Raw genomic sequence first — 57,671 nt, 5'->3', positions numbered from 1 at the left:
CGCCGTTTTGCAGCGTTTGCGGGCCGGCACGCAGGCCGGTGAAGTTGATCCCGCGAAGGTCGGTGGCGGTGGCCACGTAACGACCGACGGTTCGGGCACCTTCGCTGTTCAGTTCGCCGCTGGACACCACGTACAGTCCACCGGCGTTGCTGATCGCATACAGTTGGCTGCCGACCATTTCAGCACCCGTGATCAGCCCGCCCATGCCGTTGCCGCCTTGGATGAAGCTGCTGGACGCATTGCCGGCCGCACCGACATCGGTGATGAACCCTTGGCCGCCGATTTGGATCGAATTAACGCGGGCGACCGCCGTGACATTGGCCAGACTTCCGCCGGCTTCGGCGTTGTCGATGGCCGCGACGATGCGTGCGGCCAGGCTGTCCAGGCTGTCGCTGGCGTACAGCGGAATCGCGACGCTGCCGGCGCTGACGCCCGGTGTGCCGGCGATGCCAACACTTGAACCGGAGACGATCGACAGGCTGGTGGAATTCGGCAGGGACACCAGCGTGCCTGACTGTACCGCCGCCACGCCGACGTTGCGGATTGCTTCGGCAAGCGCCTTCATGGCGTCATCGGTTCGCGTGCCAGGTGCGATGAAGACTTCGACCGCACCGGCGTTGGACAGGGTCGGATCGCCGGACAGATTGACGCCGCTGCCAGTCGTACTGACGGCGACCGGTGATGCGGACGTGAAGATGATCTGGTCGCCCATGCTGCGTGGCGACAATCCGGACAGTTGCGTGCCCAGGATTCCGGAAACTTCTGCCGCAAGTTCGCCCGCGGTTCGCGTTCGCGTGCCGTCGACGATCGAAACCGCGACGTTGCCTGGTTGGGCGACACCGCCGCCGGTGAATTCGATGGTCACGATTTGACCGCTGGCGTCTTCGACCATCAGCGTTGAACCTTGGGTCAAACCACCCAGGCCCGGAGAATCCAATTGGATCGCGACGCCGGTGTTGAATTCGAACGTGGTGCCATCGATCAGTACTGTGTCGCCATCGGCGATCGCGATCGACGGATTCGCGGCCAACGCATAGCCGCTGTCCAATTCGAACTTCAGCGTGTCGGTACCGTTGGACAGCGTGAACGAATCGCCGTCAAACACCTGTGGAACCAGGATGCCTTGGGAATTCAGCGTCAACGGTTCTTGCAGCCCCAATTCGGTATCGATGGGGGTTGTCGCTGCGGTGTTGATTTGTCCGACTTCGAACAGCGATGCACCGGCACCGGCTTGGGCTTCCAACAGCGGTGAAGGTTGGCTGTCGACGGTTCCGTCTTCGGGATTGAAGCGGAACAAGACGTTTTCGAAGTAATCCAGGCCGGCACGTGAGGCACGGTTGCCCACGAAGAAGCCCGTTTCTTCACCGCCGCGGGCGCGGATCGAGATGGCTTCGACTTCGAATCCGACATCGCTGGAATCTTCCAACGTGATTTCGTTGTCCACCGGCGGGTTGCCCGTGACCGGATCGGGATCGTCGTGGAACGTTTGGATGTTGCCGCCGGTGCTAAGCGGAGCACTCAACGAACCATCGGTCGTGTCGATACGGTTGTAGAACCATGTCGTGTCCGATGCCTGGCCGACAAAACCGCTGTAGCCAAACAGTTCGCCGTTGGCCGTGAACGCGATGTCGCGAACCGTTTCGCCGAAGTTACCCAGCAAACCATAGCTGTCACCGGTGTACGGATTGACGATATGCAGGCCGCTGCTGGTGTTGACGTACAAGACGACGTCGTCCAGCGTGTAATCGACCACGCTATCGGCATCGAACAACAGCGGGACAACCGGATCGTCGGCGGTGCCGCCATAAACCCAGTCGGTGTTGCCGAACGGCGCGATACGATCTTCGGCAATGCGTCGGACCGAATCGATCGGTTCCAATCGCAACAACGGGTTGGTCGAATTGGCGTTGAAGAATTGGTCCAGCGGTTGTGGCACTTGTTGTTGGTTAGCAACCGCGACGTAGTACGTGCCTTCGCTCAGTTCGGCTGCACCGATGAACGGGTCATTCGTTCCCGCACTGCCGCGGGACAGGTCGGTCGAACCATTGCTGCCGGACGACGCCGGCAGGTCGTCGGCGATATTGCTGTCGCCGCCGATCAAGATCAGTTGGCCTGCTTCGTTGAAGACGTACAACGCCATGTCGGCGCGGGCAAAGTTGTCCGCGTAGTCCAGGTCGAAGACTGTCGACAGGTACATCGCCGCGCCGTCGCGGGTCAGGCTTTCGTAATTGATCGTGAACTGATACCAGTCGACATCGGTCGCGCTGTCGAGCGATCCGGAGAACGACTTGGCCAACAAGTCGCTTTGCAGCGGGCCGGCGTCGGCGGCGCCATCGTTGCCGGCACCGTAATAGCCCAACGGCTGTGCGTCGGCGCGGACATCATTGGACGCATCGGTTTCCGATTCTTCGCCCAACAGCGGCGAATGCATCGGCTGGCCGATGATTTGGACGCCGTTGTCGGCATACCGGACGTCGGCAAAATTGATTTGCGTGCCGGGCGTTTCGTCGGTCTCCTGCAGTCGGACCTGCAGTTGGTACGATCCGCTGGTCAGGCCGCCCAGCACTTGGCCGGGATCGGTCAGCGTTGCAAAATCGGTCGGATTGTCCGTGTTACTGCTTCGAACGCGGACGTGGTACAGGTTTCGCGTTCCCGCTTCGCCCGGCAGCGTCAAACGCATACCGGCATCCTTGGCGTTGGTGCTGTACGCATCTTGGCCGTCGCCGCCCAGAACGGTCAGCGGTTGTGCCGAACCTTGGTTCAAGCCGTCGGCGATGAACAGGCCGCCGGCAGCCCCCGCGATCGAAGAATCGTTCGATGCGGCCAAGACTCGGCCGTTCGCATCGATCAATTCCACCACGGAATCCAGGCTGTTGGACGTGCGGTCGATGTCCAGCCAGACTTCGGTGTTGCTTTCCGCGACGAACGAGTACACGTCGACGTCATCCGTCGTGCTGATCTCACCGGACACGACAAAGCCCAGTCGGCGATTTTCATCGCCCGATTGTTCATCGGGGGCCAATTCACCCAGGAAGCTGGACTGTCCCGGAATGGCGTTGCTGTTGATTTTCGGACTGTCGTTCGATTCCGTTTCGTTGACCAATGCGACGTTACGGTCGTGCGCCGCTTCGCGGATGATGATGCCGGTCCAGTCACCGGGACCTGCGGTGGTGTTGGCCGCAGGCGTGACGGTGGTGGTTTCCAACAACGGGTTGCCCTGGGAATCGAACCCCGCACCCACCGTGTTGTCGAAAAGACTGGTCAGCACGACGGGGAAGTCGGGCGAACCGACGATTTGAAGCGAACCGCCGATCCGGTCTGCGATATCGACCAGTTCATCCGATCCGGTTTCGATGGTGCCGCCGACCACGATCGCGGCAGGTTCATCGCCGTCGGCAAACTTGACAACCAAACTGCTGTTGGCGTCGCTTTGCAAACGCAAGCCGCCGAAGATGTGTTGGTTGGGAATTTCAATGGTGTCGGTGACGACGTGGACGATATCGGTGTCATCCCAGACGCCCGCTGTGGTCAGTTCACCGCCACGAACTTGCAGACCGTTGATATCGTTTCCGCTCATCGTGTTGCCACGGATCAGCGGTCCTTGATTGCCGGTCACCTCGACGCGATCGATCGCACCGGTGCTGCGGCCCGGATCATTGATTTCCTTTTCGCCCAGCGAATTGACGTCGAAGGTGATTGCCGCACCGCCGCCGTCGAAGAATTCGTTGTCGACGATGACCGGCTGCGACGCACGGACGAACAGATTGCCCGCCGCGTTTTCGCCGCGACCGACACGGGTGCCGCTGTCATCGCTGTCGCCGCTGGCGTTCATTTCAAAGCGGCTGTTGGCCAGACGCAGATTTGCCTGGTGGACTTCCAAGGCGTTGAATTCGGCAAAGCCACCTTCGATTCGGGTCAGGCCACCGGCACCGGCGATGACCGCGTGGTCGATGCTGGCGGTGGCGCCTTGGCCGATGTACAGGCCGCCCCAGTCCCCGGGGTTCAGCGACGCGGAGGTGCCTTGGTCGTTGGTGTCAAAGGTTCCGCCGGCACCGTATCGGGTGTCCTCCAAGCCGGTGAAGACGACCGGCAATCCATCAGTGCCTTCGGCATAGATGTCGGCACCAAAGCGGGCTTCGATACGTGAACCTTCCAGCTTGATCACGGTGCCCGGATCGATCTTCAAGCTGGCGTCCAGTCGGCTTTGCAAACTGGCGCCCAAACTGGACAGCGGACCGGCCGGTGAACCGTTTCGATCCACAAAGGAGGTGCTGCTGGCGTTCAGTTGTGCCACCAACAAGAAGTCGTCGGCTTGCAACGTCGACGGATCCACGCCGGCGGGAATCTCGGCGCGGTACAGACGACGGGAAACAAAGTCGGTGTTCGATCCGATCGTCGGCAAACCGCTTAATTGAATGCCGCCAAAGCCGTCACTGGTTCCCGTCAGTTCAAACGGAACCGTGAAATCGCTGGCGGCTGATTCCAAACCTTCGGCGGTCACATACGTGATGCGATAGGTGTAATTGCCTTCGGCGATGTCGCCTTGGTCGGTGAAAGCCGATTGAACCAACAACGACGACGGCGATGAACTGACCAACAGCGGACCGCCGGGCGTGCCCTGGACGATCAAGTTTTCCGTCAGCACGTGCGTGATGTCGGTGTCGTCGAAACGCGCAGCGCTGGTCAACGGTTCCAGACGGTCCCCGGTCCGAGTGCGTACCCGAACGAACAAGCCGTTGAATGAGTTGTTGACGACAATGTTTCCGTGAATGTCCGGTCCGACTCGTGTGTAGTCGGGCGTGAACGCACCACCGCCTTGGAAGATGTTGTCGGTAAAGCGAGTCTCGGTGAACGTCGACGGCGTGGCCGCGATGGCCGCGTCGGCACTATTACTGATGACACTGTTGGCGACGGTTGCCCGGGTCACCGCCATGTCGATCGGCGAAACGGCAACTTGTTGCCCCGCGATCGATACGGCACCACCGCCGTAACGCATGTCGGCGTATTGGATGTGGTTCAGGAAGACGCCTTCGTTTTCGCGGTTGCGTCGTGATTCGTCAGCCGAATCCAAGTCGCCACGCAAATCGATTCCACCCCAATCGCCGGGGCGTGCGTCGGGGGTAAACGCGGACGTGTTGCCACTGCCAACGGTGTCGTCGTTGATACTGGTGAAGATCACGTTGCCGGGAATGATTTCTCCGACACTGTCGCGAACCGGCAAGCCGTTGGCACCGATGATTGACGGGGTTCCCAAGACTTGGATAGCCGCGTCGCTGGCGTCGATCGTCGGTGAAACGCTGCCCACGCCGATGCGTGCGCGTGAAAGCTTCAGGATCGCACCGCTGTCGATGATCAGCCGCGTTGATTTTGGCAGATTCAGCGTGGCACCGTCGGCCAATTCGAAGCCGTTGCTGTCGTAGCCGATCTGATAGCTGAAGTTGTCCTGCATCGTGGCCACGTCGCCGTCGATCCCGCCGTTGCCCACGACGCGGATTGTCGTTCCGGGACGTTGGGTCGCCGCCGCGATGGCGTCGTCGATGTTGCGATAGGGATTCGAAACCGATCCCAAGATGCCGGTCGGATTCTGTGGTCCCAACTTGTCGACATAGACCGTCTTGTCGGCGTCGGCCGGCACGAACCAGAAATTGAACACGCCACCGGGTTGTCCGTCGGCATCACCATCCAACGCGACGCCGGTCGCATCGGTGATGGTCGCCGCGGCGCGGGGGACAAAATCCAAACGCAGTTCGTAATCGCCCTCGGTGCGGCCGCCGAACCCGGTGCCGCCGATGCCGGGGTCGTAACTGGTGTTGCCTTTGGCACTGACGCCGACCGCGTAATCACCCGCGGCCAGATCGATTTGCAGCATTGCGTCGTTGCTGAAATAGTCGTCGTTCGCGGCGACTTCTTCGTAGCTGACGATGTTTCCCGAACCGTCTTTGGTCACGCGATACAAACGCAATGCCGAATCCAGCAAGCTGGGGCTGCCCAAGCGTTCGGCGATCGTTTCGGCGGTCAACGTGCCGGCTTCACTCAACGTGAATTCGAACAGGTCGACGTCCGTGCTTTCGGGACGGTAAAGGTATTGTCCGTGGACGATGTCCGCGGTGCTGGGATACGACGGTTCGTTATCGCTGCCCGGGTTGAAGATAAAGCTGGTGCTTTGCGTGGTCGGTTGCGGCAGATCGTCCGCATAGCCGTAGCCCAACAGTTGTCCCACGATGAACATCGCACCGCGGAAAAATTCGTCGCCGAATTGGTCGTCGATCGAATCATCGAAATCTTGCAGGTCCAAGATGCCAAGATCGTCGATACCGTCGGCATTGCTGTCGGCGGTCACGGCCGCCAAGCCGCCTTCGCCACTGGTCGCGCCGTCGCCGCTGGCGAACAGATCACCCACGGCGATGCTGATCGATGCCGGCGATGTCGGTGCACCTTCGACTTCGATAAAGCTGATGCCCAGGTATTCGCTATACAGCTGGATCGCTTCGCGGACGCGGTCCTTTTGTTGTTCGCTGATGACGTTGAAATACGTCTGTTGGCCGGGGCCGTTGGGATTGGGGCCGGAAAAGGACGCCGGAAATGCGTACTGCATGACCGCGATGCCGTCTTCGCTGTCGGCGTCGTTGCGGACGTAATCCAACGGGACCGTGCGGGTCAGACGCGACGGATCTTCGGGACGAATCGTGCGGGTCCCCGGCAGATCGGGGCCGGGCAGGGTGATGCCATAGGGCGATTCATTTTCAATCGTCGACTGGACGACGGTCGATTGCGTGCCGCCACCGCCCAGCGTACCCAGGTCGGTCGCGGTCGAAAGCGAATCACCGGGCTCGGCGCCTTGCAGGTCGAATTCCGCCGGTGCCGCCGGCAGACCTTCGCTGGTGCCGATCCGCAATCGCGCCGCGCTATCGTAAAAGCCGCCCGCCGGGTTGGGGATCCGCGACAGCGGGAAACTGAAATCCAGCAACGCAATGTTGTTGATCGGATCGAACTGAACCGACGTCGGGTTGATCGGTGCCGAATCGTCGGTGTTGTTGGCCGTGTCGCTGGTGAAGATCAGCTGGTAATGAGCCGGATTGCTGGCCGTCGCGGCGGACAGTGTGTCGTTGCCGAAATGGACTTCGATCTTGCCCGTTTGCGGCTGCAACGCGCCGGTGCTGGCATTGCGTCGAACCGGTTCGGGAACCACCGCAACGACTTGGGGACCCAAATTGATTTGGAACTGACGTGACAAGTTCACGCCGTCTTGGAAGGGTTCGCCCGCGATGTTGGTCAGCGCGGTCGGGCCGACACCGACGATGTCGATCTGATAGGTGTCATCGGGCAGCGGTTCGGCAAATCGGAAAACGACTTCGCGAGGCGAATCGCCCAGGCCCACATAACCGGGCTGGACCACCACGTCGCTGGCACCGGACAACGTCAGCGGCGAATACAGCGTGTTGCGGTTGCCCACCAAAGTGTCGCCGTTGCCACTGATCAACAGCGTCTTGACCAGCGCGGCCGAATTCGGATTGTTGTTGAGGGCGGCGACGAATTCGTCGGCCGTCGTCTCGTTGCCAAAGTTGCTGTTCAGTTGGACGTTGATCTGACCGTTGCTGACCAAGACGACCGGATTGGCTGCACCACCGAAGTCTCGTTTGGTGACGTTGACTTCAACACCCAGACCGTCTTCGCCGGGAACTTGGCTGATCATGCGAACCAGCACCGATCCGGAGGTACCCAAGTCGGTGACGGCTTCGGCGGCGTTGGCCCCTTCCAGCGTCAGCGTGGTCGTGCCCGAAACGTCATCGCCGACCACGCCCAGGGTGGATCCGCTGACTTGGATGACTTCGACCAAGTCGTTGGCCAGTGGATTATTGGCAACCGCCAGGATCACGTCCTGGGCATTGCTCAGACGACCCGGCGTGTTGCTGACGGTGATCGCTACCGTGCGATCGGAAACCGAAACCTGGGGCTGGCTGGTCACCAGCGAATCGGCCGTGATGACCACTTGGATGCCGTTTCCGGTCGCACCGCTCTGGCGGGCGCGGAATTCCAGCACCACATCCCCGTTGGTGCCCAGGTCGCTGGTGGCAGTGGCCGAATCGAACACCTTGTCTTCGCCGGCCCGCGTGATGCGAATGCCGGACAAAGTGTCGGGGTCCAGTTGGGTGTCGTCGTCAAAGCGGAACACCAGTTCCTGCGGCGACTGCTGCAGCACGGTCAACTGGCCGTCCGGATCGACGTTCTGGACTGGTGATTCGAACAGCAACGATCCCACGTTGGGCTGGACGCCGATCAGATCTGGACCGGCCAAAAGCTGCCGGTTTTCCAGCGTTTCCAGCAAGCCGCGACGATTCTTCAACCGGCGACGTTGCCGATCACGCGACGCACTACCGCGATTCGGACCCGGCTTGGACCTCGGCGATTCGTCCGAAATACGAGCTTGGGTTGATGAAGATTGACTGCGATGAAGGGTCATCCAGAGGCCTCGTCTAGGGACCGCGGCTTCGGCCGCGGCGGTGTTCGTCAATGAGGTGAAGGGGGGCGACGCGGACCGTGCAACCGGCTAGCGGCCGCCTTCGGCCAGGAAAAGTCGTGGGGAAATGCGCGGACTGGGGCAGACGCGAAGGCTGGATAAATTGCGCGAGTCCACGATTCGAAGTCTAATCGGGCACCGCTTTGAAGCAACGAAAAACGCCGCTAGGCCTGGGGTTAGGTCGCCTCTGGGCGACTTGATCCGGTCTTATCGAACCGAACGTCTGTGGCGATTCGATGGCCTGTGTCGACGGAAAGTTCCTTCGCGACGCGGCCGGACCCTCATTTCACATCTCTATTGCCACTGGCGACGCGCCGTTGCTACCGTCGCGCCCGAACCCGAATCGCCCCTTTTTTGCCGCGTGGACGTTCCCCCGATGACCACCACCGCCATCACCACACGACCTTCGGCCACGTCCGACACCGATTTTCAGACCGGCCGGTCGAATTGGCTCAACGGCGCGTGGGTGTTCACTGCCTTTGTTGCGGGGTGCCTGGCCGCCTGTTTGACCGGGTGCCAGTGGGCCAGCAGCGGTCAAAATGCCCAGGGAGCCCGTTTGTATGAGCAGGGCCAATACAGCGCGGCGATGCAAGAATTTCAAAAAGCGATCGCCAGCGACCCGGCCAATCCGGACAGCTACTACAACCTGGCCGCCGCCGTTCACCAGCAAGCCAAGCAACGCCAGGATCCGGAGTCGTACAAGCAGGCCGAAGCCCTGTACAACCAGTGCTTGGACCACAATCCCAACCACGTCGAATGCCATCGGGGCTTGGCAGTGCTGTTGGTCGACACCGGCCGGCCGGACCGTGCTTTCGCCCTGCTAAAGAACTGGGCGGCCCGAAATCCGAACTATTCCGAACCGCGAATCGAAACGGCTCGGCTGTATGAAGAACACGGCGAACCCCAGACGGCACTGAAATATCTGGAGGACGCCGTGCAGTTGGACGCGAACAACCCCAGGGCATGGTTGGCCCTGGGGCGGCTGCGTGAATCGATGGGCGATCCGACCCAGGCCCTGCAGAATTACCAGCGGGCCTTGGCGATCAACGGCGCCCAGCCGCTGGTGGCCGAGCGAGTCGCGGCACTTTCACGCCAGATCAACAGTGCCCAGGACGCCGCGTTGTCGCAGGCGGGGACCCGGATGGCGACCACCCCGGACTTTTCGACCCAGCGCTACTAGGGGCTTTCCGAACGACTTCGATCGACCGCGGATCTCGGGATGCCGCTGTCCAGCGTTCGGTCACCACTGGACGACTTCGCCGCCGGCAATTGTCAGCATGCCTTGCAACGTTTCGGCATCGACTTTCGCCCGGTCCAGCACGACGGCGGCCCCGTCGAACATCAGCACGGGGACGGTGTCGCGGTCGCCAAAAAAGCTTTCCACCAAGCGCTCGGTGTCCAATTCCCATAAACCGGGCCGTGTCCAAGGCACCGCTTGATCGGCGGGTGCCACCGCCAACGCGATCGTATTGCTGGTTCCGTCGGTGATCGAGCGAAACGATTTGGATGCGGCAGGATCGTCGTACATCGAACCCGGGATCACGGGGATCCGAATGTTGGTCATCGGGCCGTCATGATCGGGCGTGCCGAAATTCGGGACCGCCGTTTGGGTCACTTTCCGATTGACCTCCGAATCCCAGGCGGCGTCGCGCTGGATCGCTTCGTACAAAGCTTGCTGTTCCAAGAACGGCAGCAGCTTGACCCTCCAGCTTAGCAATTCCCCGCCATCATCCGCACGAATCGCCGCGTCGGGAAACGCTTTGAAAGCGGCGTGATGGTTGTGCATCGCCAGGCCGATCTGCTTCAAGTTGTTCATCGTCCGCAGACGCATCGAACGCTGATTCAGGTTGCCCACCGCCGCAGCCAGTTGCTCGATCAGCACGTCCGGCGAGGTCTGGACGATGGCTGACGGACCGTCGGTCGACACGGACCAGCGGTCGTCGATCCAATCCAAGCTGGATCGCAAATGCGTCAGTTCATCGGCGAGGGTCGTTGCGGCATCCGCGTCGGCGGTTTCGATTTCGATCACCGTGTCGCCTTGGGGGGGCAACGACAATGCGATGCGAGCCGATTGGACCACTCGGACCCACTGCGCCGGTGACAGCTTTGAAGGGAGACTTTTCAGGGGTTGCTGAGGCCACATCGCCGCCAACGTTTGACGCATGTCATTGGGCAAGGCGATCGCCAACTGGCTGTTCTCGTCGTCACCACGAATCAGGTCACGCCACCGGTCCGAACCGTCGGTTGCACCGGAGTCGATCGCAGGCGTCCAATTCTTGACCGTTGTGGCCGGGCCCAGAATCAGCCAACCGGAATCGACGTTGGCATCAAACTCCGTTCGGCCATAGATGCTTTTCCACAACGGTTCAATCCGCTGTCGCACGGAATCGGGATCGACTGTCTGAATCAGAACGGTGGCAACGCCACGCAGCATGTCTGACGTGTGGATCGCCAAGTAAACGTCGGTGCATCCCAGCGAGCGTAGTTCGGTGACAAATTCATCAATCCTTTTTGCCATCGGTGCAATGTCGCCGACGTCCACCGATGCGGCATCAGCGATCAAGCGACCGGTGGCGGCCGCGTCCAGCGTTTGCAGATTCAGCCGTGCCGCGGCAATGATTTGATCGGACCAGGGAACATCACCGGATGCCTGGGCCGGCGCTGGATTGTCGAAGACAGCAAGCGATGCAGCCAAAACCAGCAGAATTCGGGAAGGCGCCGCCGAGGCGGTACGAAAGGGGGTCCATCGTTTCATCGGTTTTCATTCCGCCAATTGGAGTTCGAAAGTGGTTTCATTGTCGTTGGAATACCGTGCGGTTCGTTCGATCGTCGCACGGTTGGGGCTCTTGCGTTGGTAATTGAAAGGCCCCGGACGCAGGCCATCGGGAAGGGCGGGCAGATACAGATCATCCAACTTCGATGGCAATTCGCCATGTCGAGCCGCATGATCGCGAATCGCCTGCAACGTCACGGTAAAGTGGTGCGTCTGTTCCAGCCGACGAGACGCCTGATCGACGGCACGCAACGCCGGTGCAATGGCTTGTAACAGCAGGTGTGCCGGATCCGGTTGGGAATCAATTGATCGATTGCCATCGGTCAGCGAGCTTTCAGATTGCTGCAAATGGTCGCTTCGCATGGCGCGGGGCAGGCTGTACCACTTGTAATAGTCGTGGATGCCGCGTCGCAATTTCAGGGCGGTCGCTCTTAACACGCATTCAACCGATTCCAGTTCATCCACGCGGTCGCCCCATTCCGAAACGCTGCGGAGATACTCTCGTGACGATGGCCCCATCGTTGCGATCATCAAGCCACTGACCACGCTGGCCTCGGGCGTTTCTTGCAGGTCGAATCCCGTGTCCAGCATCTTGACCACGGCGGCAAACTGTTGGTTCAGTTCGGCCAGTTTTTGTCGCGATGCTTCGCCGCCCATGGGGTGATCGGGATACCTGCCGGCATCGGGCAAAACCTTCAAGACGGCGAAGGCTTCCTTTTCCGCAGTTCGTTTCAGTTCAAACAGTTCCGCGGGAACCGCATTGAGTGCCCAGTAGAAGTTTGGGCTATCGCTGACTTCGCTGGCTTCTCGCACCAGTCGAAGCGTTTGTTCCTGGATCGCCACGGACACCAGTTGTGCCACCAGAAAGTCGCTTTGCATGCCGATCATGTCGGCCAATCGGTACAGCGTCCGCACGGTGCGGTCGAAATCGTTCCACCGATGCTGATTGGCTTCCAACCGTCCACGGATCAACAAGAACCGGCACAGCGTCCGCGATTCTTGGACTTCCGGCAGCAGCAGTTCAAACGTTTCGGTCAGATTCATCTGGTCGGTGGCCAGTGGGTAATCGAAACGCATGAAGTTTGCCGCGCGGTCGATTTCCGACAGCACCGATTCGTGGTACGAAAGAAATTGCTGCATCTCTTCCGCATGTTCGGGCTGCCAGGGAGATTCGATCCAACGCTCGATTCGCTCGTCGGTCAGCACGCCCGGGTGAACGTTGTCGCGGCTGTGTTGCGTGTGCTGAACGGTCATCAACACGGCACGCGACAACAATCCGGCCGCATTCGCGTCACGCTGATCGTTGGGCGAAGGCCAGAATCGATAGCGCAGTGCCGGGTCGGGTTCTTTGGACGGTGTGATGCGAATCAACGTCGCATCATCCGCGAATGCTACGCCGGCTGGGCCGCAGACCAGCCAAGCGATCACCGCCACAATCGTTGCGGTGCGAACAGGTTTTTGCATCGGAGGGCTCCGGGGCGCGGGACAAGGGGGAAAGGGATGGGGGACAAGGGCCAGTGAGACAGTCAGCATGCGCAGTCAAATTGGCGGCTCGGTCAATCGGCGGTTCGGTCAATCGGCCGTCCGACCGGCGAAGTCCAACACTCGCGTCAGGCCGTCGACGACACGCAGGTTCGCGGCCGGCCGGTTGACCGATTCGCCGCGGGGAACTTGACCACTGCTGGTAAAGCGGACGTCTTTGGATGACACTGCGCCCCGTGGTGCCAACATGGCTTGCGGATCATCCAATCGAGAAAGGTTCAACCGGCTGTGGCCGGTTTGCATCGTCGACGCCAAGCGAATCGAATCCGAAAACATCCATCCGGTATTCGATCCGGCGATGACCGGGCGGTTGCCGGTGTCGCTGACCGTTTCCGTCGAAACGACCTGGCGTCCGGGGCGGGACGACCCATCGGAGGCATTGGTGGGTGGCGCGATCTGGGCGTTTTGCATTGTGGGAACACCACGAACGGCATCGGCGTTGCCACGCCACTGCCCGGCCGCGAACGCGCCCACTACAACGGCCAGCCAAGACGCGGCCACCGCAATGCGCCGGATAACCGGGCGATGCGAATCCTTCACCGGGAAAGCGCCGGACACCGAGGCGCGACCCGCTTCGAAACCGATCTGATACAGGCGTCGGCTTTCGCCATCGGGGCGGGGCAGGGGGGCAAAGCTTTGGCGCAACACGCGTGCGAAATCGCGTTCGTCATCGGATGCAGCGGGATGGTTCACGTGGTGTCTCCGGGGCCAAAAGGGTTCTTAGGTGTGCGATGCCGTGCTGGTACTGTCGATGCGTGCGGCTGCGTGATTGACCCAGCACGCCTGCGATTTGTCGAAACGTCATGTCGCCCCACCATCGCATGACGATCACTTGACGTTGGTCATCGGGCATCGTCCGCAGGGCATCGGTCAGTTGTCGGGGATCGATATCAATCGCCACGGAATCGTCGCGGTGGACCAGCCACGTCATGCGGGCATAGTCGTTTTCTCTTTCACGACGTCTTTGTCGGCCGCGTCGCCACATCAGCAGGCGATTGCGAATGATTCGGGCCATCCACGCCACCGGGTCGTCGGGCGGTTGTCCGCGTTTGGCCAGTTCGATGAACGCTTCCTGGACCGCGTCATCGGCGCCGCCGTCGCTGACCAGCGGATCCATCGCACGAGCGATCAGCATCAGCCGATCACGGTGCGTGTCCCAAATCCGGCATATTTGTTCAGCGTCCAAACGTCTTTTTCCACAAGCGTTTTGTCGTCGGGGGCACCCCAAGGATGCCGCCAAAGCCCGCTTGTCCCAAAAAACGTTGCCAAGAAACGAAGATTTCCCGCCTCGTCGGGGTTCCGCCTGGTCTGGGACGAAACGGACCGTGCGGTCATGATAGGCGACTTCCCTTTGTCATCTGATTTGTCGACCATCCCCCAATACCCACCGATGACCGAAGCAAACGCCCCTGAAACCAACGCCCCGCAAACCAAGTCGATGGACAAAATCGTTTCGCTTTGCAAGCGACGCGGGTTCCTGTTCCAGTCCAGTGAAATCTATGGCGGCGTCCAAGGATTTTGGGACTATGGACCGCTGGGCGTCGATCTGAAGCGGAACCTGAAGGAAGCTTGGTGGCAGGACATGATTTGCGGCCACAACGAGCTGAAGCAGCCCGCCGGTGCGCCGTCGACCTATGAAATGGTCGGTCTGGATTGCACGATCATCATGCACCCGCAGGTGTGGAAGAACAGCGGCCACTACGATCTGTTCCACGATCACATGGTGGACTGTCGTGAATCCAAAAAACGGTACCGCTTTGACCAGGTTCGCGGTCGCGAGGTCACCTACCAAGATCGGACGATCTTCGTTTCCACCTTGGCCGAAGCGGAACAGGAAGAAGATGACATCCGCCGCCGCGGCATGAAGTTCTTCAAGCTGCGGAACAAGGACGCGGACAAGATCACCGTCGGCGGCGAATCAATCACGATCGACAAGCTGGACAATACGGAAAACGTCCTGGGACCAGACGCGAAGACCCTGGGCACGCTGACCGAGCCGCGTGAATTCAACTTGATGTTCAAGACGACACTGGGGGCCTTGGGCGGCGAGGACGATGTGACGTTCCTGCGACCCGAAACGGCCCAGGGCATCTTTGTCAATTTCAAGAACGTGTTGGACAGCAGCCGGGTGAAAGTGCCCTTCGGCATCGGCCAAGTCGGCAAGTCGTTCCGCAACGAAATCACGCCGCGAAACTTTACGTTCCGCAGTCGTGAATTCGAACAGATGGAAATCGAGTTCTTCTGTCACCCCGACCAGTCACAACAATGGTATCGCTATTGGCGGGATCGCCGCATGAACTGGTATCTGTCGCTGGGCATGGGATCGGAATCGCTGATCATGCGCGAGCACGATCCGGAGGAATTGGCTCACTACAGCGTCGGTACCGCGGACATCGAATACGCATTCCCGTTCTTGCCGCCGGGCGAATTCGGCGAATTGGAAGGCATCGCCCACCGTGGCGATTTCGACCTTCGCAGCCACATGGAAGGCAAGTTGGATCCGGCGACCAATCCCATGACCGTCGAATTGAATGAACATGGAAAGCCCAAGTATCGCGGCAGCGGCAAAGACCTGACCTATCGTGACGAAGCGACGAACGAAAAATTCATCCCGCACGTGATCGAACCGTCCGCTGGTGCCGATCGCGGCGTGCTGGCGTTCTTGTGCGAAGCGTACACCGAAGACCAACAGCCCGACGAAAAGGGCAATCTGCAAACACGCACGGTGATGAAGTTGCATCCCAGGTTGGCGCCGGTCAAAGCGGCCGTCTTTCCGTTGGTCAAAAAGGACGGGATGCCCGAGATCGCGCAGGACTTGTATGGCGAACTGAAGAAACACTTCAACGTGTTCTACGACGACAAAGGCGCGGTCGGGCGTCGTTACCGGCGTCAAGACGAAGCCGGAACGCCCTACTGCATCACGATCGACGGCGACACGGTCAGCGATCAAACCGTGACGATTCGCGACCGCGATAGCTTGGAACAGATCCGCGTCAAACTGGATGACGTCGTCGACACGTTGACCAAGAAGATCGACGGCTGATTCGACGTGGCGTAACGAACAACACGCCGGGCGATTTTCGAGAAAACTTTTGTCACGTTGGTCGCCCGAGATACGACCTATAGGCAGACAATGAATCCTGCCAGCTGCTTGGTCCGCTTTCTCGGGTGTTTTGACCGTGACAATCAATCCTGACACGACCCTGCAATCTTTGACCGTCGACCAATTGGTCGTCTCGGCTCGCCAGGGTGATCGGTCCGCATTCGGCGTCTTGGTCCAACGCCACGCCGCAATGGTGACCGGCGTGGCGTATAGCATTGTCGGCGACTTTGCCCACAGCGAAGACGTGGGGCAGGAGGTGTTTCTGGAGGCCTGGCAGAAACTGTCCGAATTGTCAGATGCGTCGCGATTCGCCGCTTGGGTCTGCTCGATCGCCCGGCACCGTGCGGTTGATGCGGTGCGTCGCCGTCGCCGCGCGACCGATGTGCATGCGGCCGAGAGGATGCCGCCGGAAATTGCCGACGGAGGCGAAAAACATGATCCCGTGTCGGATGACGAACGCCAGGCGGTCGTTTGGGCAAGTTTGGATGCGCTCCCGTCCAAGTATCGCGAAACGCTGGTGTTGTACTATCGCGGCGGGAAGTCCGTTTCGGAGGTAGCGGCGGCATTGGATTTGTCGCAGGCCGCAGTGCGTCAGAGGTTGGCTCGGGGCCGCAAAATGCTGCGACACGAAGTCGAATCCGTCATCGATCGGACTCTGCGCGGGACGACGCCGGGTGTGGTGTTTCTGGCCGCAGTGTTGGGCAGTCTGCCCGGTAATGTTGCGGCGGGTGTCGCGGGGATAGCGGCTGGGAAATCGTCCGCTGTCGGTGTGGCGGCCACATCGGCCAAGGTTCTAGGCACCGGAACGACAATCTCCGGTGCGATCTTTGGGTTGTTCGGCGGCTTGGCCGGTGGCGCCTTCGGCGCTTGGGTCAGTTACCGCAATGCACCCTACACAACACAGAAACTTCTGATCGTTCGCTTTTTACTGCTGTCCGTGTTTGCTTTGGTCGTATGTGCGGCCATGCTGATGTGGCTGGTGGGGCAACGTTCGGGACCTGTGCCGATGGACGATGGACGATACGCAATTGCGTTGTTGGGTCTCATTCTTACGATGCAGCTATTGTTTTTTGCAGCGTCTTGGTGGGGCGCGCGTCGTTTTCGGCAACTGGGTGATATCGCGCGCAGCGAAGGTCGGGCAATGGATCCCGTCGCGTCACGACGTCTGGCGGGGATCCGCCGTGCAGAGTTTCACTGGTCCACTCGGAATAGGTTTGCGGGTCGGCCATGGGTCGATGTTCGATTCGGCCCGGTATCCCACGATGGGCGGGTTGCCCCAACGGACGTCGCCAAAGGTTGGATCGCGGTCGGCGATCGCGCTGACGGATGGCTGATTGCCATCGGAAACCGGGCACGTGGCTTGATCGCCTGCGGCGGGTGGTGTTTTGGGGGGCTGACGATTGGCGGATTCGGGATCGGGGTGATCCATTTGGGCGGACTGGGCGTGGCGATACTCAGCATCGCTGGGCTGGCGTTTGGAGGGATCGCGATCGGTGGTATCGCGGTCGGTTGGTACAGTTTGGGCGGGCTGGCGATCGGCAAAGCCGCGCTGGGAGGTGCGGCCTTTGCCAGCCATGCGGCGATTGGCGGGGTGGCATGGTCGGCCGGTCAAGCGAAGGCGAGGCTTGACGAAAGCACGGAGGCCGGTGGGGCGGACTTGGAACGTCTTGAGATGTGGCGACGCTGGACCGAAAACGGGCTGCCGACGCCCTGGGCCGACGTTTTGCTGCTTACCGGCGGCGGAATCTTGTTTGCGTTGGTCTTGCTCAAGGTCATTGCTTGGCGACTGGCCATGCGTCAGGCGGTTTTGACCGGTCGAATCGATTCAAAACACCCCGCGGTTGCTTCGACGATCAACGACGCGCTGGCCTTTTATGGATCACTCATCGGTTGCAGCGTTTGGGTGGTCGGAATTGGTTTTGACGTCGCTTCGATAGCGACGGCTACCGCCGGATTGATACTGTATTTGGCGGCCGCTGCAGTGTCGTTTTGGACGGCGCGATACGACTGGCCTACGCAGCGGCTGGGACGAGCGTTTGCGGTTTCAATCCTTGCGGCAGATTTGGCGACCACCACCGCACTAGGGATGAGTCATTCGATCGATGGCTGGGAACGTTCCGGCGGTTTCAGTTGGTGGGCTTACCTGGGGCTCAGCCAGATTGGATACGTCGCCCTAGCAATCTTGGCATTGGTGTTAACGCAGACATCGGTCACACGATCAATTGCACCGGAGTCAACGTGCGGCTGATCGTCTCCAGCATCAACCCTCGGTCGCCCGCACCGGATCGCCGTTTGTCGATTTATCTTCGACCAGCCGTTGTCGCGTTTCGACCGCGTCGTCAGCGATCCCCGCGTCGTGAAGGGCGGTGGTCAGTTTCTTTTCCGCCGAGGCGACCGCTTCGGGGGTTCGGCTGATGCGAACACGGGTACCGCTGGCATCGCCTTCGGCCTGCCCTGCGGCTTGGACGATTTGGTCGAGCGACATCGATTGTCTTGCCGGTGAATCGTCCCCGACATTGGACTCGGTGACCCGCTGGACGCTGTAATCGGTGCCGTCAATCAGCACATCGATCAGCCACAATTTGGCATCTTCGATCATCGAGCTTTCGCCGCCCGATTGAACCATCGCTGGTGCATCGACGGATGTTTCGTCTGACGGTTCGGCATCCGGACTGACCACGCTGGTTTCCGATTGATTGACACCGACGTTGATGGAAAAGAACTGGCCCGCGATGAATGCCAAAATCCCGCCGATGGCGGCGATCGGAAGAAGCCGTTTGGTTTTGAACATGGAACGCATGGGATGACCAGAGTAAAGGGTGGTTTAATCGGTTGTCTCGTTGGATGCATCGACCGATGGCGTGTCGGTGGAATCCGCCAGCGGGATCAGCGTGTCGGTCTGCTTGGCGATCACATCGGGCAAAGGTGTCGCGCCCAGGACCGTGTATTCAAAACGCGTTGCCGGCAGATCCGTCCGCATTCTTTCCAGCGCGTGGGGCAGGGCATCGATCATCGGCTGATAGACTCCCGCCACCGCCTCGGGGGAATACGACACCAGGATGACGACCAAACCCTTGGGCTGGGGTAACTGTTTATACGCGGCGAACAGTTGGTCTTCCATTTCGTCGGTCCGGTTGTCTTGGCCGCGTCGTTCCAGACGGATCGACAGGCCGCGGTCGCCGGTGCCCAGCAAGACGCGGCGGTTCGGATCGGCGTGCACGTGCCAGATCTCCGCACGCTTTAGAAGTTCGGCGTGTCCGACCAAGAATCGAACGACCTCCTCGGGCGATGCCTGTGCGACCTGTTCTGACATCGCTCGCACGACTTCGGCCGATCCGTCGTCTTCGTCGCCGACCATTTCGTTCAGCCGCTTCAGCGTCGGCAGGGGCAGATCGAATGCCTGGGCGATGGTCGACATTGCTTGGCGTGTCCGCATGGCCTGACGCTGTGCGGCCTGCCGAGCGGCTTGTTGTTCCTGTTGGGCCGCGTCAGCCCGTTGTTCCGCAGCCTCGCGCTGACGCTGTAACTGTGTGACGGATTGCTGTGCAGCGACGCGTTGCTCGTTGGCAGTTTGGCGGACGTCCATGAACTGTGCAAAGACGACGATCAGCAACAGGTCCACCAGCGGAGCCAACTGGATCCCAAATCGTCGGCCGGGACGGTGCGACGTCGCAGTGTCGGTCATACCAGCGCCTCGGCATCCCGCACTTCGCCGTTGCTGGCAAGTTCGCGTTTCGCTTTGGCAACCGTGTCACGAACGTGGCGTCGGTTTTCCGACAATCGGCTGAAACCGGGTTCCAACATGCTGTGGATGAACATCAGCAGGATGGCCGAGACCAGTCCCGCAAACGTGCTCCAGATCGCATCGCCGAAACGGCCGACGATGTCCCCGACGCTGGCGGTATCACCGCCGGCCAGTGCCGCGCCGATTGCGCAAATGGTCCCCAGGACACCGGCTAGCGGATAGGCTTCGATCATTGTCCGGGCGACGTTCCAAACCGTGTCGAATCGCATCGATTGCAGATAACGCCGACGTTCGTCCAGGATCTTCATCCGCTGGTGCAGCAGTTTGCGACCGGGGGATCCCGGTGGCTCGGCCAAAACGTCATCGATGTCGGCCAAAAAGCCCTCGATCCGATCCGACGGATGCGCGTTCCAGTCCATCTGGCTGCGGTGCGGCAGGCCATCGGTGAATTGCGTCAGGGTGGTGGTAATGTCGTGGCGGTCCTTACGCGCCCAACCTGCCAGGTAGATGAAGGCCAGGGTGTGCAATAGAGCCACCACGGCGATCGCATGCGTGGAAAATTCGGAGACTTGTTCAAGCACTGACGGATTCCAAGCGGCGGTCGGGCGTCAATCATCATGTCGCGGGCGTTGTCCGTTTCGTCCGCGTTCGTCCAAAAACACCGATGCCGCCGGCAATCCGCGGTCGATCGGCCTCGTGGTCGTATGCTAGCAGCCCTCGGGCGATCGGGTCCATTCGGATCCGGCGACCAGTTTCGTCCACAAGCAGATCGGCGGGGCAGTCGGGCGTGGTCCATTTGGTGACCTAAGGTTTGGCAAAAACCGTGCCACATTCCGGTGTTCGACATGACTGACGCGGCCGCACAACCCGCAAATCCCAACCGATCCGACTCCCATGCAGAGGCGGCAACGTCGCCACCGATCGCATGGTTTGCGTTGACGATTTTGTTGTCGGCGTTTTTGGTTTTTCAGGTCCAGCCCGTCATCAGCAAGTGTGTGCTGCCCTGGTTCGGGGGCACGCCGGCGGTTTGGACGACGTGCATGTTGTTCTTTCAGATCGTCCTGTTCGCCGGCTATGCGTACGCGCACCTGTTGCGTTGCTGGTTTTCGCCGGCGGTGCAAGGCGGCATCCATTTGGTCATGCTGGCCGCGGCGACGCTGTTCTTGCCGATCCAGCCTGACGAAATCTGGAAGCCACGGGGGAACGAAAACCCGACGATCTATCTATTGATGTTATTGGTCACCCACGTGGGTTTGCCCTATTTCGTGTTGTCGGCCACCGGGCCGTTGGTCCAGTCCTGGTTCAGCTATCGAGACCGAACCGATCGCGTCTATCGATTGTACGCATTGTCCAATGTCGGTTCGCTGTCGGCATTGCTCAGCTATCCGTTCCTGATCGAACCGTTCGTTTCCCTGACAGGCCAGTCGGCGACCTGGTCCATGTTGTTTTGTGGATTCGTTATCGCCGAAGGCTATTTGGCAATCTGGTTGTTGCGATTGTCGGGGATCGCGTCACAGGCGGATGCACCGGAGGATCTGGCATCCAAAAACGAAAGTCCCCAGGAAAACGTCTGTGCCCAATATGCGTTGTGGCTGGGATTGCCTGCCTTCGCGTCAGCGGGGCTATTGATCGTGACCAATCATGTTTGCCAGGACATCGCGGTGATCCCGTTTTTATGGGTGCTGCCGCTGAGTTTGTACCTGCTGAGTTTCATCATTTGTTTTGATTCACCGCGGTGGTATCGTCCCAAGTGGATTGCCGCAGCGACGTTGTTGTGCGTCATGCTGACACAGATCCACTGTGTGTTGCCATCGGGAGCAAAACTGGTCACCGAAGCGGTCGGCTATTTCGGTTTGCTGTTGGGCATTTGTCTGCTGTGCCACGGTGAAGCGGCGCGTTCCAAACCGTCGGCCGAACGATTGACCACGTTCTATTTGTGCCTGTCCGGCGGTGGAGCGATCGGGGGCGTTCTGGTTGCGGTGATCTGTCCGTTGGCGTTTCGCAACTATCTGGAATTGCCGTTGTGGTTGGGCGTCAGCGCCGTGGTTGCGTTTGCCTTCTTTGTGGCTTGCACCCACTGGGGATCGGCTGAATCGACGGCCGGACATTCGTTGTACCGATGGGCTCAATTGCGTCGTTATCGCTGGGGGTTGGCTGCGGCGATGTTGATCCCGTGTTTGATTGGATTGACGACCACGCAGGACGAATTGCTGACCAGTCGTCGCAACTTTTTTGGCGTATTGAAAGTCACCCGCGATGCGGGGCAGACCAAATTGATCCACGGACGCACGGTTCACGGGATCCAGTTGTCGGGCGACCGCCGGACGTCACCCACCAGCTATTACGGCTATGAAAGTGGCGTCGGACGAACGATTGCCGCGATGCAGGATCGCAATCGTGAAATGCGTGTCGGTGTCGTCGGACTGGGATGCGGTGTTTTGGCGACCTATGGCAGACCGGACGACCATTTCGATTATGTCGAGATCAACCAAGACGTCGTCGACATCGCGGATTCGCATTTTTCATTTCTGAAGGACGGTGCAGCCCGACAGCAGATCCACGTCGGTGACGGTCGGTTGGTGTTGGAGCGTTTGACGGATGCAAAGTTTGATCTATTAGTTCTGGACGCCTTCAGCAGCGATGCGATCCCCGCACACCTGTTGACGCGGGAAGCCATGGAGTTGTATCGGGATCGACTGGCGACCGACGGTGTGATCGCGGTTCACGTCTCGAACAATCATTTGGACTTGGTGCCGCTGGTTCATCGATTGGCCCAGTCGGTCAATCTGGACAGCCGACTGGTCGAAAGCGAACGCGACGCCGAAGCTGCGGTTTGCCGGGCCCGGTGGATGATCCTGGCGGCGCCACAATCCCTGTGGTGGCAAACGGGGCCACTGGCCGAGTATCCGCCGGTTGCTTCGCAGACCCGTCGCCGGGGGCCGCTGTGGACTGACCAGCACCACAACCTGGCCAGCGTCCTGCGGCTGTGGTGACGGTCTGATTTGAATACCGCCAAAAATGGCGTTAAAAAAATCGCTCGATCATCACGTTTGGATTCAAGAACATCGCTCTTGCGACCGACATCCTGGTGACGCTAAGGTGCCAATGTTGTCTCGGATGGATTCGAGCTGTGAAAGCAGATTCGACTGAAGCGAAGACGTTGGAAGGCCGATGAAACAAATGTTTTCGCCTTTCTGCGCTGTCGAAGTCTCTCTTCAAGGCTGACGGATTGCATCCTGGGACAAGGAATGCAGCGCGGGCCGACCCGAAAACTGTGTGCACGATCACCTCGTGAAACTTCCGGAGGAAGTCCACGTTTGGGGTGCTGGTCGCACGGTCCACGTTGCCCGTCCCTGTCGTTTGTGTAGTGAAAAATAAGCGTGAGAAGTCTCGCGCGGTTTTTCCATCAACCCCGACGACGTCCAAACCCGCATGGGGAGCAATCCATCCGATGCAGATTTACGGTCCTTATCGAGTATCGACACAGCAGCCGGTCGGTCCAAATTCGCGAACGGCCAAGCCCGCCGCTCCGGCTGAAAAACCAGCCGCTTCATCGGTCGATCAATTGGATCTGTCCAGTGCGGCGACCGCCGCAAATCGTCTGTCCGGCATCACCAGCCCGTCCACCGAAAGCGACATTCGCGTCGATCGTGTGGCCGAAATTCGGCGACAGATCGCCAGCGGCAGCTATGACACGCCGGAAAAAATGGACGCGGCGTTGGACCGATTCTTGGATCAATACGCCTAAGGCTGGGGCGACCTGATCGACCGCTGTTTCACAAACGCGACGCCCGGGTGTGGGGCACCCAAAATCGACAACCGTGTTGTTCTCGAGGCATCCAAGCGGTCTTTTGATGGCCAGGCATCTGCGTCAAAACGTCGTTGCCCGTGCCGGATCCGTTGCGAAATTCCGCTCGATGGCACACGATGGGGATAGACGGCGTGCATCGATCCGTTCACGGTGTCGGTTCCGGGATGGTTCTGGATCCGACGGTGGGCACGGGGCGGCCGCTTCGTCTGTTCTGTACTGCTTGTCTGCTTGTTGATCGTCCCGTCGGGTTACCGCCCGGGCATCGCCCGATGGTCCCCGTGCGGGCGTGCGGCCGGCAACCCGTATTCGTGATCCCCCGCTGGCCCCCGAGCATTCAACATGGCCTCATCCTTGCAACCTCTGGCGACGTCGCTTTCGCCCCAGGAACGGTTTCAGGAATACTTGCAGGCCAAGGGATTGCGTCAGACGGAGCAGCGAAAGTTCTTGATCGACGAAGTGTTCAATCAGCACGAGCACTTTGACGCTGACGAATTGATCGAGCGATTGCCGCGTCGGGGAAGCCCCAATTACGTCAGTTCCGCGACCGTGTACCGGACGCTTCGTGAATTCGTCGATGCGGGGCTGCTGAAGAGTTTTCAGCTGGAAGGCCGGACGGTCTACGAACACGATTACGGCTATCCCCAGCACGACCACCTGTACTGCACCCGGTGTCAGGAACTGTTCGAATTCACCAGCGATGAACTGATCGCGTTGCGGGATCGCGTGGCGGCGGACCAGGGGTTTCGCGTGACCGGACACCGTTTGATCATTCAGGGCGTTTGCCAAAAGTGTTCACAAACGCGTCGCAAGAAGCGCAAACAGGACCTGGTTTAGCGGTGGTCATGTTTATCCAGGTGTCAGCGATCTGGAATGTTCGGTGGGACGCGGTTCAGTCTTGGTTTTGCAACTGGACCAGGATTGCTTGAAAGACTTGTTCGTTGGCGATGAAGTCGCGGTCTTCTGCCTGGATTTGAACCAGCATGCGTCGCTGCCGGCTGCTTAGCAGCACCACACGGGACTGGATCAGCAGATCCAAGTAATAGAAGCGGAACTCCATCGTGGGTGGTGCGGCTGGATCCGCGCTGTCGACGGATTCCGATTCCAACTCTTCGTATTCCGCCGCCATCGCCTGGCCGACTTGGGCCAAGACCTGGGCATCGGTCAAAGCCGGGTCCGTCCACTCGACGGCCAAGAAGCCACCATTGGGCAATTCCAGAGTGACACCCTGGGCGTCATTGCTGCCGTCATCCTGTGCCACCGTCCAGTTGTCGGGGTACATGAATCGCAGGCCGTGATCGTTAAATTCCGCAGGCATGGGTCGGGGGAAAGCGTGGACGGGCTCGAGTCAAAGATGTGCGACCCGCGTCAGGTGGGCGACCTCGGGTACATCGGGCGACGGGCGATCCTAACAAACGAACTCCGATTGCATCAGCCGCACGATTCTTGTTAGCACCATGCATGCCTCCGTCGCTATTCAGGTGAAATTGGTTTCGTGCGAATCTGCCATCCCTTTTGCTGCGTCGTCGTGGCCCTGGCGATCGCATCACAGGGCTGTCGGGCGATCGGTCATCTGCGCCAAAACCGGCCCGCCATCGAAGCTCGCAAGCTGTCCCGCGAAGGCCAGCGATGGATGTACGACGGGAACTGGGATGCCGCGGAGGCCAAGTTTGCCGCCGCACTGAACGTCAGCGACGACGACGATCGTGCGCACTGGGGCCTGGCCGAAGCTTTGTGGCAGCGAGGCGAATACGAAGAAGCCCTGCAGCACATGGAACAGGCCGTCCGGCTGAGCGCCGATGATCCGATGCTGCTCAGTCGTCTGGGACGAATGGATTTGGAACTGGGGCGTCTGGATGCGGCCGACCGAAGGTGCGAACAGGCGTTGGCGGCCAACCGAAATTCGGCGGAAAATTGGGTGCTTCGCGGCGACTGCTTGGCGGCACGGCAACAGTGGGATGAATCGTTGTCGGCCTACCACCGGGCGTTGGCAATCCAGCCGGACTTGTCGGCCGCGCTGTTGAAAGCGGCGGAGGTCTATCACCGACAGGGCCGCTATGACCGGTTGCTGGCGTCGATGGATCGCATGCGGGATCACGTGGGGGAAACACAGACACCCGCCCGCGCCGATGTGTTGCGGGGCATCGCACTGCGACAGCTCGGCCGACCCTGGGAAGCCCAGCGATGCTTCGTCGCGGCGGTTCAAAAAGACGACAGCAACCACGCCGCGTATTTGTTGTTGGCGTCCCAGTCGGTCCGCGTGGGCGATTTGGAGCGGGCACGACAGGCTCTGGCCGAATCGTTGCGACTGAATCCATCACTGCGGCGGGACGAAGACGTGCTGCGAGAATTCCAGCATCCCAGTTTGGCGGCGGTTTTCAACGAGTCGTCCGCGACCGAGATGCGGTAGGACGCAATTCCACCATCGGCATGGATCAATGCGATCATTTGTCGCGTGTTGGCAACCCAAGGGGTGACCCAATCGTTGCGACCTGAATCATCGGACCGGTGATTGCGGGCAAAACGACCTGGGGAAGACGACCGACTGTCGATTTCCGTTCTAGGTTTTCGATAGTTCGAATCACCGGCCCACTTTTGACGCAGTCATTGCCATGCATTTACCAGCGATACCGTCGACCGCCGATCCCGAAGCGGGATCTCAGTTCATCATCGGCGGCGCGGCATCGAAAACGACCGCCACCAACGAGAACGTTGAATCCCACAAGCCCGGGTTTATCGACCGACGTCAGGGTTCCGGTGGTCGCGGCGGCCATAACGAGCGGCGACAGTTCGGCAGTTCCCACGCAGAACTGTCACAGGAAGGCCGTGAATTGGCCCTGGCGATCGACCAATACAAACTGCAAAACCACCGACGCTACATCACCTGTGATGAAATGTTGAAGGTGTTGCATCAGCTGGGATACCAACGCGTCAGCTGATCAAATGTGCCAGCAATTGCCGCCGGGTCACGATCGACTTGGCGTTGCCACGCGAATCCAACAGGATCGCGACTCCGCTGGCTTTGTCATTCAGGCGGACCAACGTCTTGAGGTGGCTGTCACTGACCGTGCCGCGCACCAGCGGCAACACTCTTGGCGGACCTTCATCGCAAACCAAATCGATGAACCGGAGATAGCCAAGCCATTCTTTGCCTTCTTTGACCAGGACGATCGATTCATTCAGGCGCTGGGCTAGTTTTGCCGCAGCCGGAACGTCGATCGGCGTCGTCACCTGTGGAATCCGATCGGGCGATCGTCCAAATGTGGCGGCCGACAGGTTTCCGACCTCGAACAATTTGGCGGCCAAGTTCCGCTGGCTTTCGGCCAGTAATCCTGCTTCGTGACCCGCACGCAGAACTTGATCCAATTCGCGACGTGCCATCGCAAGACGCAGCTGGAAGGGCAACTGACCGGTGACCCGTTGCAGCAACCCGCCCAGCAACCCCAGCATCCATGACACTGGTGCAAACAGGCAGGTGGCTGCAATCAAGATCGGCTTGGTCGCCATCAACAGGCGATACGGTGCGTGAAAAAACAGGTACTTCGGCAACAGTTCACCGAACACGAAAACGATCGGCGTCATCAACATCGGGCCGATCAATTCCGCCGCCGGATTGGCGGTGAACCAATGCTGAACCGCGATCACCACGGCAACGCTGGTCAGGTAATTCGCCACGTTGTTACCGACCAGTGTGGTGGCAACAAAGATGGCCGGATGATTCAAAAGCCAGACGATCCAACGGGCCGACCAAGACCCGTCCAGACCGTCCAGCACCAGACGCGTGCGCGAGACGCGATACAGCCCCGTTTCACTGCCGCTGAAAAACGCGCTGAGCGCCAGTCCGACCAAGAACAATGCGATCGCGATCACGGTGTGCCGTCCTCCCCGTCATCATTGATGCGTCCCGCCGACACGTCGATCAACAGATCATCGTCGGATTCCGACAACACGGTCAGCACGAAACGATCCAATGCGGCAGAATCACCCGGACGCGGCAAACGTTCGTTACAACGCTGGATATAGCCCGCCACCGTGGCGGCGCGCTCGGCGGGTTCGTCGACGCCCAGCAATTCGACCAGCGAACGAAGGCGAACGGATCCGGACAGACGCCAACGGTCGGGGCCGATCACGTCAATTTCAGCCAGCCCGCCCGGTCCCGCGTCGGATGAACCCAGGATGTGACGCAATAGATCTTCCATCGTCACCACGCCGATGGATTCACCGAACTCGTTGACAATCACGGCAACGTTTCGTTCTTCGGTGACCAATTGGTCGAACACCGCAGCAATTTTGGCCGTCCACGGCGCGTAGATCACATTGGTTGCTTGGGCAGCCAATTCGTGATGATGTGCTTGGCGTTTCCATCGATTCGGACGCATCGTTCGCAATTGCAGCGCCGATACGATGGCTTCGTCGTCTTCGTCCGCGAAATACAGATACCCATCTTCGGCAACGCATTTTTGAATCACTTCACGTTTGCCAGTCGGCGTCATCAGATTCAATCGTCCGCGTGGTCGCATCAATTCATCGGCCCGCAAATCCGACAGGCTGACCAACCGTCGCAAGACCTCGCGTTCGCGCCGTCGCAGCGCCGCATCGTCGGTCCCCAGTTCGATCGCGCGTTCAATATCCGTCAGGTCCAACTCGGGCTCGGCGCGAAAGGTCGGCCACAACAACCGTCGCGCGATTGCGTTGGACGAACGAATCATGGGCAGGGCAGGGCTGATCAAACGCACCGCCCACTGCAACGGCAAAGCCACGACGATCGAAAAACGCGTCGGGGAAACGACCGCGATGCTTTTTGGCAACATCTCGCTTAGAAAGATGATCGCCAACAAGCTGCCCACCGTGAACAACACCGCACCGGTCGAACCGGTCGATGCGTTGCTTTCCAGTTGCCCACCGACGATGGCCGCGATGGCAAAGTAGGTCATGTTGATCAGCAAATTCCAAAACAGAATGGCTGACAACAAGTGTTCGGGGTTTTGCAACAAACGGTCTGCGATCTGACCGGGTAACCCGGACATCCGCAATCGGCGGCGGTCGCGATCGCGTAGCGAAAACAAGGCGGCTTCGCTGCCGCTAAAGAAAGCGCTCAGCAAGATCAGCGCGATCATGGCGGCGATCCAACCCCAACGTTCGGCGGTCACCTCCAGGGTGGATTGCAGCGTCGTCCAAAACGTGCCCATGCAGCGCATCTAGGTCGATTCTCCGGTCCCGCCACGGTCCGGTTCCAAGCAGACGTCGAATTCGCTGAGCGCCGGAATCATCATGGCGGCCACCGCAAAACCGTAGCCCGCCACCAGTGCCGAAACGACGTACAGGTGGTCCATTTGCAGCAAGAATTGGGTGATCGCATAGAACGTGATCAACGGCAAAAAGAATGACGCCGCAAAGATCGCGCTGGACGGGTTCCGCCACCCCAGCGAAGCGAACAATGCCGCGCCACCACCCAGAATCATCACCAGGAATGGTGCCAGTTGTAATTGGAACGCGCCGCGGAAACTGACCATGATCGTCATGCAAATCGCGATTCCCACGCACAAGAAAAACACGGTTCCCAAACTGGCCATGGTGGCGGTTCGACCGGCGACGTAATTCAGCCCCGTGTGAATGCCCAGCATCGATACAAAGATGTACAAGACCAACGCACCCAATACCGCATAAATCGTGTTCTCCCAAGTCATCACATCGCTGGCCCCCATGTAGATCAGCAGCAGGATCGGCAGAACAATCATTTCCTTGGCAACGTACAGGACGCCCAGCAATTTCCCGAAGATGAATTCACGCGGGCAGAGGTCGGTGACCAGTAACAGGTCCAACGCCAGTCCGTCGCGTTCGCCGGTGATGCTGTTGACCGCCAACGCGTTGACAAGCACCAGGCTGACCACGCCCAGGATGGCCACTGGGATGGTGGCCGAAGGCAGGGCGCGATCGATGCGGCCGGCCGGTTCCAACGCGACGCCGCTGCGGACCTGCCAGGCAATGGATGCCGCGACGATCGCGAACAGAACTACGAAAGTGGCACGGATGATCAACACCTTGCGACCATACGCCCACGTGCGGACTTCGCGCCACAGCACCGGATTGTCCCAAACGGCACGTGGTTGGCGGACTTTCCAACTGGCTGGTTCGCCGGAAGGTTCGACGTCCACGCTGTTTTCCGCTTCGGGGGCCTTGAAACGGACTTCGCGGGATGGGTTCCAGATGCGGACCATCACGACGCCGTAGATCAGCAAGGCCACCGACAGGGCCGACGCAAGCAAGACGAACAGCACCACACCGGCAAGCACATCACCCTGCAGACTGGATAGCGGCGACGCCGCAGCGGTCAGTGCGCGGATCGGGCTGACGGCTAACTTCCAGGACGTCGGCAGTGGGACCAGGGTCGCGATCGCTTCGCCCAGACCCAGGAACAACAACAACGTCAAAACGGTCAACGCGATCGCTTGGAACGTTTTCTCGCGCCACAAACCGATGACCGTGCCCACCGTTCCCGACAGGACGATCATGGCGGCGGTGACCGCAAACACACTGAAAACTTGTTGGGGGGAAACACCGCCCAGCAGCGGAAACGTCAAAAAGACGGGCAGCCCACAAATCAACAGCGACAAGGGAGACAGCAGGGTCGCGGTCAATTTACCACCCACCACTTCGAACCCGCTCAGACGCGTCAGCAACAGCAAGATCAGCGTCCGCCGGTCCTTTTCCTGGGCGACACTGCCCGCCGCCCCCACCGCGGCCAGGGCGGAAAGGACCAGCAGTTGCAACGGGGCCAGCAGGGCGAACATGAAACCGCCGAAGCGAGCCGAATCCGACGTCGTGGCCAATGAACGCGAACCGTCCAGCACCAGATAGCCCGTGCACAGCAGCAAAAACAGTGCACCGACATAGATTCCCCGCGACAGATACGTTTGCGGACGCTTGGGCGTGACGATCGCTTCGCGATTGAAGACCGGGCCTAGCATGGTCACCGTTCGGGGAATGCAGCGGGGAAAGGTTTGGACATCTAAAAACGACGGCTTCGGCCGACACACCCCGATCATCCGCCGGGCCGCCGGGACCCCCGGGCGAATGGGGCTTGTACGATCCCGCCGAGCGATTGGATCGTGGCAGTATCAGCATAATCGCGAATATCGGTACAGCTGAACATGGCCGGTCGATGGAAATGCCCCTGAACCGGCCGATGACGGTTTCGTTCCAGCGCAGCGACCTAGGTTTCCATTGTTCCAAGTTGCTTAAACACCGTTGCCAAAACGCCCAGTCTTTGACACTCGCGATGAACCTACGAAAAACCATCCGTTGCGTCGGTCGGTTCGCCACCGACGAAGAAGCGACGACGGCGGTCGAATACGCCGTCATGTTGGCGTTGATCATCGCGGTCTGTATCGCCTCGGTCAGCTTTTTAACGATTCAGACGAAAGAAAGCTTTGACAATTCCGGCGAAGCCATCGTCGGTGCTTTAGGCAACTAAGAATCCACGCCGGTTTGCTTGACCGGCCTGCTTTTCGCAAGGAGCCCGACGGGACTCACCCTCCCGACAGGCACGTTGGTGCGATTCTCACACGATCGCCGCGCCCACAACGTTCGTGCGGAAAGACAATCAAGCAGGGCGTCTGCCCCGATGCTCCCAACATGCCCCACTGCCACCATACACCTTAGGTGTAGAAATCCATGTTTAATAAGAGCGACCAACGTTCCGCGCCTCGCGAACAACTGCTGATTGAGAAAGACGTTCAATCGGCGCTGCTGCTTCGAGCAGCCCTTCACGGCGGCGCTTTGGCGACGTACTTCACCGTCATTCAATTTTTTGCCCAGTCAATGATCAATCCCGACGTGGGTTGGTTCGACACAGCGCTACGATTCTTTGACGAAGCGATCTATTGGGTTCCGGCCTTGATTTTGTTGGCACCATTGTTCGCCTATGACCTGCTGAAGCTCAGTAATCGATTCGCCGGTCCCGTATTTCGCCTGCGTCGTGAAATGATCCGTCTGTGTGCGGGACAAAGTGAAGAGCCGATCTTTTTTCGCGGGTCCGATTTCTGGAGCGATCTGCAAGATCCCTTCAACGAATTGCGCGAAGAACTGTTGGATCTTCGACGCGAAAACGAGCGTCTGAAAACAGAACTCGGCGGCACAGCGGCAACGGCCCCGCCGCCGCAATCGGATGTGGCGGACAACGGCACCAATGTCGACGCGGCACATACGGTCCTGCAGGAAGTGTGATCCCGATTCGGCATGCCGGTGCAAAGCTCATCGCCACCGTGGCGGTGGGTTGATCCCATCACGCACTGCGCCCATGCTGGCTTGCATGAAGATTGCATTGACCGGCGGCAGCGGATTCTTGGGACGATACGTCATCCGTCACCTCGTCGATGAATTGGGGCATCAAGTCGTTGCCCTGACGCGCCGCGATGATCCGGGACCCGATCGCCAAGGCCTGCATTGGATGCAAGGCGACTTGGCTGATCCGGCGTCCCTTGATTGATTGACCGACGGAGCCGATGCGGTGGTGCATGCCGGTCTGATGCGAGGCGGCGATTCCTTCATGGATCATCCGGATGACCCGGTCGGCTACTTTGACACCAATGTGTTGGGCACACTTCGTTTGTTGCAGAGTGCAACGGATCGGGGAATCAACCGCTTGGTCTTCGTGTCCTCCGGTGCGGTTCACCAACATGTGGTCCAGGGACTCGCGTTGGATGAAGACCACCCGCATCGACCGGGCAGCTTTTACGGGGCCGCCAAAGCGTCGGCCGAAGATTTGGTGCACGCGTATGGTCTGTCCGGCCGATTGGCGGCTGCCACCGTGCGTCCGCCGACCATCTATGGCGTGGATGATCCGATCAGCGACAGCCGCTGGTATGCACTGGTCAAAGACTTGGTCGACGGCAAAGAAGTTGCCGCGACCGGCGGTGGAAAGTGCGTGCACGCCGCCGATGTGGCCAAAGCCATTGGACTGGTCTTAACCGCACCGCAGTCGAAAGTCGCCGGTCAGACATTCAACTGTTGTGACCGATTCTTCAGCGAGGTCGAAGTCGCGCAGTGCGTCCAGTCGTTGGGCCACACTTCGGCACGCTTTACAGGTCCGGCCAAATCGGCAGGTCATCCGATGGCGACCGAAAAGATTCGGTCGCTGGGGATGGAATTTGGCGGCACCGATTTGCTGCGTCAGACGATCAAACAGCTTGTGCAAGCGGCCGAAGTTGCGTGACCGGACGGCTGGCCAGCGCAGCCGAACCGAACATCGCGACGGTGAAGATCGCGTCGCTGGCCAACGTGTTTTGGAAGAACGGGATGGCGGCGGTGAAGCAGGTCACCAGGCCGGCCAACGACGGGTCGTACCACTTCATCCAGACGGCCAGATTGGTCATCACAAAAAACAGGGTCGAACTGGCCAGGCCGGCGGTGGCAATTCGCATCACGCCCGGTTGCCGGCGGATCCAACGCCCCAGCATCACGCTGGCGGCGAAGCACCCATAGGTGGCCCACATCGCCACGTGAAAGCCCAAGAACATGTCGCTGATCAGCATTGCAGCCAGCGGAACCAGGACGGCCATCCGCCGCGATGCGAACATCGCGCCGCCGAACAACGCCAACGATCCGATGGGCGAAAAGTTGGGCGGGTGAGGCAGGAAACGGCTGACCAAGCCGATCGCCACCATGGCTGCTGCAACGGCCACGGCCGATCGTGCGGAAGACAATTCGGGCAGCCACTGGGAATCACGCGGTGTCGACGATTTCATGACAAGTGTCCTGATGGAAAACGGATAAAGTGGGTTCAAAGCGTGGCGGATCGGCGTGGACCGTCCGCCAAGTTTAACGGTCGATAAGGATTTCGGCACGGCGTCGCATTGCCGCTGCCACAATCTGTTGTTTCTGTTGGTTGCTTGCTGCCGACCACAGGCCGATTTCTTGGCTGTGCCGAAAACACCCCGTGCAAATCCCTTGGCCGTTGAGCAGGCATTGGCGAACGCAGGGCGACGCAACCACGCCGGTGGGGACAGGCGGCTGAGAAGCCGGGGATCCGGCCCCGCCGGATGCCGGGACCGGCGAATGCGACAGGGTGCTTTCGATTTCCGGGGGAGTCTCAGGCACGCACCTTCTCCGATTCCTGGTTATCGGTCGAGACCGATTGGCCGGCCAGTGCGTTTCGTCGCCGACGCAGGCGCGTCGCCGCCAGTGTCGACCCGCCCAGCAAGACCGCCAGCATCGACGGCTCGGGAACGGCTGACACCGTGACATTGTCCATGGCGACATATGCGGGCAGATTAACGCCAAAGCTTCCCGAATCACTCCCGACAAAGTCCAAACCGATAGCGGTCGCCTCGCCCAAGACACTCAGATCCACGGTGGTCCAATCATTTAGCAGGACGGGGCCAGTATCACCAACGGTGAAGGTGGCCAAGTCGACTTCGACGAATGAGCCGGCGGTTCCGGTGGAAATGTCGTAGAAGCGGACGCTTAGGAACTCGTTTCCGCCCGAACTTCCCATCGGATCCGTGAATCCGCTGCCGTTCTGTACCACATGCGCCGCGGTCTGAGTGATCTGTACGTCAATGGATTGAAAAAAGGAGCCGTTGCTGGCTTCCAACGAAGAGGTGAACAGACCAGCGGCCACACTTGAATCGGGACCATCACCCGAGGCGACGATCCAGGTCGACGATCCGCCGGCACCATTGCCCGTCATGGTCACTGTGTCGTTGTCATTTTGGTATTCCAATGGAATAAAGCCGCCCATCGGATCGTTGCCCGATGACCAAGCTGGTAAGCCGCGTTGCGAAACCGCGATTCCCCGCCAGCTATCAAAATCTTGATTGTAGTAGTTCTTCACGGTGACCCCGTCGATCGTGAATTCGGAAATCACTTCGGTGCCTCCAAACGCCCCCGGTTGAGTTCCCGTTTCTGTTGGAAAGGGACCTGAGTTCGCGGAGGTTGACTGAATCGGAACCGGCACCGATTCAAAATCGATGACGGTGGATGCGTGGCTATCCGAAACAAAAAAGGCAAGGCCGGCGACAATCCATCCGCGACGGGAAATGTGTTGAAAAACGTTCATGGTGTAGAAAGCTAGATGTGTGGTTAGTGGATGAAATTTCCGGGCGTACCTGCTGTTAAAGTCGATCGGACACCACGTCACTCTTGGATCGTGTGATGAGTTTTCCGAGCGTCTGTTTGTCGATCGATTCGGATTCGAATTCGACATGACCGTCGGCGTACAAAACCATCGCGCCGCCACTGTGTTGGCTGCGGATTTCGTTGTCGCCGATCCAGGCGGTCGAATCATTGATGCCGTGGGCTTGAACAAACACGTTCAGCCCGTTGATCCATTCCGAATGGGGACCGCCGACGTCTTCGCCGATGATCAGCGTTTGGCTCAAGCCGTCACGGATGTCACGGAAACGAATCCTTTGGTCGTACAGGAACACGCCGTCTTCCGGTTCGCGGTCGACCAACCGTTCGCCGAACAGACCGCCGTAATCGCTGGGACCTCGCTGGGCATCGCGGGGCAGGGCAGAGGGGCACACATAGGTCGGCACGATTTCGGCCGCAGCCGAAGCGTTGTCGGGATGGTCGAAAGCGACGTTGAAATCGATTCGGTCGTGTAGGTTTTGTTGCTCGATGAACGGCAACAGCATCGCCGACCAGGCGTACTGGCGGTTGGTCGCCGGTGCACCATACGACCGCCATTCGAAACAGCCCACCGGCAAACAACCGTGGGTGTTGTGATAGGCGTGCAGCCCCAAACCAATCTGCTTCAAATGGTTTTGGCACTTGGTTTTCCGGGCCGCTTCACGGGCCGCCTGAACGGCCGGCATCAACAGCGAGACCAAGATGCCGATGATGGCAATCACCACCAGCAATTCGACCAAGGTAAACCCGGTCAAGCGTCGTCGCTGTCGTTGGACGGTTTGGATCAAGGCACTCGTTCCGACCCGACGGACCGATCCCACCGGTGGCATCGCGTACCGTTCGCATCGCTGCGACGAATGAACGAGCCGCGTGAAGAATCAACCGCTGGAAGACGATGAATCAAAGAGAAGATCGCGGAGCTATGCCATTACTGGCACACCCGTGGACTTCTCACAACGCCGACCTCGCCCAAGAAGGTCCCACCCTAGTTCTGACGAAGAGCCAAGGCATGCGTCCGATTCGCGGTAGGTCTTCTGACTCTCGATGGATGTCCGCCCGGTCGCCTTCTCGTTTCGCTAAACGGATTGCGGGGCGGACGTTTCGTCACGTGTCCCGCGGGTGCGTCGATGGAAACAATGGCAGAAAGAAAGACCGGTCGGCTGATGTGCGTCACCAAAGTGGATGCCACCCAGGTTCGTCATCGCCATCGATCACAGCGGCCGGGCCGTCTCGGAATTTCACCGAAGTTCCCTGTTCACGCGGCGTGCCAAAATGGACCACCGCGTCACCGTGAATCGTTGCTCGGACTATCCACCCCGTCATACCGACTGTCAAGTCGAAAGCCATGGCGATCATGCGAAATTCAACGACCGCGACGACTTGTCCACCAACGTGTCGGGATGTCCACTGTCGGGCCTGCGGCCGTGTCCCCGGGGCACGATGCGTGTACCCGGGGCACCTGGCGAACCGTGCATTGGGCGTCCTTGGGATCACTTCGACTGCGACCATTGATCCCGACGATCGCCTCGTCACGAAGACCTGTTCACGAAAACTTGACCATGAAGATTCAAATCGTCATTCCCGCTCGGCTGGCATCGTCGCGGTTGCCGAAAAAGCTTCTGCTGCGTGCCGGCGGTAAATCGGTTCTGCAACACACCTACGACGCGGCGATGCGGTCGCAAACGGCGATTCACAGTGATTCATCGTCACCGGTGATCGTGGCGGTTGATGACGATCGGCTGTACGACGAAGTCCTGTCGTTCGGCGGTCACGCCGTCCGAACCAGCGTCGATTGTGCCAGTGGGACCGACCGCGTGGCGGAAGTCGCCACGCAGCAGCCGCAAACCGACATCTTCGTCAACGTCCAAGGGGATGAACCTGAAATCGATCCGGACGCCATTGATCGGGTGGCGAGGGCGCTTTGCGATGACGCCGATGCCGAGATGGCGACCGTGGTCACGCCCATTCGCGACCGTCAGCGGATGCAGGACCCCGCCTGTGTCAAAGCCGTCTTCGACGACGCCATGCGGGCGATCTATTTCAGTCGGGCCCCGATCCCGTTTGACCGTGACGGCAAATTCGGGACCGGTCATGGCGACGGGCCGGATGCGCCGGTTCTTGGATACCAGCATCTGGGGCTCTACGCTTACCGCCGCGAATTTCTGGGGTGGTTCGCAGGTCAGGCTTGCGGCGTTTTGGAATCAATCGAGCGTTTGGAGCAATTGCGGGCCATCCAGGCCGGTCGACGGATCGCCATCGGTCTGGTCAATGCCGCGACACCCGGGATCGATACCGAAGAAGATTTTCGCCTGTTTGCCGACCGCGTCGAAACAGCAAAGTAGATCGTCGTTTCGACGGTTGCGGACCAGGTCGCTGGTGGAAACCGGGGGGCGAATCGCAACGTTAGGCCCGCCACTGGCGACCCGCCGACGCCACAGCGTCGATGGCGACCCGAAAGGGCCTAGGACGCCCGCCGACAACCGTTACATTGAGCGTCCATGACAAAGCACATCTTCGTAACCGGCGGCGTGGTCAGTTCGCTCGGCAAAGGCCTGACAAGCGCGTCCATGGGAATGCTGCTGGAGCAGCGGGGCCTGCGGGTCCGAATGCAGAAACTGGATCCGTACATCAACGTCGATCCGGGAACCATGTCGCCCTATCAACACGGCGAAGTCTACGTGTTGGATGACGGCAGCGAGACCGACTTGGACTTGGGCCACTATGAACGGTTCACGTCCAGCCCACTGACCCGCGACTGCAATTACACGACCGGACAGATCTACCTGTCGGTCATTGAAAAGGAACGTCGGGGCCAGTTCCTGGGCAAGACGGTCCAGGTGATTCCGCACATTACCAACGAAATCAAATCCGTCATCAAACGCATGGGCGGCGATGACGTGGATGTGGTGATCACCGAAATCGGTGGAACGGTCGGCGACATCGAAAGTCTGCCGTTCTTGGAAGCCATTCGACAGTTTTCGCTGGATGTCGGTCGCGAAAACTGTTTGTACATGCACCTGACCTTGGTGCCGTATCTGAAGGCCGCCGACGAACTGAAGACCAAACCCACCCAGCACAGCGTCGGCCAGTTGCGTGAAATCGGGATCCAGCCGGACATTCTGGTTTGTCGCTGCGAACATTCGATCAGCCGCGAAGAACGTGAAAAGATCGCGCTGTTTTGTAACGTGCACAGCGATTCGGTGATCGAAGAAAAGGACAAAGACTTTTCGATCTATGAGGTGCCCATCTCCTTGGTCGAAAACAAGCTGGACGAATTGGTCGTCAACAAACTGGGCCTGACGTCCGCCAAGTCACTGGACATCACCCCTTGGACGGATTTGCTGCATCGATTGCGAAACCCGCGGCATGAATTGTCGATTGCCGTCGTGGGCAAGTACGCCGAACACAAGGATGCGTACAAGTCGATCTATGAAGCGATCGATCATGCCGGTATCGCGGCAGACGCGCAAATCCGCGTCGGTCGAATTCAAAGTGCCGATATCGAACGTGAGGGAGCCGAGCGTTTGTTGTCTGGATTCCATGGGATCCTGGTTCCCGGTGGATTCGGCGAACGCGGCATCGAAGGCAAAGTCGAAGCGATCAAGTTCGCACGGCAACGGGGCGTGCCGTTTTTGGGGATTTGTCTGGGCATGCAATGCGCCGTCATCGAATACGGTCGCAACGTCGTCGGATTGGAAGGTGCCCACAGCACCGAATTTGACAAAGACAGTCCGCACCCAGTGATCTGTTTATTGGATGAACAACGCAATGTGACGGAAATGGGCGGCACCATGCGTTTGGGATCGCATCCGACGACCCTGGATCGTCACAGTGCATCCGCAAAAGCCTATGGTTGCGAAGACATCCACGAACGTCATCGACACCGGTACGAATTCAACAACCAATACCGACAACAGTATGAAGCCAACGGGATGCGATTTGCCGGAACCAGCCCCGACGGGGCGCTGGTGGAAATCGTCGAAGTCCCCGAACATCCTTGGTTCGTTGCCGCACAATTTCACCCGGAATTCAAAAGCAAGCCGTTGCAGGCCCATCCGTTGTTCAAGGGCTTTGTCGATGCCGCCATCGTGCGACGAAAGCAGCGGGTGGAATCCAGCGAAAAGGCGGATCCCGCAAAAACTTGATCTTGTCAGCCGATCCTGTGCATCGGGGAAATTCCGGTCGGTCGGAATTTGAATCCCTGGTCCAGCCTCTTTGTCTTAAGTAAAGACCATGAGCGAAGAAGAAAAAGAACCCAAACTGGTGATCGACAGCGACTGGAAAGAACAGGTCCAAAAAGAAAAGGAGCAGGAAGCGTCCGAGTCAGACGCTGAGCAACCTGCAGTTGCCTCCGACGCGCCGGCGGATGCTTCCGCGGGACCTGCCGGCGGTGGGCCGCCCGAAGCATCCTTCACCGTGCTGGTTTCGATGCTGTTCACCCAGGCGATGACTCTGTTGGGGCAAATGCCGGGCCCTGACGGCAAGATGCAAACCAACAAGCCGTTGGCCAAGCACACGATCGATACGCTGGAGATGCTGCAAAGCAAAACCGAAGGCAATCTGGACGACGACGAAAAACAAGTGTTGTCCGAGGCCTTGCACGCTTTGCGGATGACCTTCGTCGGGGTGAAGCCATAGCGTCCCGCATGCGGGGTGCGTCTGCTGCGAACGCGTGTCCTGGGAATGCGTGCAACGCCGCTGATGGAATGGACGCGAACGTCTGATGTCGCTGCACCCCAAGCGGACGTTACAGCACGCCCTTGGTGCTGGGGATGGCGTCGCTGCGAGGATCACTCTCGGCCGCCATGCGAATCGCCCGCGCGGTTGTCTTGAAGACACATTCGGAAATGTGGTGTGCATTGCGGCCGTGATGCAGTACCACGTGTAGATTGCATCGAGCGTTGGCGGCAAACGATTGCCAAAAATGCTCGACCAATTCGCTGTCGAAGGTTCCGATCTTCGCCGCCGCAATCGGCGCGTGGTATTCGAACGCGTAGCGTCCACCCAGGTCCACCGCCGCGGTGACCAAACACTCATCCATGGGAAGGGTGAAGTGTCCGTAGCGGCGGATTCCGGCCCGATCCGCCAAGGCCTGGTCAACCGCTTGTCCCAGTGCGATCCCAATGTCTTCGCTGGTGTGGTGATCGTCGACATGCAGGTCGCCCTTGGCACGGACCGTTAAGTCGATCAAGGAATGCTTGGCCAACAGGTCCAGCATGTGATCCAAAAAACCGATTCCGGATTCTCGTGTACCGGCACCGCTGCCGTCCAAATCGATCGACAAATCGATGTCGGTTTCGCCGGTCTTGCGGCGGATCGTTGCGGTGCGTGCCATGGCGTTATCAACAATGAAGGGCAGGGGGCCAGGGGATGAATTCGTGTCAGGACCAAGGTTTGAATCGTGCGTCCCGGCGGGTTCGTGCTGGGGGCGATTCGGTCCGATCCAACGGATGGATCAATTGATCAGGTCTACTAGATTGATCGTCGGATTAGGGCCAAACAAGCGTCGATCTGTTCGTCGGTGCCGACGGAAATTCGCAGGCCGTCGCCCCAATCGGGAAAATCCATGTAACGGATCAACACTTGGGCCTTCTTCAGGGTTTCATAGATCCGTTGGTGACCGCCGTCGGGGTGCCGGCACCAGACGAAATTGGCCTGTGACGGGGTCACATCGAAGCCCATTTTGGCCAATTCCACATGCATCCGGCCTCGGGTCTGGTTCATTCGGGTGACCACGTCACGCAGCCAATCTTGGGACGACATTGCCGCGGTGGCTGCGGCGATCGCCAACGCGTCGCAGTTATAGCTGTCTTTGATCTTGGTCAGTTCGGCCACCACGCTGGGCTGGGCGATCAGAAAGCCGAAGCGAATGCCGGCCAGTCCATAAGACTTGCTTAGCGTCCGCGTGATCATCACGTTTTCATGTTTCTGCACCAGTTCGATACAGCCTTTGCCGAACTGTGCCGGATCATCGCTGGCAAAGTCCACATAGGCTTCGTCGATGATCAGCGGGCATGGCAACCCTTGTGCGATCGATTCCAAGTCATCCTTGTCGACCAGCGTCCCGCTGGGGCTGTTCGGATTGGGGATCAGCACCAACCGCAGGTCATTATCGGCCTGGCCAAAGGCCGCGGGCAATTGCCAGTCATCGACGAACGAGGTCTGTTGCCAAGTCGCGCCTTGGATATCGGCCAAGGTGCGATACAGGATATAGCTGGGGTAGGGCAGACGCAGTTTCTGTCCCTCGCCGACGAACCCGCGCACCAGCATGGTCAAGATTTCATCGCTGCCGTTTCCGGCCAGGACCCATTCCGGTCCTGGCAATCCCAGTGCGTCGGCGGCGGCACGCCGGAACGCCGTCGCCATCGGATCGGGATAGCGATTCAGCGGACCGGTGGCGGCTTTTTGAATTGCTTCGACCACCGCGGGTGGCGGTGGGTAGGGGTTTTCGTTCGTGTTCAGCTTGATGTATTTCCCCGGCGGCGGTTGTTCGCCGGGCACATACGGCAGCATTCGGGAAAGGGCAGGGCGGTAGGGCAGCATGTTCAACGGGATCGATGGATGGGTGCGTTGTTGGACGTCGACATCAGGCGGGCAATGCATTCACGACGTGCGGATACTGACGCTGCGTGCATGACCGGTCAGCCCTTCCTTTTCCGCCAACCGAATGACATCGGGTGCAATGCTTTGTAACGCAGTTTCGTCAAACTCTGTCAGGCTGCCGCTGCGAAGAAAACTGTTGCTGCACAGGCCGGCCGCCCAAGTGCAGGTTCCCCCGGTCGGCAGCACGTGGGACGGGCCCGCCGCGTAATCGCCCAAGGCGACCGGTGTGTGGTGTCCCAGAAAAGCGGCACCGCTGTTGCGGATTTTGGCAATCTGGGAACGGGGGTCGGCGGTTTCGATGTGCAGGTGTTCGGGGGCAAACCGATCGGTCAATTCACAAGCTTGATCGGCGTCACGAACCAAGATGATGGCACCAAACTGGTTCAGCGAATCGATGGTCAAATCACTGCGGTCCAGGACCCCCAATTGCGATTGCAATTCGGCTTCCACCCGGTCCGGCAACGATTCGTCCCACGTGATCAACAATGCACTGCCGGGGCTGTGTTCGGCCTGTGCGATCAAGTCGGCTGCCACATAGTCGGGGCGTGCGGTTTCATCGGCGATCACGATGACTTCGCTGGGACCGGCAAACGAATCGATGTCGACCGTTCCGTAAACATGTTTCTTTGCCAGGGCCACGAACAGATTGCCCGGGCCCACGATTTTGTCGACCGCATCGATGGACTGGCAACCGTATGCCAGTGCCGCGACCGCTTGCGCACCGCCCACGCGATAGACCTCGGTGACGCCCAGTTCGTGACAGGTCGCCAGCATGTCCGTGTTGTAGGCGCCAAAGGGGGTCGGCGGTGCGACGACGGCGATTTCTTTGACACCGGCGACCTGGGCGGGGACGACCGTCATCAACACCGTGGAAGGATAGGCGGCGGCGCCGCCGGGAACGCAAACTCCGATGCGGCGCAGGGGCAGGTAACGCTGGGTCAACGCCACGCCGGGCCTGGGAGTGATCGTGACATCGCGATGCAAAATCGCTTGCTGAAAATCAGCGACGTTGTCGCGGATTCGTCGGACAGACTCGATTAGCGCGGGATCGGCGTTCTGGTGAGCCTGTTTTAAATCGGCATCGGGGACGCGGATGGTGTCGGCGGTCAGTTCGGCGGCATCCAGTGCTTGGGTGTACCGCAGCAATGCATCGATGCCCTGACTTTGAACATCGGCACAAATGGTTTGAACCACTTCCACCGGAGTCAAAGGCCGCCCAAAAACTTTTTCGGTCAGTGCTTTCCCGCGGGGGCTGACGACGTCGCCTTGGGGGCTCAAGCGGTCGCGCAGCTCATCCAAAATGGGTGGCGATTCGCGACGGGCATCGACGCGTTGCAGGGAAAGAGCGGGGCTTGGAGTCATTGGAACGACGGGATCCGGGTGCAGGTCGAAACGGGACGTTGGTTCAGGTAACGAATTCGCAGGGCATGAATCTGAGGGGGCGACGAACGGCTTGGTCGACTCGACCCGCCATCCTAGCAATCGCAACGGACTGTTACGATGCACCCAAGAGGCGGCTGGTTTCTACGTCAAACTATCTTTCGGACGCTCCATGATCGACCTGCGAAGTGACACGCTGACCAAACCCACCGCCGCGATGCGGCAAGCCATGGCGACCGCGGAAGTCGGTGACGCCGTGATCGATACCGATCCGACCGTTGAACATTTGGAAAGGTTCACAGCCGAACTGTTGGGAAAGGAGGACGCCGTCTTTATGCCCAGCGGATCGATGTCCAACCAAATCGGGATTCGAATCCATTGTGAACGTGGTACCGAGTTTCTTTGCGAAACGGAGGCCCACATCTATCAGTACGAACAAGGGGCGTTTGCCCAGTTGTCAGGACTCGTCGCGCATCCAATTGCGGGTGAAAACGGGGTGCTGAGGGTGGCCGACGTTCAAGATCAGATTCGTCCGGAAACCGACTATATGGTTCGGACGGCGTTGCTGTGTTTGGAAAATACGCACAACCGATGGGGCGGCCGGGTCTTGCCGCACGACGAAACGATCGCCCTGTGCGACTGGGCGGCGGAGAACGGGCTGCGACGGCATTTGGACGGCGCCAGGCTGTGGAACGCTTCGGTCGCCAAAGGAATTTCGCTGGGCGATTTAGCCGCACCGTTCGACACCGTCAGTGTTTGCTACAGCAAGGGGCTGGGCGCCCCGGTGGGGTCGGCTTTGGTGGGGCCGAGGGATTTGATGGATCAAGCCAGACGAGCCCGAAAGTTGTTCGGCGGTGCGATGCGTCAGGTCGGCATCGTTGCGGCGGGGGCTTTGTACGCGCTGCAGCACCATCGCGACCGTTTGATCAACGATCACGAAGCGGCACGCAAGTTGGCCGTTGCCGCGTGTCGTTCGCCCATGATTCGCGCCCGTGGCGACCGAGTGGAAACCAACTTGGTCGTGTTGGACGTGCACCCAGATTGGGGAACAGCCCAGCAGTTTTGTGAAAAACTGGAGCAAGCCGGAGTGCGTTCTTTCACGTTCGGCAAACAGGCGATCCGACTGGTCACCCATCTTGATGTTTCGCCTGAGCAGATCGATCGAGCTTGCAAGATCTTGGTGGAAGTTGCCGATGATCCGGTCGCCGACACAGCGGATGCGGCCCAAGACGGCTAACCTGTGCGATTATTTCAGCACGGCGAATCCGGACGGCTAATCAGCTTTGATGCTTCAGTGGGAACACCAGTGGTCACCGCGACGGACGACGACGATTGGAGTCGTGGTCGCGTCGGTTGTTGCGATCGCCGCGTGCTTGTTAAGGCTTTCGTCGTGCTACGAAAGCTTTTGGGTCGATGAGCTTCACACCGCCTGGGCCATCGATGCTGATTGGCATCAGGTCCGCGGCCGCGCGGCGCTTGGCAATCAAATGCCCGTCTATTTTTGGGGGCTTTGGGTTTGGAAGTCCCTGTCCGGTGACAGTGAAATCGCGCTGCGGTTGACCAGCGTTTTGTCGGTCGCCGCCGCCGCGGGCACGATGACGTTCAGCATCGCCCGGCACAGTCGCTGTCTAGTCGCCGGAGTGGCGTCGGGACTGGTGCTGGCGGTTGAAGCGAACGCAACTTTCTTTGCCACGGAATTGCGTCCCTATGCGGTCGTGTTATTGGCGTCGGTGTTTGCCATCGATGGTTGGTTCACACTCATGCGGCCGGATGCGGCGACGGTGCCCGATGCCACGTCTGGGCTGGATGCGACGACCGCCGGCGTCCGGCGGGGCAGGGCGGCATGGCAATTGACCATCGCCATGGTGCTGATTGTGTTGTGCCAGCCCGCCAATTTTGCCGCAGTCGCTTGGTTGCCGCTGACCGCATGGGCATTTCGTCGTTTAGGGACAAACCGCGAGCCCTGGTTGCGTGTTTCGCTGAATGATGGATTGCGATGGACGATGCTGGTCGCTGCATTGCTGGCTGCCTGGCAATGGACGCTGTTAAATTCTTGGGCACACCGCGACCACTGGGCGACGTTTGCCACGGCGCGAACTTGGAACCAGTGGTGGCACGTCTGGCCGTGGGCGGGACTGTTGATCATTCCGTTGACCGTTTCGGTGGTCTTCGGTGGAATTCGAACGACGGTGTGGCGGTGTGGGTTTGGGATCGCTTTGATTGCGATGGCGGCAACGACAACGTACTGGCTGGCATCATGGGCCGGCTGGGTACCGCTTTGGCATCGTCGCTATTTCATTGTCGTCCTGCCGATGTTGGCAGCCGTACCGGGGTGCTGTGCCGCATCGGTGCATCACGGTGGGTGGGCATGGGCATGGCGGCGACAGTCGGTGCCCGCGTTTCGCTTTGCGATGTCGTTGGTTGTGGCGTTGGCCAGTTTGGGATGGATGATGTGGCAGCAGCGGACACCGTCGGCCATCGCTCGTTTGCCGCGTCCTTTGGTGGCACGTGGGGAAGACTGGCGTGGCGCGATTCGCTGGCTGGACGAACAGATGGGGCCTGGGGACACGTTGTATGTGGATGCGGGGCTGATCGAATACGACGCGTATTTGCAGCGAGGGTTATCCGAAGGCAGGACCGTGTCCGTGGCAGGTGATTCCAGTCCGATCGCCTATTTGACGTTGCCGGTTCATGGCCCGTACCGGGTGAACGTCGGCGACGGCGAAGCGATTGAAGTGCGTCCCATCGATCGCCATTTGCTGTTCCCGTTGGAACAGTTGGGGGCACCGATGAGTTCCCGTGATCGTGTGTGGATTCTGTCTCGTCGAAACAAGTCGGCGATGAAAGCCACGTTGCGTCAATCGATCCGTCGTAGCGGCCCGTTTGATTACCAAGGGGTCCGCGTTGCGGGATTCGGCAACGTTTCGGTCGCCGAAATTCCTTGGTTGAATCGGCCGCCTGGACGGGGCTGGCTGCTGCCCTGGTCGCGATAGGTCGCGATGCACCGGCGGCTAGACTTGGGGGGCCGGGTCGGGCATTCCGTTGGCTTCGAATCCCTTTTGCCGCAACAGGCACGCGTCGCAGTGTCCGCAGGCGACGCCGCCGTCGCCCGGGTCGTAACACGAAAGTGTTTGTCCGTAGTCGACCCCCAGTTCCAAGCCGCGGCGAATGATCTCGGCTTTGGATAACTCGATCAGCGGCGCGTGGATTCGAATCCGCCCACCGTCTTGGACACCGATCTTGGTCGCCAAGTTGGCCGTCTGTTCAAATGACGCGATGAAGTCCGGGCGACAATCCGGATAGCCACTGTAGTCCAGTGCGTTGACGCCGATGAAGATATCCCGCGCCTCGATCGTTTCGGCCATCGCAAGTGCCAAGGACAGAAACACCGTGTTGCGTGCCGGGACATAGGTCACCGGAATCCCTTCACCGATGCCGTGCACCGAATCGCTCTTGGGGACATCGATCGATGGGTCGGTCAACGCCGAACCGCCAAACGCGGCCAAGTCGATGTCGACGATTCGATGCGATGCAACGCCGAACTGTTGGGCGACCGCGTGTGCCCGATCCAGTTCATATTGATGTCGTTGTCCATAGCGAAAGCTGATTCCGTGAACCGCGAATCCTTCGGCGGATGCGATCGCCAGACAGGTCGTGCTGTCCAAGCCACCGGATAGCAAAACAACGGCCTTACGTTTGGTCACTTCTTCCACAATTTTCGTCCGATCGACGGGTTGTAGTTGGTCCAGTGTGGGTCGGCCGAAACGTCTTGTTCGATCACGCTGGCAAAGCTGCTGATCTTGGCGTCCAAGTTGTCAATGTGATGCAACGCCACCGCTTCCATCGTCGACGGCAATCGTGGGCTGCCGTATTCGAATTCGCCGTGATGGCTGACGATCAGGTGTTCCAATTGGTACCGCAAGTCCACCGGGAAAGGTGTCTCCGGTGTATCGATTTGTTGGATCTTGTCGCCCAGCATTTGGATCCCGATCACGATGTGGCCGACCATTTGGCCGCGATCGGTATACGACAACTCGCCGTCGCTGGACAGTTCGTGCATCTTTCCCAAGTCGTGAAGGAAAGCCCCCAGCAACAACAGATCGCGATCGATCGATTCGTATCGCTTGCCAACGAAGTCGGCCAGTTCCATCAGGTCGACGGTGTGACGCAGCAACCCACCGGGGAAAGCGTGATGATGTACGACCGCCGCAGCGGCGGAGGCCAATTGGTTCATCAGATCACCGTCGTTCAGATAGCACTGGGCCAATCGTGACAGTTGGGGGTCTTCGATCGAACCCAACTGCTCGGTCAGCCGAGCCATCAAACGCTGAGACTGCTCGGCGTCGAATTGCTCGAAGTCCGCCGGGTCAACCTCCGATGGGTCCATGCGTTCCAGCTGTGTGACGATGACTTGCAACGCACCGTTGTGAACTTGCGTTCGCCCTTCGGTGTGGATGTAGTCGGCCCGGTCGAACGAATCGGCCACTCTCTCGTCGACGTTCCACATCATGCCCACGATCTTGCCCGTTCGATCGGCCAGACGTAGGAACAAGTACTTGCCGCCCTGGCGGTTGACTCGAATCTGTTTGTCGGCAACACGAAATGCCTGGGCCACCGTCTGGCCGTCGGCCAATTGATTGATCGCGATGCGGGGGGCGGTCGATGTCACGGTAAGGCGATTCCATTGTCGAAGGGGGGCATGACGCGCACCGAAGATTCGGTTGGACTGCGGGCTTTCGGTCGCAACGGCAATCTGACACACCTGGGCATGATGGTCCAGGGTTTGAAAGCCTTGGTCGGATGATCCGTTAGCCTTGGCGTCAGTCCGGTCCATATTCCACTGTCGTGTCGACGAAGCGGGGAACGATCAGCATCCCGCCGACTGCCGCGGTCTAGCCACGCCGTCGGCGCGGGATGACAATGGAATCCCCTCCGCCGTTGGAACTCGCACGCCGCCCGGCACCGACGGCATCGAATGCCACCCCACTTTCCCGCCTTCCCCACCCGAAAGATTCGCACAAGGACCCTGGTCGATGATGGTTCCACAAGTCTTACGATTCACAATCGCATTCAGCATGGTCTTGGGGGTCGCGGGGACCGCTGCGGCACAGGACGAACGCATGCCACGCGATGACGAGGGGCGTTTGGTGGATTTCCAGCGAGACATTCTGCCGATCCTGCGTGACCGATGCTTGGAGTGTCACAATGCGGACGAAGCCAAGAACGATTTTCGCGTCGATGAGGCGGAGGAGTTCATGTATTACGTCGAGCCGGAGGACGCGGAATCCAGCAGCGTTTTTGCCGACTACCTGGCCACCGACGATCCCGACATGCTGATGCCGCCGCGTTCCCAAGGCGGACCCTTGAGCTCGGCCGAACTGACGTTAATGGCGACCTGGATCAATGAGGGAGCTCATTGGCCCGAGGGCGTGGTCGTCCGTGCGGTCGATGACGACACGCCGATTGAGGAGGCGATCGAACAGGCCGCCGATGTGGCGTTGCCCGTCGCTTCGCGTGTCTGGTCGTTCCAGGGTTTTTTCCACCCCGCGACCGTACACTTTCCCATCGCTCTGTTGCTGGTCGGTGCGTTGTTCGTGGTGTTGGGGTGGCGTTGGCCGGCGATCGGTACTCAGATCCCCGCCGCGTGCCTGATTTTGGGCGCGTTGACCGCGGTGGCGGCCACGGCCATGGGCTGGTCGTTCGCGACGGAGAAAGGATATGCAGGTTGGACGCGAGTGGATTTTGACAGCGAAGTCTTCTGGCATCGCTGGGGCGGTGTGATCGTCACCGTGTTCGCTTGTGTTTCAGCGTTCATCGCCATCGTCGCTTTGCGATCAGACAAGTCACACTTGAACAAGGTTTGGAAAGGCGGGCTGTTGTTGGTCGCCATGATGGTCGGAATGGTCGGTCACCAAGGTGGCGAATTGACGTACGGAAAAGACTTTTATCCGAAAGCGTTTCGCATTCTTTTGGGGACTTCCGAGGTCGACGAAACGGCTTCCGACGCTGTTGAAACCGAGGGCGAATCGGATGCGGGGGATTCACCGGTTGCCGCGACCGCGCGGCGACCGTCCTCGGCCGGGGGCGACGGTTCGCTGCCGCGCTAGGCTTGGCCGAAAATGGTCGGCCGCTTTGGGTGGGCTGAATGCGAATGTCACCAAAGGGGTATCGTGACGATCGTTCGATCCCGTTGACCGATTGGCGGTAAGCCCGATTGATGCGGTAAGCCCAATTGATTTTGTGTCCGCCTGAGTGACGATAAGACGGCGGCGTGCCGAATCGCGACCCATTTCCATTACGGTCGTGGTGACGTTTGCAAACCCGGTGATCCCTGTCTTCCCGCGTTTTTTATCCAGCGAGTTCATCCTTTGAGTGCTTCGACCCCACGGACGTCAAAGACGTCGAAAGCCACGAAAAAGTCGACCAAGTCCGAATCGAAATTGCCGGTCGATCGATTCGTCAATCGCGAACTGGGATGGCTGGAATTCAACGCCAGAGTCTTGGACCAGGCGACCGATCCCGAGGTGCCGTTGCTGGAACGGGCAAAGTTTTTGGCCATCACCGGATCCAATCTGGATGAATTTGTGATGGTCCGCGTTGGCGGGCTGAAATTGCAGTACGAACGCAATTCCCTGTCGCGTGATCCCGCCGGAATGACGGTCAGCGAGCAACTGCAAGCGGTGCTGACCCGTTGTCATCTGCTGGTCGGACGCCAGGGGGCCCATTTTCGCGAACAATTGGAACCGGAATTGGTCGAAAACGGGATCCATCGTGTGGACCTGTCGAATTGTTCCGAAAGCACGCGTCAAGACGCACACCGAACATTCGTTGCGGATGTCTTACCCGTGTTGACGCCGCACGCGGTTTTTCACGATCGGCCGTTCCCGATGCTGCAAGGGCTGTCGATGCATCTTTGCGTCCGGTTGGACGGACAGGACCCGGGGTTGGGCAAGCCGGTGGTGGGGCCCGACGGAGAAACCCCGTTGTGGCATTTCGCGATCATCCCACTGGGACGCGCGTTGCCGCGGATCATTCAATTGCCGTCGGATGACGGTTATGCGTACGTGTTGCTGGAAGACTTGGTCGGTCACTTCGCCGCAGAGTTTTTTCAGGGGCGTCGCGTCCTGGAAGCCACGCCGTTCCGAATCACTCGGAACGCCGACATCGAATTGCGTGAAGACGGCGCCGGTGACTTGCTTGAAGGCATGGAAGAAGTCCTGGAAGGCCGACGGCAAAGCGACGTGGTGCGGTTGGAATTGGCCGCGACGGCCGGCGATGAAATGACCGCCTTTCTGACCGAAACGATGGGCGTCCAGCAGCGGGACACGTTTCGTATTGATGGTCCGTTGGACCTGACGTATTTGTTCGGCCTAAGTGGCATCAAGGGATTCGGCAAACTGAAGGACGTTCCTTGGCCGCCCCAGGGGACGCCCGGGATCGATCCAGCGGATTCGATGTTTGCAACGATGGGCGAAGGTGATTGGTTGCTGGTACATCCGTACGAGCGATTCGATCCGGTGGTGCGGCTGTTGGAGGAGGCGGCTGGAGACCCCGACGTTCTGGCGATCAAGCAAATTTTGTATCGCACCAGCAATAACAGTCCCATCGTCGCCGCGCTGATGAAGGCCGCGCAGAACGGCAAATACGTCTCGGCGATCGTGGAATTGAAAGCACGATTCGATGAAGCACGTAACATCGAATGGGCCCGAGAAATGGAACAGGCCGGGGTGCAGGTGATCTACGGCATTCGCGGCTTGAAGACTCATGCGAAGGTCTGTGTGGTCGTTCGCCGCGAACCGGAAGGCATTCGGCGCTACATCCACTTTGGTACCGGAAACTACAACGAAGCCACCGCGAAGCTTTACAGCGATGTTTCGCTGCTGACGTGTGACGAAGTCTTGGGCGACGACGCGACCGCGTTTTTCAACGCCGTCACAGGAGCCAGTCAGCCCCAGCCGTTCGAATTGCTGGCGGCCGCGCCGCTGACGTTGCGACAAAAAGTGATCACGCTGATCGATGCGGAAACGCGTCGCGCGGTGCAGGGCGATCAAGCGGAAATCATCGTGAAGCTTAACGCGTTGGTCGACACCGAAGTGATCGATGCGCTGTACCGAGCCAATCGAGCCGGTGTGAAAGTTCTGTTGAACATTCGCGGCGTGTGCTGTCTGAAGCCAGGCATCGCGGGGCTAAGCGAGAACATTCGTGTCGTTTCGGTCGTGGATCGATACTTGGAACACGCCCGGATCTTGTACTTTCGGCACGGTGGCGACGGGCAGCTGTTCATCAGCAGCGCCGATTGGATGCCGCGGAACTTGGATCGACGCGTGGAATTACTGGTCCCCGTTCTGGATCCGGCATGTCGTGAGAAACTGTTCGAGACTCTGCAGACCTATTTCCAAGACGACACCAACGCCTGGGTGATGCAGCCCAACGGACAGTACATTCGCACGGTGCCTGAAGATCCGGATTCTGCCTTCCGGTCTCAACAGCGGTTGTACGAGGCGACCGTCGCGCGAATGAAAGCGTCGACGGACCTGTCGCGTGGCCAATTCGATACCCAGGTGCCACGGAAAGATTAAACGCCGCCTGGCCGCACGTTGCCGATACCAGACATCACGGAACGAACATGATGCCCGGTGTGCTTTGCTTTCGGCATGGCGTCGTTGCTTCAACAGGCGTCGGTCTTTGTTCCCAGCTTCGGCGCTTAGACGTGAACGTCGACGCTAAGGTCAGTATCGCTTTGATAACGCTGGCGGATCGGGCCGACGACGTCGCCAAGGAATTCGTCGACTTGCTCGGGGGCCCGCCCGACAAAAGCCGACGGGTCGGTGGCGGCATCGACATCGATACCTGAAAACGCGGTGTCTTGTTTCAGGCGGTCCAGCAGATCGTTGTCGGCGCCTTCGTTCTTGACCCGCTGGGCGGCCGCCTGGCTGTGGACCCGAATCTGTTCATGCAGTTCTTGCCGGTCGCCGCCGGCCGACACGGCCTGCATCAAGATGTTCTCGGTCGCCATGAAGGGCAGTTCGGCGGCCAAGTTGCGGGCGATCGTCGCCGGATAAACCACCATGCCGTCGGCGACGTTTTGCATCAGCACCAAGGCCGCATCGATGGCCAGGAAAGCTTGTGGAATGACCAAGCGGCGATTGGCACTGTCGTCCAAGGTTCGTTCCATCCACTGCGTCGCGGCGGTCATCGCCGGGCTGCTTTGCAGGCAGATCACAAACCGTGACAAAGCGCAGATCCGTTCGCTTCGCATCGGGTTGCGTTTGTAAGCCATGGCACTACTGCCGATTTGGTGTTTTTCAAACGGCTCTTCCACTTCCTTACGACCGGCCAACAGTCGCAGGTCCGTCGCGATCTTGTGAAGGCTTTGGCCGATCCCCGAAAGGGCGTCTAGGATTTGGCTGTCGACTTTGCGGGGATAGGTTTGACCAGTGACGGCGTAGATCTTTTCGAAACCCAGTTTTTCGGCGACCCGCTTTTCCAATTGCCGGACTTTGTCGGCGTCGCCGCTGAACAGTTCCAAAAAGCTGGCTTGGGTGCCGGTGGTGCCTTTGGTGCTGCGGCAGGCCAGTTGGTCCAAGCGATGTTCGACTTCGACCAAGTCCAGCACCAAGTCGTACATCCACAGCGTGCATCGCTTTCCGACCGTCGTCGGCTGTGCCGGCTGAAAGTGGGTGAACGCCAGGCAGGGCAAGGCACGGTGCTGTTGGGCGAAATCGGCCATCCGAAGGATCGTCGCCGCCAGGCGGCGGGCGACCAGTCGCAAGGCCTGACGAATCAACACCAAGTCGGCGTTGTCGGTGATGAAGCAACTGGTCGCGCCCAAGTGGATGATCCCCCGGGCGTCGGGGCATTGGTCGCCATAGGCGTGGACGTGCGCCATCACGTCATGCCGTAGTTTTTTTTCGTAGTCCTTGGCGACGTCCAGGTTCAAATCGTCTTGAAACTGTTTCAACTGGCGAATCTGATCATCGGTGATCGCGATGCCCAGTTCTTGTTCCGCTTCTGCCAAAGCGACCCACAGCGACCGCCAAGTCGCAAAACGGCGGGTATTTCCCCAATGGGTCGCCATTTCGGGCGACGCATAACGCTGGATCAGGGGGTTCTGGTAGGTGTCCAAGGACGTACCGTCGTCTGGGGGGGTGTTAGGCACGAAAGGTCTGTCTTAAACGGCGTATCGAATCAAAAACGAGTTCGATAACATACTGCTTGGCGGTGGGGCCGCAATCGAACGCGGTTCCCGACAAGCGAGGGGCGGCGACGAACCCAAACGGATGCCGATCTTGCTTCGACAAATGCAACTAGCAATCTGACGGACTCTATGTCTCTTTTGTCTTTTTTTGCGATCCGGCGAATCGGTCAACCACGGTCGGTCAGCCGTCTGATCCTTTCGGCATGCTTGGTCCTGTGCGTTGTCGCAACGGGCGAGGGCCAAAACGTTGCGGCCGCCCAAGATGCGGTCGAAACTGATGGCGATGTTTCTGCCGCCGAAGCGGACGGTGACGGGGAAGCTGCGTTCGCATCGGCGATCGATTTGCTGCCCAGCACGACGGCCGGGCTGGTGCGTTTTCCCAGTCTTCCTGATTTCTGTGCTTCCGGCGGCGAAACCAATTTCGGGCGGCTGTTGGACGATCCTTCGATGAAGCCGTTTCGCGAAGCCCAACGCGAACTGGCCAACAAGTACCTGGATTCGTTGGACAAAAAGATCGGGCTGAAGGTCGAAGACGTTTACGACATCGCATCGGGTGAAGTCGTCGCGGCTTGGTTGCCGTACCCCAAAGAACCGCGTCGGCCCTACGCATTTTGTGTGATCGCCGACATCCGTGGTCGTAGCGAGGCTGCTGATGAAGTTCTGCAGCAGGTCGACGCCGACATGAAAGTCCGCGAAGCCCAACGCAAGGATCTGGAACATGCCGGCGAAACGATTCGCGTGTACATGCCAAAGACCAAAGTCGGCCAATACAAGATCGAACAGATCGCGATCTGGAAAAGCGAAGATCGTGTGATCGCGTCTGATCGTGACACACTGGTGACCGAACTGATCGATGCGATTCAAGGCCGTGCACCCTCGGACACGATCCGCGATGCGGATCTGTATTCAACGATTCGCTCGCGTTCCGAAGCGGCGATCAAGGATGATGTTCAGCGACTGGGCGACGACGTTCCCGGCGTCCCGATGGGCGTGCAGTGGTATGCCGAACCCTTTGCGATGGGCGAAATCGCACGCGAAGCATTTCACGTTGATCGACGTGGCAATGTTCAAATCTTGGAACTGTTGCAGAACCAGGGGTTCGATGCCATTCAGGCGGCCGGCGGAACTGTGGCGATCGGCACCGGTGATTTTGATTGGCTGCACCGTGGCGTCGTGATCGCACCACCGACCGCCGAAGACGATCAACGCTATCTGTTGGGTGCTCGAGTCCTACAGTTTCCGAATCGACCACGACCCGAAATCCCGGACTGGGTCGGCGGCGACACGGCCAATTTCATGCGGCTTAGCTGGGAAGTTGGTGATGCGTTTCTGGCGCTGGAAACGTTGGTCGACGAAGCGATGGGCAGCGAAGTCTTTATGGACACGCTGGAAGACATTCGCCGCGGTGAAGACACCGCAAACGTCGACATCTTGAACGACGTCGTGCCCAACCTGGGCGAAGAAATGATCTTGTTGACCGACAACGTTTTGCCCGCTTCCGTTTCATCGGAACGCATGTTGGTCGCGCTGGAACTGAAGGATGCGGCGGTCATTAAGGGTTCGCTGCGTCGCATCATGCAAAACGAACCCAATTTTACGTTGTTGGAATCGATTCCCGATTTGGAAGTCTGGAAATACGAAGTCACCGATGACGACGAATCGTTCGAGGACGAATTGTTTGGCGACTTTGGGGACTTCCAAGACGTCGCGCCCGCCGAAGAAGAAAAACAGCAGTTGTTGACGACCTGGGCGATCGCCGTTGTGCCCGCGACTCGCGAGGGCCAAGCGGACTATGTCGTCTTCAGCAGCCATTCCGATTTGCTGATCGAAACCGCCAAGCGGATGCGAAAGCCGCCCGCCGATGGTCTGAATGCGAACACTCGGGTGCAAAAGGCTGTCGCGGCCATGCAGTCGCTGGGGGCCGAAGACGTGGCAGTCGATCGGATCGTTCGAACCGATCTGTCGCGCCGCATCAAATATGAATTGCTTCGCCAAGGAGAACTGCGAAATAGCGATTCGGTGCTGGCGTCGCTGATCAAGCGAATCGTCGACGAATCGGAATTACAAGACGAGCCCGACCCGATCGAAGCGAAGAAGTTGCCACCGTTCAAGACGATCCAAAAATACTTTGGTGTCGCCGGTAACTTTGTGGTCACGACCGACGACGGTTGGGCATTGTGCGGGTTTGTCTTGAAGCAATAGGCGGCGCAGCCAACCTTTGGCGTTCCGTGGATTGCGTTCTGCCAATGCCTTCGGCCGAATCTTCGTTCGGCCGTGGACATGGCTGTTGTGACGCCGCTTCGCCGGACGTCTTACAGCCCCAACGCCTTTTGCATCGCTTGGCGGACGACCGGCAAAACACGTTCTTGGGCTTCGGCTAACGTGCCCTCGACGAACGCCCCAGCAGCCGCCTTGTGGCCGCCGCCGCCGAATTGGCGTGCGATTTCGTTGCAATCCATGTCACAGCGGCTGCGAAAGCTCAGTTTGTATCCGCCACGCAGTTGGCCGACGAAAATGACCGCGCCTTTTGTGCCACCGACCGAAAGCGTCAGGTTGATCGCGTCTTCGGTGTCCGATGGTTCCGCGCCCATCGCGGCGAAGTCTTCTTTCTGGACGTAGGTGTGAACGAGTGCTCCGTCCAATTCCGCCTCGGTGCGTGACAGAATCAATCCACGCAGCTTCAAACGGCCCAACGTGTCACGTTCGTAAAGGTCGCCGTAGACTTCGCTGGGGACCACGCCGACTTCCACCAACCGCGAGATCACGCGAAACGTTTCCGGCGTCACACTGCCGAAACGAAACCATCCGGTATCCGTGGCGATCGCCGCAAATGCCGCCACGCCCATCTTTCGGGTCAGCGGAACGTTGCAGGCATCGGCCGCTTGGATCACCAAATGACCGGTCGCTTCGGCCTGGTAGTCCTTGAACATCGTCGCGCCCAAGTCGTCTTCACCGACGTGGTGGTCCAGGACCATCTTGTCACAGGTGGCGGTGCGAATCACATCACCCATGTCGCCCAACTGGGCCCATGCGCTGGTGTCCAGGATCATGAAGCAATCGCAATGAATGTCTTCCGCTTCGACATCATCGCCCAGCACGTCGATGTTGCCGGCCGGATCCAAGAACTGCAACGCCGGAGGTGTGCGGTGGGCGTTGATGATCCGAACGTCTTTGCCGATCGCTCGCAGGACTTCGGCCATTGCCAGTTCGCTGCCCAACGCATCGCAGTCGGGGCGAATGTGACTGACCAGCACAAAAGACTGATAGTGCGAGATTTGATCGACGAAAGCTTTCCAATTGACGCCCATTAGCGATTCATCCAATTCAAGTAGTGACGCCGCGTCGTGGCAACGTCGCGTTTCAACTGTGCGATCAAGTCGTCCACGGATGCAAACGAATGGACCGCGCGAATGTGGTCGATGAAGTCGACCGCGAGAATTTGATCGTAAAGCGACCCACTGTAGTCCAACACGTGGATCTCAAACTTCAATTTCATGTCAGTTTCAAAAGTCGGATTCGGCCCCAGATGAATGGCTGCGGGATGTTGGGCACCCGATTCCAATTCCACGCGTCCGCTGTACACACCCGGCGAAGGCGCCATCGTCGACCATTGATCCAAGTTGGCGGTGGGGAACCCGATCTTGCGGCCACGCTGATCACCCGTCACAACGAACCCGGAAACTCGATGCGGCCGGCCCAGCATGGCGGCGGCCGATGCCACATCGGATTGCGACAAACACTGACGAATTCGGCTGCTGCTGATCATTTCGGCGCCGTCGTCGGCGGCCGTCACGATCTCCAATTGCATTTGTTGCTTGTCGCAACGCTGCCGCAGCATCGGAATGTCTCCCCGGCGGTCTTTGCCGAAGCAAAAATTGGGGCCTTCGACCATTCCGCGGGCGGCCAGTGTCGACAGGATGAAGCGGTCGAAAAAGTCGTCCGGCGAAAGATTCAAAAGCGCCTGGGTGGTTCGGCAAACCAACAAGAAATCGATTCCCAGCGGCGACATCAAATCTGCGCGGCGGGGCAGGGTGGTCAGCCGCGGCGGCGGGTTATCCGGACGCAAGATCTCTGCCGGATGCGGGTCAAAGACGATCGCCACACTGGGGCCGCCCAGTTCATCGGCCATGGAACGCAAACGGCGTAACAACGATTGATGACCCAGGTGTACGCCATCAAAGTTGCCGATCGACAGCACGCCGCGCTGCAAGCGATCCAAATCGGATTGACGCGCACCAGTGTCCCCGCGCGGCGAGGTCCGCGGGGGCGCCCCGGCGGGGCCGGGGATTTCATCCAGGTACACGATTTCAGTCACGGGGGGCATGATGAACTTCACGCGACGAATCGGAAAGGCCCACCCCCAGCGGTTGCCGGTTTTGGATGACAGTTCTTCGCCGCGTCAGCTTCATCGATCCGACGGACCGTCGCTCAGCCCGTCAATCACATCGGTCGCCACCATGAAGGCTTGCCCCAACCGTTCCGCCGCACGGTCGCCGGCGGTGCCGTGCAGAAAAACACCCAGCCGTGCCGCATCCCAGGGAGACATTCGCCGACCATCGTCGCCGCGTTGCCCCAACAGCGACGTGATCACGCCGGTCAACACATCGCCGCATCCCGCCGTCGCCATGCCCGGGTTGCCGGTCGTGTTGGTCCAGCGGCCCGCGCGGCCCACGACCACCGTTGGCCCGCCTTTGACCACAATGACAGCGCCCGTACGATTCGCGATCGAAGCAGCCGCATCGATTTGTCTCTGACGGTCGGATGCGGAAACACCCGTCAATCGCTGCAGTTCGCCCGGATGGGGTGTCAGGACAACCGGTCCGACGTCCGCCGATGCATCGGCGGACTGTGTCGAGTTCAGCCATCCT

43 protein-coding genes, 1 pseudogene and 1 riboswitch (2 of these 45 only partly in view) are annotated in these 57,671 nt (G+C 59.4%); of the genes and pseudogenes, 19 read left to right on the top strand and 25 right to left on the bottom strand.

Annotated features, from left to right (window positions below; translation table 11 throughout):
- Positions 1-8,344, bottom strand: partial view of a dockerin type I domain-containing protein gene (locus Mal65_RS22495; RefSeq protein WP_165701463.1) — the 5' portion only. The gene continues 6,395 nt to the left of window position 1, outside the view; 8,344 of the gene's 14,739 nt are visible here — the first part of the coding sequence; the start codon lies at positions 8,342-8,344; the stop codon falls past the left edge of the window.
- A 550-nt stretch (positions 8,345-8,894) separates the two neighbouring features.
- Here Mal65_RS22495 and Mal65_RS22490 point away from each other — a divergent pair.
- Complete coding sequence (locus Mal65_RS22490; RefSeq protein WP_174820195.1) at positions 8,895-9,698, top strand: tetratricopeptide repeat protein; 804 nt, start codon at positions 8,895-8,897, stop codon at positions 9,696-9,698.
- Between the two features lie 60 nt (positions 9,699-9,758).
- On the opposite strand, the gene Mal65_RS22485 is transcribed toward Mal65_RS22490, so the two are convergent.
- The 4 genes from Mal65_RS22485 to Mal65_RS22470 all read right to left on the bottom strand — a co-directional run bounded on the left by Mal65_RS22485 (position 9,759) and on the right by Mal65_RS22470 (position 14,019).
- A complete protein-coding gene (locus Mal65_RS22485) occupies positions 9,759-11,273 on the bottom strand; it encodes a DUF1559 family PulG-like putative transporter (protein WP_145302934.1) in 1,515 nt (504 codons plus the stop codon).
- 6 nt (positions 11,274-11,279) lie between these two features.
- Positions 11,280-12,755, bottom strand: a complete 1,476-nt coding sequence (locus Mal65_RS22480) for a hypothetical protein (protein ID WP_145302932.1) — start codon at positions 12,753-12,755, stop codon at positions 11,280-11,282.
- 108 nt (positions 12,756-12,863) lie between these two features.
- Entirely contained in the window at positions 12,864-13,526 is a 663-nt protein-coding gene (locus Mal65_RS22475) for a hypothetical protein (protein ID WP_145302930.1), read from the bottom strand.
- Entirely contained in the window at positions 13,501-14,019 is a 519-nt protein-coding gene (locus tag Mal65_RS22470; protein WP_145302927.1) for a sigma-70 family RNA polymerase sigma factor, read from the bottom strand. The genes Mal65_RS22475 and Mal65_RS22470 overlap by 26 nt, the downstream gene beginning before the upstream one ends.
- A 252-nt stretch (positions 14,020-14,271) precedes the next feature.
- Between Mal65_RS22470 and Mal65_RS22465 the strand changes: the two genes are divergently transcribed.
- Positions 14,272-15,876, top strand: a complete 1,605-nt coding sequence (locus Mal65_RS22465; protein ID WP_145305130.1) for a glycine--tRNA ligase — start codon at positions 14,272-14,274, stop codon at positions 15,874-15,876.
- A gap of 136 nt (positions 15,877-16,012) precedes the next feature.
- The gene (locus Mal65_RS22460; protein ID WP_145302924.1) at positions 16,013-18,184 is read left to right on the top strand and encodes an RNA polymerase sigma factor; all 2,172 of its coding nucleotides are present in this window, start codon (positions 16,013-16,015) and stop codon (positions 18,182-18,184) included.
- Positions 18,185-18,196: 12 nt separating this feature from the next.
- Here the strand turns inward: Mal65_RS22460 and Mal65_RS22455 are convergent, their stop codons facing one another.
- Genes Mal65_RS22455 through Mal65_RS22445 form a run of 3 tightly spaced genes read right to left on the bottom strand, consistent with a single transcriptional unit; the run spans position 18,197 to position 20,262 of the window.
- On the bottom strand, positions 18,197-18,736 hold the full coding sequence (locus Mal65_RS22455) for a hypothetical protein (RefSeq protein ID WP_165701462.1): 540 nt from the start codon (positions 18,734-18,736) through the stop codon (positions 18,197-18,199).
- A 24-nt stretch (positions 18,737-18,760) separates the two neighbouring features.
- Positions 18,761-19,621 (bottom strand): hypothetical protein, encoded by an 861-nt coding sequence (locus Mal65_RS22450; RefSeq protein WP_145302918.1) that lies wholly within the window; start codon positions 19,619-19,621, stop codon positions 18,761-18,763.
- Entirely contained in the window at positions 19,618-20,262 is a 645-nt protein-coding gene (locus Mal65_RS22445) for a MotA/TolQ/ExbB proton channel family protein (protein ID WP_145302915.1), read from the bottom strand. Before Mal65_RS22445 ends, Mal65_RS22450 begins: the two co-directional genes overlap by 4 nt.
- Positions 20,263-20,526: 264 nt before the next feature.
- On the opposite strand from Mal65_RS22445, the gene Mal65_RS22440 reads away from it, so the two are divergent.
- The 3 genes from Mal65_RS22440 (at position 20,527) to Mal65_RS22430 (ending at position 24,326) form a co-directional block, all read left to right on the top strand.
- Positions 20,527-22,674 carry a spermidine synthase gene (locus Mal65_RS22440; RefSeq protein WP_145302912.1) on the top strand — a complete coding sequence of 716 codons (2,148 nt, stop codon included), beginning with the start codon at positions 20,527-20,529 and terminating at the stop codon, positions 22,672-22,674.
- 458 nt (positions 22,675-23,132) lie between these two features.
- Positions 23,133-23,429, top strand: coding sequence for a flagellar biosynthesis anti-sigma factor FlgM (locus Mal65_RS22435; RefSeq protein ID WP_145302908.1), 297 nt, complete (start codon positions 23,133-23,135; stop codon positions 23,427-23,429).
- Positions 23,430-23,831: 402 nt separating this feature from the next.
- A complete protein-coding gene (locus Mal65_RS22430) occupies positions 23,832-24,326 on the top strand; it encodes a Fur family transcriptional regulator (RefSeq protein ID WP_145302905.1) in 495 nt (164 codons plus the stop codon).
- Between the two features lie 55 nt (positions 24,327-24,381).
- Here the strand turns inward: Mal65_RS22430 and Mal65_RS22425 are convergent, their stop codons facing one another.
- Positions 24,382-24,807 (bottom strand): hypothetical protein, encoded by a 426-nt coding sequence (locus tag Mal65_RS22425; protein ID WP_145302902.1) that lies wholly within the window; start codon positions 24,805-24,807, stop codon positions 24,382-24,384.
- A 210-nt stretch (positions 24,808-25,017) separates the two neighbouring features.
- On the opposite strand from Mal65_RS22425, the gene Mal65_RS22420 reads away from it, so the two are divergent.
- Together Mal65_RS22420 and Mal65_RS22415 are read left to right on the top strand one after the other, a co-directional pair.
- Positions 25,018-25,899 carry a tetratricopeptide repeat protein gene (locus tag Mal65_RS22420; protein ID WP_165701461.1) on the top strand — a complete coding sequence of 294 codons (882 nt, stop codon included), beginning with the start codon at positions 25,018-25,020 and terminating at the stop codon, positions 25,897-25,899.
- Positions 25,900-26,101: 202 nt separating this feature from the next.
- On the top strand, positions 26,102-26,428 hold the full coding sequence (locus Mal65_RS22415) for a hypothetical protein (RefSeq protein ID WP_145302896.1): 327 nt from the start codon (positions 26,102-26,104) through the stop codon (positions 26,426-26,428).
- Here Mal65_RS22415 and Mal65_RS22410 read toward each other — a convergent pair.
- The 3 genes from Mal65_RS22410 to Mal65_RS22400 are packed head-to-tail and all read right to left on the bottom strand — an operon-like array spanning position 26,421 to position 30,457.
- Positions 26,421-27,359 (bottom strand): CNNM domain-containing protein, encoded by a 939-nt coding sequence (locus tag Mal65_RS22410; RefSeq protein ID WP_145302893.1) that lies wholly within the window; start codon positions 27,357-27,359, stop codon positions 26,421-26,423. The genes Mal65_RS22415 and Mal65_RS22410 overlap by 8 nt on opposite strands.
- The gene (locus tag Mal65_RS22405; RefSeq protein ID WP_196784382.1) at positions 27,356-28,678 is read right to left on the bottom strand and encodes a CNNM domain-containing protein; all 1,323 of its coding nucleotides are present in this window, start codon (positions 28,676-28,678) and stop codon (positions 27,356-27,358) included. The genes Mal65_RS22410 and Mal65_RS22405 overlap by 4 nt, the downstream gene beginning before the upstream one ends.
- Positions 28,679-28,687: 9 nt before the next feature.
- Positions 28,688-30,457, bottom strand: coding sequence for an ABC-2 transporter permease (locus Mal65_RS22400; protein ID WP_145302889.1), 1,770 nt, complete (start codon positions 30,455-30,457; stop codon positions 28,688-28,690).
- A 311-nt stretch (positions 30,458-30,768) separates the two neighbouring features.
- On the opposite strand from Mal65_RS22400, the gene Mal65_RS22395 reads away from it, so the two are divergent.
- From Mal65_RS22395 to Mal65_RS22380, 3 genes and pseudogenes are all read left to right on the top strand, one after another.
- Positions 30,769-30,963: a Flp family type IVb pilin gene (locus Mal65_RS22395; protein WP_145302886.1), complete on the top strand. Its 195-nt coding sequence runs from the start codon at positions 30,769-30,771 to the stop codon at positions 30,961-30,963.
- A 200-nt stretch (positions 30,964-31,163) separates the two neighbouring features.
- On the top strand, positions 31,164-31,715 hold the full coding sequence (locus Mal65_RS22390; RefSeq protein ID WP_145302883.1) for a hypothetical protein: 552 nt from the start codon (positions 31,164-31,166) through the stop codon (positions 31,713-31,715).
- Positions 31,657-32,703: pseudogene (locus Mal65_RS22380) on the top strand (NAD-dependent epimerase/dehydratase family protein). Before Mal65_RS22390 ends, Mal65_RS22380 begins: the two are co-directional and overlap by 59 nt.
- On the opposite strand, the gene Mal65_RS22375 reads toward Mal65_RS22380, so the two are convergent.
- The 4 genes from Mal65_RS22375 to Mal65_RS22360 all read right to left on the bottom strand — a co-directional run bounded on the left by Mal65_RS22375 (position 32,669) and on the right by Mal65_RS22360 (position 35,410).
- Complete coding sequence (locus Mal65_RS22375) at positions 32,669-33,235, bottom strand: DUF6580 family putative transport protein (RefSeq protein WP_196784381.1); 567 nt, start codon at positions 33,233-33,235, stop codon at positions 32,669-32,671. The pseudogene Mal65_RS22380 and the gene Mal65_RS22375 sit on opposite strands and share 35 nt — an antisense overlap.
- A gap of 73 nt (positions 33,236-33,308) precedes the next feature.
- Positions 33,309-33,482, bottom strand: a complete 174-nt coding sequence (locus Mal65_RS27580) for a DUF1289 domain-containing protein (protein ID WP_174820230.1) — start codon at positions 33,480-33,482, stop codon at positions 33,309-33,311.
- A gap of 97 nt (positions 33,483-33,579) precedes the next feature.
- The gene (locus Mal65_RS22365; protein WP_165701459.1) at positions 33,580-34,356 is read right to left on the bottom strand and encodes a DUF4465 domain-containing protein; all 777 of its coding nucleotides are present in this window, start codon (positions 34,354-34,356) and stop codon (positions 33,580-33,582) included.
- Between the two features lie 247 nt (positions 34,357-34,603).
- A complete protein-coding gene (locus tag Mal65_RS22360; RefSeq protein WP_196784379.1) occupies positions 34,604-35,410 on the bottom strand; it encodes a DUF1559 domain-containing protein in 807 nt (268 codons plus the stop codon).
- A gap of 228 nt (positions 35,411-35,638) precedes the next feature.
- Positions 35,639-35,920, bottom strand: a riboswitch (cobalamin riboswitch).
- A gap of 261 nt (positions 35,921-36,181) precedes the next feature.
- Between Mal65_RS22360 and kdsB the strand changes: the two genes are divergently transcribed.
- From kdsB to Mal65_RS22345, 3 genes are all read left to right on the top strand, one after another.
- The gene (kdsB, locus tag Mal65_RS22355) at positions 36,182-36,964 is read left to right on the top strand and encodes a 3-deoxy-manno-octulosonate cytidylyltransferase (protein ID WP_145302863.1); all 783 of its coding nucleotides are present in this window, start codon (positions 36,182-36,184) and stop codon (positions 36,962-36,964) included.
- Positions 36,965-37,120: 156 nt separating this feature from the next.
- On the top strand, positions 37,121-38,767 hold the full coding sequence (gene pyrG / locus Mal65_RS22350; protein WP_145302860.1) for a CTP synthase: 1,647 nt from the start codon (positions 37,121-37,123) through the stop codon (positions 38,765-38,767).
- 88 nt (positions 38,768-38,855) lie between these two features.
- On the top strand, positions 38,856-39,260 hold the full coding sequence (locus tag Mal65_RS22345; RefSeq protein WP_145302857.1) for a DUF1844 domain-containing protein: 405 nt from the start codon (positions 38,856-38,858) through the stop codon (positions 39,258-39,260).
- A 109-nt stretch (positions 39,261-39,369) separates the two neighbouring features.
- Here the strand turns inward: Mal65_RS22345 and hisB are convergent, their stop codons facing one another.
- The 3 genes from hisB to hisD all read right to left on the bottom strand — a co-directional run bounded on the left by hisB (position 39,370) and on the right by hisD (position 42,587).
- Entirely contained in the window at positions 39,370-39,957 is a 588-nt protein-coding gene (hisB, locus tag Mal65_RS22340) for an imidazoleglycerol-phosphate dehydratase HisB (protein ID WP_145302854.1), read from the bottom strand.
- A 137-nt stretch (positions 39,958-40,094) separates the two neighbouring features.
- Complete coding sequence (hisC, locus tag Mal65_RS22335; RefSeq protein WP_174820229.1) at positions 40,095-41,162, bottom strand: histidinol-phosphate transaminase; 1,068 nt, start codon at positions 41,160-41,162, stop codon at positions 40,095-40,097.
- Positions 41,163-41,225: 63 nt separating this feature from the next.
- Positions 41,226-42,587 (bottom strand): histidinol dehydrogenase, encoded by a 1,362-nt coding sequence (gene hisD, locus Mal65_RS22330; protein ID WP_145302851.1) that lies wholly within the window; start codon positions 42,585-42,587, stop codon positions 41,226-41,228.
- 190 nt (positions 42,588-42,777) lie between these two features.
- On the opposite strand from hisD, the gene Mal65_RS22325 reads away from it, so the two are divergent.
- Positions 42,778-43,842, top strand: a complete 1,065-nt coding sequence (locus Mal65_RS22325; protein ID WP_145302848.1) for a threonine aldolase family protein — start codon at positions 42,778-42,780, stop codon at positions 43,840-43,842.
- A gap of 49 nt (positions 43,843-43,891) precedes the next feature.
- Positions 43,892-45,598, top strand: a complete 1,707-nt coding sequence (locus Mal65_RS22320; RefSeq protein WP_145302845.1) for a glycosyltransferase family protein — start codon at positions 43,892-43,894, stop codon at positions 45,596-45,598.
- Positions 45,599-45,616: 18 nt separating this feature from the next.
- Here the strand turns inward: Mal65_RS22320 and queC are convergent, their stop codons facing one another.
- Both queC and Mal65_RS22310 read right to left on the bottom strand, forming a co-directional pair.
- Positions 45,617-46,321: a 7-cyano-7-deazaguanine synthase QueC gene (gene queC / locus Mal65_RS22315; RefSeq protein ID WP_165701576.1), complete on the bottom strand. Its 705-nt coding sequence runs from the start codon at positions 46,319-46,321 to the stop codon at positions 45,617-45,619.
- Entirely contained in the window at positions 46,306-47,274 is a 969-nt protein-coding gene (locus tag Mal65_RS22310; RefSeq protein ID WP_196784377.1) for a 3'-5' exoribonuclease YhaM family protein, read from the bottom strand. Before Mal65_RS22310 ends, queC begins: the two co-directional genes overlap by 16 nt.
- Before the next feature lie 364 nt (positions 47,275-47,638).
- On the opposite strand from Mal65_RS22310, the gene Mal65_RS22305 reads away from it, so the two are divergent.
- Together Mal65_RS22305 and ppk1 are read left to right on the top strand one after the other, a co-directional pair.
- Positions 47,639-48,712, top strand: a complete 1,074-nt coding sequence (locus Mal65_RS22305) for a c-type cytochrome domain-containing protein (RefSeq protein ID WP_145302837.1) — start codon at positions 47,639-47,641, stop codon at positions 48,710-48,712.
- A 261-nt stretch (positions 48,713-48,973) separates the two neighbouring features.
- Positions 48,974-51,184 (top strand): polyphosphate kinase 1, encoded by a 2,211-nt coding sequence (gene ppk1 / locus Mal65_RS22300; protein WP_145302835.1) that lies wholly within the window; start codon positions 48,974-48,976, stop codon positions 51,182-51,184.
- A gap of 125 nt (positions 51,185-51,309) precedes the next feature.
- Here the strand turns inward: ppk1 and purB are convergent, their stop codons facing one another.
- Positions 51,310-52,764, bottom strand: a complete 1,455-nt coding sequence (gene purB / locus Mal65_RS22295) for an adenylosuccinate lyase (RefSeq protein WP_231131215.1) — start codon at positions 52,762-52,764, stop codon at positions 51,310-51,312.
- Between the two features lie 168 nt (positions 52,765-52,932).
- On the opposite strand from purB, the gene Mal65_RS22290 reads away from it, so the two are divergent.
- Positions 52,933-55,005, top strand: coding sequence for a membrane or secreted protein (locus Mal65_RS22290; protein ID WP_145302832.1), 2,073 nt, complete (start codon positions 52,933-52,935; stop codon positions 55,003-55,005).
- A gap of 110 nt (positions 55,006-55,115) precedes the next feature.
- On the opposite strand, the gene Mal65_RS22285 is transcribed toward Mal65_RS22290, so the two are convergent.
- The 3 genes from Mal65_RS22285 to Mal65_RS22275 all read right to left on the bottom strand — a co-directional run.
- Positions 55,116-56,111, bottom strand: coding sequence for a DHH family phosphoesterase (locus Mal65_RS22285; RefSeq protein WP_145302829.1), 996 nt, complete (start codon positions 56,109-56,111; stop codon positions 55,116-55,118).
- Positions 56,111-57,127, bottom strand: a complete 1,017-nt coding sequence (locus Mal65_RS22280; protein WP_145302826.1) for a bifunctional riboflavin kinase/FAD synthetase — start codon at positions 57,125-57,127, stop codon at positions 56,111-56,113. The genes Mal65_RS22285 and Mal65_RS22280 overlap by 1 nt, the downstream gene beginning before the upstream one ends.
- Before the next feature lie 81 nt (positions 57,128-57,208).
- Positions 57,209-57,671: the 3' portion of an NAD(P)H-hydrate dehydratase gene (locus Mal65_RS22275; protein WP_145302823.1), read on the bottom strand. It continues 455 nt past the right edge of the window; the window shows 463 of its 918 coding nt (coding positions 456-918); its start codon lies beyond the right edge, outside the window; its stop codon occupies positions 57,209-57,211.

It is taken from the genome of Crateriforma conspicua (assembly GCF_007752935.1).
In the GTDB taxonomy this organism is placed as follows: domain Bacteria; phylum Planctomycetota; class Planctomycetia; order Pirellulales; family Pirellulaceae; genus Crateriforma; species Crateriforma conspicua.
This window is presented reverse-complemented; position numbering and strand designations above follow the sequence as displayed.

Coding starts and splice junctions, on each gene's coding strand:
- kdsB (WP_145302863.1), top strand. CDS start 36,182: ATGAAGATTCAAATCGTCATTCCCGCTCGGCTGGCATCGTCGCGGTTG.
- Mal65_RS22325 (WP_145302848.1), top strand. CDS start 42,778: ATGATCGACCTGCGAAGTGACACGCTGACCAAACCCACCGCCGCGATG.
- Mal65_RS22390 (WP_145302883.1), top strand. CDS start 31,164: ATGTTTAATAAGAGCGACCAACGTTCCGCGCCTCGCGAACAACTGCTG.
- Mal65_RS22345 (WP_145302857.1), top strand. CDS start 38,856: ATGAGCGAAGAAGAAAAAGAACCCAAACTGGTGATCGACAGCGACTGG.
- Mal65_RS22280 (WP_145302826.1), bottom strand. CDS start 57,127: ATGCCCCCCGTGACTGAAATCGTGTACCTGGATGAAATCCCCGGCCCC.
- Mal65_RS22425 (WP_145302902.1), bottom strand. CDS start 24,807: ATGCCTGCGGAATTTAACGATCACGGCCTGCGATTCATGTACCCCGAC.
- Mal65_RS22285 (WP_145302829.1), bottom strand. CDS start 56,111: ATGGGCGTCAATTGGAAAGCTTTCGTCGATCAAATCTCGCACTATCAG.
- Mal65_RS22415 (WP_145302896.1), top strand. CDS start 26,102: ATGCATTTACCAGCGATACCGTCGACCGCCGATCCCGAAGCGGGATCT.
- Mal65_RS22480 (WP_145302932.1), bottom strand. CDS start 12,755: ATGCAAAAACCTGTTCGCACCGCAACGATTGTGGCGGTGATCGCTTGG.
- Mal65_RS22405 (WP_196784382.1), bottom strand. CDS start 28,678: ATGGGCACGTTTTGGACGACGCTGCAATCCACCCTGGAGGTGACCGCC.
- Mal65_RS22305 (WP_145302837.1), top strand. CDS start 47,639: ATGATGGTTCCACAAGTCTTACGATTCACAATCGCATTCAGCATGGTC.
- Mal65_RS22440 (WP_145302912.1), top strand. CDS start 20,527: ATGACTGACGCGGCCGCACAACCCGCAAATCCCAACCGATCCGACTCC.
- Mal65_RS22435 (WP_145302908.1), top strand. CDS start 23,133: ATGCAGATTTACGGTCCTTATCGAGTATCGACACAGCAGCCGGTCGGT.
- hisD (WP_145302851.1), bottom strand. CDS start 42,587: ATGACTCCAAGCCCCGCTCTTTCCCTGCAACGCGTCGATGCCCGTCGC.
- Mal65_RS22290 (WP_145302832.1), top strand. CDS start 52,933: ATGTCTCTTTTGTCTTTTTTTGCGATCCGGCGAATCGGTCAACCACGG.
- Mal65_RS22430 (WP_145302905.1), top strand. CDS start 23,832: ATGGCCTCATCCTTGCAACCTCTGGCGACGTCGCTTTCGCCCCAGGAA.
- Mal65_RS22490 (WP_174820195.1), top strand. CDS start 8,895: ATGACCACCACCGCCATCACCACACGACCTTCGGCCACGTCCGACACC.
- Mal65_RS22400 (WP_145302889.1), bottom strand. CDS start 30,457: ATGCTAGGCCCGGTCTTCAATCGCGAAGCGATCGTCACGCCCAAGCGT.
- Mal65_RS22395 (WP_145302886.1), top strand. CDS start 30,769: ATGAACCTACGAAAAACCATCCGTTGCGTCGGTCGGTTCGCCACCGAC.
- Mal65_RS22450 (WP_145302918.1), bottom strand. CDS start 19,621: ATGACCGACACTGCGACGTCGCACCGTCCCGGCCGACGATTTGGGATC.
- pyrG (WP_145302860.1), top strand. CDS start 37,121: ATGACAAAGCACATCTTCGTAACCGGCGGCGTGGTCAGTTCGCTCGGC.
- Mal65_RS22485 (WP_145302934.1), bottom strand. CDS start 11,273: ATGAAACGATGGACCCCCTTTCGTACCGCCTCGGCGGCGCCTTCCCGA.
- hisB (WP_145302854.1), bottom strand. CDS start 39,957: ATGGCACGCACCGCAACGATCCGCCGCAAGACCGGCGAAACCGACATC.
- Mal65_RS22320 (WP_145302845.1), top strand. CDS start 43,892: ATGCTTCAGTGGGAACACCAGTGGTCACCGCGACGGACGACGACGATT.
- Mal65_RS22465 (WP_145305130.1), top strand. CDS start 14,272: ATGGACAAAATCGTTTCGCTTTGCAAGCGACGCGGGTTCCTGTTCCAG.
- Mal65_RS22375 (WP_196784381.1), bottom strand. CDS start 33,235: ATGAAATCGTCGACACCGCGTGATTCCCAGTGGCTGCCCGAATTGTCT.
- Mal65_RS22455 (WP_165701462.1), bottom strand. CDS start 18,736: ATGCGTTCCATGTTCAAAACCAAACGGCTTCTTCCGATCGCCGCCATC.